Raw genomic sequence first — 57671 nt, forward strand, 5'->3', positions numbered from 1 at the left:
AGGCCAGTACCCTGAATGGCACTGTTCGTTTCTTCATCAAGTCTCTCGTAAGCGGTACAGAGTTTTTCCATATCCTCTGCTTTAACGCCGATACCTGTATCTTGTACAGCAAAGAGCCGTTCACAGACATCATCTTCCCGTGCTTCCATCGTAACAGTAAGTGCCAATCCACCTGTTTCGGTGTATTTAACCGCATTTGTCAAAAGATTGAGAACTACCTGCTTGATCTTACCGCAATCACCATACATTCTTGATGGCATTATTTCATCAATGACAACCTCAAAGATAAGCTCTTTTTCTGTACTTCTTGATCTGATCATGGATACGATGGAGCGCAGTTGCTCTTGAACATCGTATTCCTGCTCAACCAGATGCATCTTACCAGACTCAATCTTGGACATATCCAGAAGGTCGTTAATAAGGCTAAGAAGTGACTCTGTAGCATTTCTGATATCAAGAGCATAGTTCATCATAGACATGAAGTAAGGCTTTGGAACATCCCTTGCATCTTCTCGAAGGATCATCTCATCCATACCCATGATAGTGTTGATAGGTGTTCTGATCTCATGAGACATGTTTGCAAGGAATCTGGATTTAGCTGTGTTGGCTTTCTCCGCCTCCTCTTTCGCCTTCCTTATTTCTTCATATTGTCTGGTAACAACAGTTGCTTTCAGAATTCGCCATACCAAAAAACCTGCTGCCACAGCCACAAAGATGAGCATGAACAGTCTTACAGCAAAAAGCTCCATAAACCTGGGCTTTTTGATTAGAAGAATTCTTTCTTCCTGAACTGCCTCATCTCTGTCATTAAGAATCTGAATATTTAGAACGTAATTGCCGTATGCTAGATCGGTGTACTCCAGCGTAGACAGCTCACTGCGGGGTACAGACATACCTACATTTTCATTTCCCTCAAGGAAAACTCGCACCGATGGGTTGTTCATTGTATAGTCCCTTACCGATGCAGTGATTCTGATTCGTCCATCTGATTCAGGAATTGTATAGGTTCCCTGGGAATCCGGACGTATCAGCTCATCATCGCAATAAATCGACTGAACACCAATCTTAATTGTCCCAGTTCTCTCAAAAAATCGCCTTGTATTAAATCTGATAACACCCTGTCTTCCAGGAACGTATATGTATCCATCTTCTGTCTGACAGCCATATTCCTGAGCTGTAACAGCATATGGCATACCATTGGATATAGTGAACAGTTTATATCTCTGAACATTATCTTCCAGCATGTCCTGGGTCTTAACTCTATATATTCCATAGGAGGACATGATCCAGAGATAATCATTGTCTCCATAATAAATGTCATAGTTATTATTAAACGGAAAAGATGTGATTGTTGTAAAAGCATCATCCTTGAAATATCCGATTGAATTGGAGGTTATGATCCACAATAGATCTCTATCCGGATCTCTTTTTATTCGCATTATTACTTCACTTGTCAGCCCATCCTCTAATCCAAGGCATTTTACTTCTGCTCCGTCTATGACATATAATCCACCGCCATCTGAACCAGCATATATCTTGCCATCGTCACCCTCAGCAATTGTAAGGATCACAGCGTTTTTCATTCCTGACTCAACGCCGTAGAATCCTGTAATCTTACCGTTTCTGATAACATTAACACCGCCATTGGTTCCTACAAGTATAGCGCCATCATCAGCCTGTGATATACATCTGACAGAATTATCCTTAAGACCATCCTCAACGGTATATGCTTTAAGATCACCATCAGGAGATAATCGTACCAGTCCCTTATTATTACTATATCCAGCAATCCAAAGGTTATCCTCGTTATCTGCAAAAATACATCTGACTCTGCAGTTGTCCATGTATCTGGTGAGATTATTATTTATAAGATTTTTTTCTTCATCTAGAATGTATAAGCCATTATCAGTTCCAATATAAAGCTTGCAGTCGTGGAAACAGGTTGCATTGGTAACAACCTCAGGAACTCCGTCAGATTTGGTCATATCCACAAAATTGTCTGCAACGAGCTTCATTACGCCCTGAGTAGAAGATGCAAACCACATATTGTCCTGATAATCAGAGGTCATCATCTCAATTGAGCTATTAAGAGGAAGTCCTGTGAGAACAACAAGATTTCCTTCCTGATCCAGATATCCATTGGTAGCAGTCGAGGATACCCATACTCTTCCGCAGTTATAAGAAATCCAGTGAGCAACGCCGATAGCTCTAGTGGATTTAACTTCCATATGTATAGCTTTATCACCGAAATTGCCGTGATAAACATAGCCTCTTTCTGTACAGATATATACTTTGCCTGAATAGTATGGATCCACCATCATCGTAGTGATCTTGGCCATTCCCAGTTCTCTGCTGGTATAGGTCTTGGCCACTTCCTGATTATCAACCTTAAAGACAACTCCATTTCCTGTATATCCGTATACTTTGCCATCTACACCCTGCTGAAGCCTTAAGATTCGCTCCGTCTGCAGACTGTTGCCCTCAAACTGGCAGAGATTCAGCTCGGTATCCACATAACAAAGTCCGGCTGTTGTTCCAATTATGATATTTCCGTTGATATCCTCAGCAAAGTTCCTGATGGAAGATGATGGAAGACCATCCAGAAGTGTATAGTGCCTTCTTTCATCAGTATTTTTACTATTAAGTACTACCACTCCATTATCATTTGTTCCTACCCAGATTCTCTTTTTACTATCCTCAAAAATAGCTCTGGCACTTGTGAGACCTTCATCTGTACTGAGTCTCTCGAATACAGTTCCATCGTAGCGGATAACGCCGCTATAACCGCCTATCCATACATATCCATCGCTGGATCCCAAAATGTACATAGCATCAGAAGTAGGCAGTCCATTTGTGGCATCATAAATATACGCTGCATAACCACTCTCTTCCATCTGATTGGTTACAGCATATCCACCACCAAATTTTTTAACCTGCTCACTTGGTAAAAGATTACTATTCTCCCCCGCTTCTGCTACAGGCGCGGGAATAAAAGCCATTACCAGCAGAATAAAGGCTATAACTAAGGTCGTATATTTAATTATCTGTTTCTTGTTCTTATACGCTCTTATTACCATACTTCATCATGATTACCTTAACCTCAGGTAGTCCATCCATAAAAGCTTCCAGACATTTTGGATCAAAAACTGTTCCAGAGAAGCCTTTCATTATCTCAAGTGCCTTATCAAGCGGCATTGCTTTTCTATATACTCTGTCCGATGTAATGTCATCAAAAACATCAGCTATTGCCATTATTCTGGCAGAAAGAGGAATAACCTCTCCGTGCAGACCTTCAGGATAACCGGTTCCATCCCAGCGCTCATGGTGATAAGCTACCATGTTTCTTGCTTCCTTTAAGTAGTTATCTCCATTGGACATGCTTATGGTATTGTCCATTATCTTTTTACCCTCTGTTGTATGGGTTTTTATTATTTCAAATTCTTCTTCTGTAAGCTCTCCCGGCTTAAAAAGAATCTCATCAGGAATCTTGATCTTACCAACATCGTAAAGTGGCGCTGATCTGATTACATCAGACATAAACTTGGGAGTGATCTTCTCTGCGTAATAGCCCCTTTTCTGGAGATTCTCCAGAATTATTCTGACGAAGGCTGTCGTTCTCTGTATATGCGGTCCCATGCTGGAGTCTCTGTTTTCAACCATATCCGCAACAGTCATGATAAGGCCATCCTGCATCTTGGCCGTAGATTCAGATAGTCTTCTGATACTTCTCATCTGCTCTGCCTGGCTAAGTGTCATACTGCATATACTGCGATAGAGCTTTTCTGTCTCATCACCGGTCTTGATATCAAGAGCTCTTATCTCTCTTACATTTTCATCCAGCTGCTCCTGGGAATCAGATCCCTTACTGAATCTATCCAGCATCTCGGCCATACTACTAATGGGGTATGTACTGTAAACGTCTGTTGTCCACAGGGCATAAGCAACGATCAACACAAAGAAACCCGACAGTATTACAGCTACCTTCATTAAGAATCGTCTCATATATTCTGCCATATACTCCAGTGATACATCTGCGCACACGAAGCAAACACAGCTATCTGAGGCATCTATCACCGGATAATAAACTGACATAAGCCAGCTTCCCATTGCGCGCACCTCATTAGATGCACTGACTCCATTTGAAAGGACTTCTTTGTCAGGCAAAACAGGAGTAGAACCATAAGGTACCAGTCCTCCTGGCTCATATGGGATTTCTTTTCCCTCATAAGGAAGGTCAAAAATGATTCTTACACCATCGTTTTCTCCTCTTACAACGTAGAGATGGTCAACGCCATAAGCATTATTCCTGATGGTTGCCAAAAGATATTCAAAATTCGTGTAGTCTTCTTCAGATCTGCCATTTCTGATAAACTTATCCAGCTTACCCGTATCTATCATAGTTGCAGTAAATCTTGCTGCATTCCAGGCATTATCGACTCTTGCACCTTTCTCTCCCTCGAAATAAAGACTTATGCCAATCCAGCCCATGATAATCACAAGAATAAGAGACATGCTAACAAGAGTAACAGCCATTCTGGTTCTGGAAGTATACTTTACATCTTTTCCCCAAGCTCTGATACGCCTAAGCTCCTCACCAGTTAAGGGTTTCTGTCTCCATCCTGACTCCCGGACCTCTATCGCTTCATTCTGCGGAGTTAAGACGATAATCAAAAAGGCTATAGCTGTAGTGATTGTCTTATCAAGGAGATTTATGAGTATGTTAGAAAGATAAAATGCAACACTTGGATGAATGCTAAAGGTCCCCTCCATAGGGGCCGAAAGCTCGCTAACTACTTGGTACTGCGGCTGCCCAAAGAGAAGTGACTGTAAAAGCGCCCCCATGACACCAGAAAATAGTCCGGCTGTAAAAGCAAAAAGAATTGCTTTGTCTATTCTTTTAAATGTGGAATATCTGGCATACCAGGATGCAAAGATAGCCACCATTACATTGATGATCATGAAATACAGAGAGTTCTCATCAAATATGGCGCATATTGTATTAGACACTACTGCTGTCAGGATTCCTGGGAAAAGACCTCCTATGGCAGCTGTAATTATTGTTCCTATGGTATCTAGAAAGAAAGGAAGGCCAAAGTGATTAGTAATTAAAAAAAACAGCACGTTAGCCAAAACCCCGCCCACTATGAGCACGATTCGCCATTTCTTGCTGCTTTTTTTAATTCCTAATCGATTTTCCAACAGTCTTCCCCCTGCTGTTATACAATTACAATTCAATCAAGAAGCAAACGCTGACTCCATGATTACAGAGTCAGCGTTTGGTCATAGTTATGTCTTGTTAATCTAAGTGATCCTGACCATGTCCTGAGGATCCAAGTCTTACAAGCGCTCTGTATAGCTTTGCTTCAGCACGGATTCTCGCTTCATTATCAAGCTGTTTGTCTTTAAGTCTTTCCTCAGCTCTCTCTTTAGCTGCCTTAGCACGGGCAACGTCGATATTTTCGCTCCATTCCCATGTTGTCGGAAGGACTCTGACCTCTCCGTTCATTACCGAAAGCATTCCACCAATACAGGCTGCTTTTCTCTCCTTGCCATCTTCCATGGTTACCTTGGCAGTTCCCATACCAATGGCAGTACAGTAGTTGGTGTGACGAGCAAGGATCTCGACGTCACCCTCTATTGTACGAAGCAGAATCTTTTGAACTTCGCCCTCATATTCAAGACCATCTAAGGATACAACCTGTAAATGATAAGTTGTGGCCATAATTTACTCCGTTCTCTTATGCTGCCAGCGCAGCACAAGGTGTTATCACTGCTTCTTAGCCTTCTCGAATACTTCGTCGATAGTACCAACAAGAAGGAATGCTGACTCTGGAAGGTCATCACATTCGCCATCAAGAATCATCTTGAAGCCACGGATTGTCTCTTTAAGAGGAACGTATTTTCCAGGAAGACCTGTGAACTGCTCAGCAACTGAGAAGCTCTGTGACAGGAAGTTCTGAACCTTACGTGCTCTATAAACGGTAAGCTTATCTTCCTCTGAAAGCTCATCCATACCCATGATAGCGATGATATCCTGAAGTTCACGATATCTCTGGAGAACCTGCTGTACTCCCTTAGCTACTTCATAGTGCTCTTTTCCTACGATATCAGGTGAAAGGATACGGCTTGTTGAATCAAGAGGATCAACAGCTGGGTAAATACCCTTTGATGCGATATCTCTGGAAAGAACGGTTGTAGCATCCAGGTGTGTGAAGGTTGTAGCAGGAGCAGGGTCTGTAAGGTCATCAGCAGGAACGTAAACGGCCTGAACTGATGTGATAGAACCCTTCTTAGTTGATGTGATACGCTCCTGAAGAGCACCCATTTCTGTAGCCAGTGTAGGCTGGTAACCTACGGCTGAAGGCATACGTCCAAGGAGGGCTGAAACCTCTGAACCAGCCTGTGTGAAACGGAAGATATTATCAATGAACAGAAGAACGTCCTGATTCTTGACATCACGGAAATACTCAGCCATTGTAAGTCCTGAAAGACCAACTCTCATTCTGGCTCCAGGTGGCTCATTCATCTGTCCATAAACCAGTGCAGTCTTATCAATAACTCCACTTTCCTTCATTTCTCCGTAAAGATCATTACCTTCACGAGTACGCTCACCAACACCGGTGAATACTGAAATACCACCGTGTGCCTTAGCAACGTTGTTGATCAGCTCCATGATAAGTACGGTCTTACCAACGCCGGCACCACCGAACAAACCAATCTTACCACCCTTAGCGTAAGGGCAGATAAGGTCAACGACCTTGATATCTGTTTCGAAGATCTCTGTAGCAGGAACCTGATCCTCGTACGCAGGAGCTGGACGATGGATTGGCCATCTCTCCTTAGCACCTGGATCTGGTCCGTTATCAACAGGATCACCCAAAAGGTTAAAGATTCTTCCCAAGCACTCGTCACCAACTGGAACGGTGATTGGACTTCCTGTGTCTGTGGCATCAGCGCCTCTTACAAGACCATCTGTTGAACTCATGGCAACGCATCTTACTACGTCATCTCCTACCTGCTGAGCAACCTCTGCAATCAGCCTGCGGTCCTCGATCATGATTTCTATGGCATTGTGAAGATCAGGAAGTTCACCCTCTTTAAAGCGGATGTCAAGTACAGGGCCTGTAACCTGTATTACCTTTCCAACACGATTTTCACTCATTGTTAAACTCCTTATAGTTTAGTTAAAGATTAGCTTTCCGCTCCAGCCACGATTTCCGTGATCTCTTGCGTAATGCTAGCCTGACGAGCTCTGTTATAATACAGACTTAATGTCTCAATCATTTCCTCTGCGTTATCAGTTGCTGCTTCCATAGCTGTTCTACGAGCAGCAAGCTCACTCGCATAGGAAATATTGATACTGGTATAAAGAATACCCGCCAGATATTCCGGAACAATAGCATCGAACACTGTCTCACTGTCTGGCTCATACAGAATCAGATCCTTTGGCTTACCGTCACTAGCTTTCTCCTCAGATGAAAGATCTGAAAGAGGAAGGAGTGATGTAGCTGTTGGAACCTGGGATAGCATGGACACGAAGTTTGTGTAGCACAGGAATACATGTCCAAATCCTTCTCCACCGTATGATCCGCAGATTATCTTCGCTATCTGAAAACAGTCTGAGATAGTTGTCTTGGCAACCTCGCCATATTCCTCTGTTAAGATAGGAATATTTCTGTGTTTAAAGAACTCTACAGATTTTTTACCAATTGGAAGAACTGTAACATCGCTCTTGTCCTTGATCTCAGCCTCAACGTACTTGAACAGGTTGGAGTTATAACCACCTGCAAGGCCTCTGTCTCCGGCGATTACAACGTACAGCCACTTGCCATCATTTTCACCAGGCTTGGTGTAGATGGACTGGAAATCTGTGTTTCCATTGGCTATATCTGTCAGTGTTGTGAGCATTGTTTCAAGGTAAGGCTTGGATTCATCAGCTCTTTCCTTGGCTTTACGAAGCTTGCTGGCTGCAACCAGCTGCATAGCTTTCGTAATCTGCATTGTGCTCTGGACGCTCTTGATTCGGAGTTTAACAGCTTTCATTGATCCAGCCATTATTCATCCTCCTTATCTGCTTTTAACAAACTTATCTGTGTAAGCGTCAAGCGCTTCTTTTAACTTGTCCTCGGTTTCCTTTTCAAGCTTGCCGCTCTCACGAATCTCACGCATAGCAGCAATTCCGGAAGGATCCTGATCAAGGAAGTCATAAAGACCTGCCTCGTACTCAGCAACATCGCTGGCTTCAACCTTCATCAGGATGTTATTAACAACCGCGTACAGAATAGCAACCTGCTTCTCAACAGGAACTGGCTGATTCTTGTTCTGCTTGAGAACCTCAACGATTCTTTCACCCTGTGCAAGACGATTCTTGGTATCTTCATCAAGGTCTGAACCGAACTGAGCAAAGCTCTGCAGCTCACGGTACTGTGAATAAACAAGCTTAAGTGTTCCGGCAACCTTCTTCATTGCCTTGATCTGAGCGTTACCACCAACTCGGGATACAGAGATACCCGGGTTAACCGCTGGCATGATTCCTGAGTGGAAAAGTTCTGTCTCAAGGAATATCTGTCCGTCTGTGATAGAGATAACGTTTGTAGGAATGTAGGCTGATACGTCACCGGCCTGTGTCTCGATGATAGGAAGGGCTGTAAGTGAACCACCTCCGTTCTCATCTGAGAGCTTAGCTGCTCTCTCAAGAAGTCTTGAGTGCAGGTAGAAAACGTCTCCAGGATAAGCCTCACGTCCTGGTGGTCTTCTGATAAGAAGTGAAAGTGCTCTGTAAGCTACAGCGTGCTTGGACAGATCGTCGTAGATACAAAGTACGTGTTTACCTTTAAGCATGAAGTACTCACCCATAGCACAGCCTGTGTATGGAGAGATGTACTGAAGTGGTGAAGGCTCTGAAGCTGTAGCTGCTACAACGATTGTGTAGTCCATAGCTCCGCCCTTCTTAAGATCCTCAACGAGGGATGTAACTGTTGAACGTTTCTGTCCGATAGCAACGTAGATACAGATAACATCTTTGCCCTTCTGGTTAAGGATTGTGTCCACTGCAATTGTGGTCTTACCAGTCTGTCTATCACCAATGATAAGCTCACGCTGTCCTCTTCCGATAGGGATCATGGAATCGATAGCCTTGATACCTGTCTGAAGTGGCTCTTTAACCGGCTGTCTGGCAATGATACCAGGAGCTGGTGATTCAACTGGTCTATATTCTGATGCTTCGATTGGGCCCTGTCCATCAATTGGCTGACCAATAGCGTTTACAACACGGCCAATCATCTGCTCGCCTACAGGAACAGATACAACTCTTCCTGTACGCTTAACGGTCTGTCCTTCGCTGATACCAACATCTTCTCCGAACAATACCGCGGATACTACTGTTTCCTCGAGGTTCTGAGCCATTCCGAATGTACCATTCTCAAACTCCAAAAGCTCTCCGGACATACAGTTCAAAAGTCCGCTAACTCTGGCAATACCATCACCAACGGTAAGAACTGTTCCGGTCTCGTTCTGGATAATTGCATTCTGATAGTTCTTTATCTGGCTTCGAATGACCTCGGATATTTTTTCTGGTTTTAGTTCCATATCATCCTCCGACGTGTTTTTATTAGATGACTGTTTCGTCTACTCGTCTGCGAAGCTCGGATAACCTTCCTTTGATGGTTCCATCAAAGAGCTGTCCCTCCAGATCTACTCTTACGCCACCAAGGACGTCTGGATCTGTCTTCTGTTTCAAAAGAATCTTCTTACCGCTGATCTTTTCAAGCTTCTCTTTGAGCTGCGACAGCTGTGCATCACTAAGTGCTACTGCTGTAGTTACAAGAGCATCGGCAATTCCGTGTGCTTCATTGTAGCTTCTTCTAAAACGCTTCTGGCATGCAGAAAACTCTCTTAGAAGTCCTTTCTCTATGAGAATCTTGATAAAATTCATAAGGTATGGCTGCAAGCTTCCGTCGAATGCTTCGTCCACCAGCTGCAGTCGCTCTTTCTTAGGGACTGAAGGTTCCGAAAGGAGTGTTACGTAATCAGGATTCTCTTTGAAAATCTCTTTTACGACCTCCATTTCGCCCAGTATTTCATCCGTAAGGTTCTCTTCGGCTGCCAGATCATATAGGCTCTGCCCATAAAGATCTCCAGCTTTACTCATAAAATTTCTCCTTACTTGAACCTAAAAAGTATTAAGCGCCGACTTTATTGATAAAGTCCTCAATAAGCTTTCTGTGATCGGCTTCGTTGATCTCTTTTTCAACTACCTTTCCTGCAATATCCATTGCAAGTCCGCCGATTTCATCTTTGGCCTCGTTAATTGCCTTCTTCTTCTCCTGCTCGATATCAGCAGCAGCTCTGGCTTTGATGCCAGCAGCCTGCTCCTCAGCCTCATGCACAATAGAATCTGCTTTTACCTGAGCTTCCTTCTGTGCTTCTGAAACTATCTGAGCAGCTTCAGCATGTGCATTTGTAAGACTGCTTTCATACTGCTCTTTGAGAGAATCGGCTTTATCCTGGGCCTCCCTTGCCTCTCGGATCGATTTATCAGCAAGATTTCTTCTCTTTTCAAGGATGTCATTGATTGGCTTGAAAAGGAATTTCTTGATCAGAAATACCTGGATAAACAGGTTGATTATCTGAATGATAAATGTCCAGGGCACCAATGTAACTAATTCCTGCGTCTCTTTAGCGTCCGCAGTGATCAGTAATAGGGCCTGTATATCCATATGTATTCTCCTTCTTTACAAACAAGGTTAGTTAAGGTATCCCATAAACATTCCTGGTGCTACGAAAATAAGAAGAAGACCTGTAACGAAACCATAGATACCAGTTGTCTCAGCAACCGCACAACCAAGGAGCATGGTACCTGTAACGTCGCCCTTACACTCTGGCTGACGTCCGATAGCTTCAAGAGCCTTAGAAACGGCAGTTCCTTCACCAATACCAGGACCAATACCTGCGATAAGTGCACATCCTGCACCAATACCACATCCTGCAAGTGCAATACCTTTAGCTAGCATCTGAAAATCACTCATAATTCTTTGCCTCCTAAAATGAAGTTTTAAAGTATTTTTTACTATTCAGTTTTAATTATTTACTTATCCTTCCTCTGCTGCATTCGCAATGTACATTACTGTCAGCATACAGAAGATAAACGCCTGCATACAGCCTGAGAACCAGTCAAAATAAACACCGGTTACAGCTGGGATACCAACGCCCAGGATCGGAATCTTGGAAAGGAAATTTCCAACTGCTCCAGGTATCAGTCCGAATAATGCTGCTGATGCAAGTCCTAATGCCCAGTAGATAAGTCCGTCAATTACAACACCGGAAAGAATATTTCCGAAGTGACGGCAAGCCATACTAACTGGTGTAGCCAACTCTGACAGGATATTAAACGGGGTCATAACAGCAATTGGTGTTGTAAATCCCTTTAAATATCCGCCAACTCCGTTGGTCTTAATCTTGGTGGCAGTGATCATAATGAATACTACTACTGCCCAGGCCGCTTCTGTTGATAGGTCTGCTGTTGGACTTCGCAGTCCTATAAGGCTTATCAGGTTTGATATCACACTGGTAGCAAATAGTGCTGAAACAAATGGAATCAGCTTATCAAACTTGTTGCCTCCTGTGTTGTTACGAACAAAATTATTGCCCGTCTCAACAAGCATCTCTGCAAAAGCCTGTCTTTTCGAAATGTTCTCGACCTTAAGATCTCTCGTAAGGAAAATGCACAATCCTGTGATTATCGCCATGACAATCCAGCTTACTACAAGTGTTTCTGTCAGTTTGAAATCGCCAAGGATCGGTATTCCAGTGTGAAAGGTCTTATACACTACCGCATAATCGACTTCGAAACCACTACTCATGCTTTCGCCTTCAACCTCCTTTCCCCGCAGACATAATCCCGCGTAGTTTTATTGTGATGCTAGGTATAAACAGCGGAACAATGCCCGCCACCAGATTAAAAACTGGAACCACTATAGCAAGTATCACCCAGAGAAGCTGCATCATGGTGCGATAACGAAGGCTTACGCCCATAGTCTGACGCGCCTGCTGCTCATCCTCAATGGATGTCACTTTCTGAACTGTAATCGCCATCCAGAAAAAATTTCCGACAGCAACAAAAAAGCCGATAATTCCAGCTAAAATCACTTTGTAATCAAAGGGTACGCTGTACCCAAATGGCAAATCCTGTGGAAGTACCATGTGTAACACGAAGAAAATTGCAAACATTATAAGTACGCCAATGCCCGTACCTATGGCAATATTTCGGGTTTCTTTCTTAACTGCATCCTGTAATTTAAACATGTTTGTTGAAATAAACCTCCCCCGGATCTTTTTTACTTTTTTCTTTCTCTTCCCTGTGAACAACTGACTGATAGACCTTGTAAGCGGTCGTCATAGAACCACCGAGCCCCAATATAAACCCCGGTATATAAACCCATGCACCAACAGATAATTTGGTGACCAGAAGATAACATCCAAAAAGACATAATAAAAGCGGCATCAGCAGTGACAATCCCAGCTGTCCAACCATAGCAAACTGCCCTAATAGCTTGGAAATCTCTCTCATTTGCATATGGTTTTTGTTCGCTCCTTCCTTGTCACATTTTCTCTAGCCGTTAACGCTATACCGAACATTTCACCTGCACAATATGCTGATTATTTCATCAGGGCATAATAATTGCGCATAACAAAACAGTATAACAACTTAATAATACACTTTTTGCCCCATTTCTACAACTAATGTTAGACAATTCATGGCTTTTTCATATTTTCATACAAAAAAGCTCTACGCCGCGTCATCACTTGACTTTGCGGCATAGAGCCCGATAATTAATAAAACTTTTATCAAAATTTCGCTTATTTGTTTCACTCAGCGTCTTCTGCAGTTGTCTTGATGTGAAGCTCTTCAAGCTGCTTGTCTGTTACGTATCCAGGAGCACCCATCATTACGTCTGCTGCATTCTTGTTCATAGGGAAAGGAATGATCTCACGAATTGAGTCCTCACCTGCAAGAAGCATAACCATACGGTCTACCCCAGGAGCAATTCCTGCGTGTGGCGGTGCACCATAGCAGAATGCATTGTACATAGCAGGGAACTTGGCCTTAACGTCTTCCTCACCAAGTCTTACCATCTCGAATGCCTTGATCATGATCTCAGGATCATGGTTACGTACAGCACCAGATGAAAGCTCGATACCATTTACAACAAGGTCATACTGATCTGCTGTGATTGAAAGAGGATCGATCTCACCTTTCTCAGCCTTGATAAGTGTCTCAAGACCGCCACTTGGCATTGAGAATGGGTTGTGACAGAACTCTAATTCTCCTGACTCCTCACCAATCTCATACATAGGGAAGTCTACGATCCAGCAGAACTCATATCTCTCTTTATCCATATGTCCAGGTACAGCAGCACCAAATGTCTTAACGATAACACCTGCAGTCTTCTGTGCAGCTGAAAGCTTGCCACTTGAAAGAACTACAAGATCACCAGCCTTAAGTGAAAGAGCTGATACTACAGCATCCTTGATAGGCGCTACGAACTTGGAGATACCACCAACGAGCTCTCCGTTCTCATCCATTCTGAACCAGTAAGCCTTGTTACCGGACTGAACCTCTACATCACCAATAGTCTTGTCGATGAACTTACGGCTCTCCTTGAAGTCAGAAATAACAACAGCCTTGATTCTAACGTTTGTATCTGTTCCATCCTCAGCCTTAGTAGCAAATGGTCCAAATCCGCAATCCTTGAGAGACTCAGTTACATCTGTGACTGTAAGGTCAATTCTAAGGTCAGGCTTGTCTGAACCATATTTCTCCATAGCCTCAAGATAAGGAATTCTTGTAAATGGAGCCTTGGAAGCAATATCATATGTTCCAAACTTCTCGAATACTGGAGGAAGTACATCCTCACATACTGCAAATACATCTTCCTGAGTAGCGAAAGCCATCTCCATATCAAGCTGATAGAATTCTCCTGGGCTTCTGTCTCCTCTAGCATCCTCATCACGGAAGCAAGGAGCGATCTGGAAGTAACGGTCAAATCCAGCTGTCATAAGAAGCTGCTTGAACTGCTGTGGAGCCTGTGGAAGTGCATAGAACTTACCAGGGTGCTTTCTTGCAGGAACAAGGTAGTCTCTAGCTCCCTCAGGTGAAGAAGCTGTAAGGATAGGAGTTGTGATCTCCATAAATCCGTGCTCTGTCATAGCCTGACGAAGTGCAGCAACTACATTGCATCTAAGAATAATATTCTTCTTAACCTCAGGGTTACGAAGATCAAGATAACGATATTTAAGACGAGCTGTCTCATCAGCCTCTCTTGAATGATTGATTTCAAAAGGAAGCTCATTGTAACGGCAGCGGCCAAGAACTGTGATAGACTCTGGTACTACCTCGATATCACCAGTCTCCTGCTTGGGATTCTTGGAACTGCGCTCTCTAACAACACCCTTAACAGATATTGTAGACTCTTTATTGATGGCCTTAGCAGTCTTAACCATCTCCTCTGTTTCAAGGACAATCTGTGTTGTGCCATAGAAGTCTCTAAGAACTACGAATCCAAGTCCTGATCCAACTTCACGCATATTCTCAAGCCAGCCTACAAGAGTAACACTCTCGCCAACATTAGATATACGCAGCTCACCACAATTATGTGTACGTGATTGCATCATAGTATCTACTCCATTTCTATTAATATACTCCACAATCCACATGACAATGACATCCACCGTCACTCCGATGGCACTTTGTGCCAAATCGTTCCTTGTGTATGCCACTTATCATGTGTCTTGCTCATCTCATACTAATAATTACAAAATAAAAATGTGCGTGATACTGAAAATCTTCAATATCACGCACAACATTTTAAATCATACTCTGTATAGTTTCAAGCTTATTTTCACTTAACCTTATTGCCGCCCCACTCAACTACTGTAAAGCCACCTCTTGATGGAGACTCAAGATACTGTGGATTGATCTTGATGTACTTATCTGTAGGATACCAGGCCATGAATACGCGGATCATGGTATCAGGAGCAGGTGTTACTGACAACTTGGCGTTATTGTTATAGGTTGTACCCTGGAAGCTGATGAGGTTATATGGATTCTTTTCCATCATTGGAAGCCAGAACTCTATAAACTCTGCCCTCTCTGCTTCATTCAGTCCCAGAACTGTGAGCTTATCTTCAAGGAAGCTCTTGGTATCTTCGCCCTTAACACAAAAGCCTGAGTAAAAATCATAGGAATAATTTGGATCGCCTTCCCAGAACAGATAGTCATAGGTCTTACCTTCAAAGGTAATCTTGCCATCCCTATTGGCTGTGACATTCCAGGTCTTATCCGCATTGAACTCCGGGATCAGATCAACCAGGTTACCGTTATAATCAAGGCTTACTGAAATCTCTGTATTATCTTCAAGAGGATACAGGTAAATTACAGGCTTTAGATCCTGTCCTTCCTGTGCACCGTTCTGAGCCCCAGCACCTGTGCATCCCACAATTGCTGTCATCATTATAGACAAAAAAATACCAACAATCGCCTTCTTGTTCATAAACAAACCCTCCAAAAGTTGTTCCCTGACAATAGACATAACAACTTTATACTACTATTATACGCCTATTTTCCCGATAAGTATTGCTAGTTTATGAACAATAAATTACATTTTTATGACTTAAACGTTTATCCTCGCTAGATTACATGCGGTTTTCATAGTCTTAGTCCAGCTTGAGCAGCATTTTTAGTACTCTTTCAGCACTCGTCTCAAGATCTTTTCTCTTAAGAGCCTTCTTATCAATGGCCTCAAGAAGCTGTTCTGTGTAGCCGCAGCCCATCTTGATATCATTGCCAGCAAGTACTTCTTTGTAGTGCTCACCAAAGCCCCACCAGTCACTTACTACAACGCCTTCAAAGCCCCATTCATCACGCAGGATTCCTGTGAGAAGGTCATAAGACTCGGAAGCCCTCTGTCCATTAACAACGTTGTAAGAAGACATGATGCTCCAAGGCTCAGCCTCTTTGACAATGATCTCGAACGCCTTAAGATAAATCTCTCTTATAGCACGCTCAGATGCTCTTGAATCACTGGCCTTTCTGTTAGATTCCTTGTTGTTGAGGGCAAAATGTTTAGGTGTAGCAATGATGTTGTTACTCTGTATACCGCGAACCATAGCTGCTGCCTGCTTTCCTGCAAGGAATGGATCTTCTGAGTAGTACTCAAAGTTTCTCCCGCAAAGTGGACTTCTGTGAATATTCACAGCTGGAGTAAGCCAAGCTGCAAAGTTACACTCTTTGGCCTCTGCACCGCCTGCCACGCCAACTTCATAGCAGATATCCTCATTCCAGGTGCATGCAAGAAGTGTTGAACATGGGAAAGCTGTAGTAACTACGCCCACTTCCGGAGCAATTCTGACGCCGGCTGGTCCATCGCAGGTCTGAGCAGAAGGAACGCCAACCTCTGGGAGATTGCCATAGCCAAAGGTATTAGCCATACCAACGTTAGGCTGTCCACCCAGAAGATTTCCAAGCTGCTCGTTAGAGAGCTGCTTCATGAAGTCTTCGAGTGTGATCTTGCACTCAGCTACCTCAATAAATTTCTTAGGATCACCTTCCTTAGAAGGTAAAAAGAGCTGGAATCTCTCCTGTGGTCTTACTACCGGAGTCTTAAGCACGTCATGCTCTATCTTATCTTTCCAATTCTTTGGTCTTGGGAAAATAGTTTCATAAGTATCAACCGGCTTAAGCTGTGGAAGCTCTTCAAAGCTTCCATCCGCAAGCATTCTCTTTTTAAGTGATGTTGGAACAAGTCTGTTCTTAACCTGCTCTATCACAACATTTTTCTTAAGCTCGTATGTATAATCAAGTTCCTTAACGTCTCTTACAGATGTACCAAGGAAGAATTTATATTCGCCCTTTTCAAGTATCCATGCTGCCTTTTTAACCTTGCCAAGATCGTCGTAGGAAGTCATATCCTCAACGCAGAGAGCTATAGTAACGCGCTGACTCTCGCCTGGCTGCAAAAAACGTGTCTTAACATAGCCACCAAGTACTTTAGAAGGCTTACCCAGCTTACCCTGTGGAGCACTGTAGTAGAGCTGCACTACTTCTTTTCCTGCAATCTTACCAATGTTGGTGACATTAGCAGATACTACGATTGCATCAGGAAGCTCGCTCGTTTCCTTGCTGCCCTCCGCTTCGATCGTCATAGCTTCTGCCTTACAATCTTCTACAGCAAATGTTGTATATGAAAGTCCATATCCAAACGGGTAGTTGACCTTACTAGCTGCCCCTGGGATTGTCTCAAAATAGCGATATCCTACATAGATATCCTCTGTGTAATCAACGTAGTCGTCATTCTCGTGGAAGCCATCTGTTGAAGGATAGTCCTCAAGTCTTGCAGCAAAGGTATCTGAAAGCTTACCTGAAGGATTGACCTTACCAAGAAGGATCTTGGCTGCTGCGAGTCCGCCTTCTATTCCGCCCTGCCATGCCATGAGAACTGATGAAATGGCATCATCATCCTTGAACCAGGTTGTATCTACAACTCCGCCTACATTCATCACAACGATTACGTTAGCGAAGTTCTCTTTTACCTGCCTTACCATCTTCTTCTCAGCAATTGTGAGATAGAAATCGCCATGGTCAAAGATCTTGTTGCCCTGTTCTACAAGCTCCTTGGCTTCGCACCTGATCTCTCGGTCTACTCCTGCAACCTTTCTATCCCAGCCTTCTCCGGAGAATCTGCTGATCGCGATGATTGCTGTATCTGCATAGGCTGCTGCATCTGCCAGGATATCTTCCGGAAGAGCCGGCTCTTTGATCATGCCTGGTGCGATTCCAAGTCTGTACTGATCTGCTATATATTCCTGATAGAATCTGACAGATTTGTCGTAAATTGAAATGTCTGATGTGTACTGAGAAAGGCCTTCGTAGAGGTTTCTGATGTAAGGAACTGTTACATCTCCGCTACCACCGCCGCCTTTTACATAGTCAAATACTCCCTTTCCAAAGAGGGCTACTCTTGTGCCCTTCCTGAGAGGAAGTACATTTCTGTCATTCTTAAGAAGTACCATACCTTCGCATGCTGCCTGGCAGGAAAGGTCGATGTGCTTCTGACTTGCTGTAACTCGCACGCCTCCTTCGCCCAACGGAAGATTTGGTGTGTATTTGATTCTTGCCCATTTTTCCATAATTATGTCCTCGCTCAATATCCTCTGATAATGTGCATCTATTACCACGCTACTAAAAAATCATAGCATAACCCTATACTAGAGACAAATATAGACGTCACAGGACGTTCAATTAGTTGACAGATTTCTGATTATGCTATATATTAGCGTCTGTCTATATAATTCTAGAATATGATGATATATCATCAGTGATTCACTATGTGGCGCTAGATTTATTCTTGCCACACAAATTCAAGTATTTGTATACATTATTGTTGTCTCGGTATTTTCGTGCAGTAATTCGTGGTTTCTATCTTCTACATTACACATTCAGAACAATTATCTGCATGATGAACAGACAAATAATTGACACATAAGGAGGACTAAACAATAGAAGACTACAGTTTTCAGTTAGAACAACAAATTAGCGATCTTGACACATTGATCAAAAGGATAGACAAGAAGCTGGCATTATATAAAAGCGATGAAGTATTTCCGATAAAACTATGCAAGAAAAAGTCATGCTATCAGTACTACACAGTCAATGCAGATGGACAGCGCGTATACATAAAAAAGAAAGATCGTGATAAAGTCCGAAGGAAATTTCAACGTGACTATCTTGAAAATGTAAAAAAGGTAGTTATAACACAGAGATATAGATTAGATCACTTTCTTAAACTATATGATATCTCTGCCATAAGTAATGTCTATGATAACCTGTGTGATGCAAGGAAACAGATGGTTTCTCCAATAATAGATACAAAGGAAAGCTATGTTGCCAAATGGTTAGCCGAACACCCTGGTAATATGAATACATTTCCACAAGAGGGTGTATTTTTAACAGATAACGGCGATCATGTCCGATCAAAATCAGAGAAAATCTTAGCTGATTTATTCTTCAAACTAAGAATTCCCTATGTCTATGAACCAAGGATTGAACTCTCAAATGGTTTAAATGTTTATCCTGATTTTTTACTGCTAAACACACGAACAAGAAAATCTTACTATTGGGAGCATCTGGGATTAATTACTGATGAAAACTACTCCAGTAAAGCATTATCAAAGCTATATTCTTACGAAAAAGATGGAATTGTTCTCGGTGAGAACTTACTCTTATCAATGGAATCTCTAGATATGCCGTTAGACATGAGGCAAATCAAGAAAAAAATAGAAAAGTATCTATTATGATTTTCGGATGCACGCTTTCATCTATATCTCATTTTCTATCGTGCAACGTTTAGGCATCCCCCTCCTCGAAATGCAATATCTTAAGCAGATTTTAATCACAGTAATTGAACAATTGCACGTTATCCCCTGCCGAATTTATACTAGCGTGTAGCACCGACCAACATCAGTTCTACCAGTATGACGTTTTATTGAAATTGTCATCGGTTAACGTGCAACCATTGTATAAAATCCATTTTCTCTAGCACGATAATTACTAGCAAAATCTCTATATCGTGCATCACACAAAAAAACACCCCGTCGTACTGTCTACTGGTTCCACTAGATACATATACTGATCTACATCCCTCAGATGAAGAAAAACATATACATTTCCCTATAATCTGTGTTAAAGTAATATTGCATATAGAATAGTTTCCGGCAATTCTTTTGCCACAATCTATGGATATGCAGATTGTAATTCGTATTCATTCCTAATACCTGAAATGAATAAATCTCCGAAAGAAAGGAAGGTGGTTTTAATGAAGTCAGATTCACATTTATGCAGTAGCGATTCTGCTCCTGGTCGAAGTACCAAGCTCAAAACCACCAACTTAATAAAAGGAGATTATTACAATGGAATTACAAGAAGAAGAGAAGACAACCGCTGAAATCCTACAAGAACTTCTTGAGTCCAGGAAATACACTCTGCTTCGCCAGACCATCTCAGAAATGAATACAACAGATATCGCTGCTGCTATGAGTGAGATGGAGGACGAGGATTCTCTTAAAATGTTCAGAATCCTGCCCAAGGATATGGCTGCTGATGTATTTGCTGATCTGGAACTGGATAACCAGCAATATATTATCCGTTCACTGTCAGACCGAGAAGCATCCAACATTATTGACAATCTGATGGCCGATGATGCTACTGACCTGTTGGAGGAAATGCCTGCCAACGTAGTTAAGCGTATTCTGGCCAATGCAAGCCCTGAGACAAGAGCTGATATCAATCATCTGTTACAGTACCCTGAAGATTCCGCCGGTAGTATCATGACTGTGGAGTACGTGGACCTTCGTGAGGACATGACCGTAGCAGATGCTATTGAGCGTATCCGTAAAAAAGGTGTTGATTCCGAGACTATCAACATCTGCTATGTAGTTACCAGACAGAAGATTCTGGTTGGAACTGTGGCCCTCAGATACCTGCTCATCATGAAGCCTGATGAGATAATTGGTGACATCATGAACACCAATGTCATCAGCATCAACACCATGACTGACCAGGAAGAAACAGCCCGAATGTTCCAGAAATACGGCTTTACTGCCATGCCTGTCGTAGACAACGAAACCCGTATGGTTGGTATCATCACCATCGATGACGTTGTGGACATCATGGAAGAAGAGGCTACCGAGGATATCGAGAAGATGGCAGCTATCGTTCCATCCGACAAGCCCTATCCCAAGGTTGGAATTTTTGAGACCTATAAGAGCCGTATCCCATGGCTGTTATTCCTCATGATAAGCGCTACTTTCACAGGTGCCATTATCACTGGCTTTGAGGATGCCCTTTCTGCCTACGTTATCCTTACAGCATATATCCCTATGCTGATGGATACAGGCGGTAATGCCGGTGGACAGGCAAGCGTTTCAATCATCCGTGCTCTTTCATTAAAAGAAATAGAGTTTACAGATCTTTTTAAGATCATCTGGAAAGAAATACGAGTTGCTGTACTGTGTGGTCTTACACTTTCAGTTGCAAACTTTGCTAAGCTATTATTATTTGATAAGCTCGCACTTCCTGTAGCTGCAGTAATTTGCCTGACACTTCTCATAGTTGTACTTATTGCCAAGCTGGTTGGCTGCTGCCTTCCTATGCTGGCATCCAAGGTTGGCTTTGACCCGGCTGTTATGGCGAGTCCATTTATCACAACTATTGTCGATGCACTGTCACTACTTGTGTACTTCAACATTGCAACCAAGATGCTTCATTTAGTTGTTTAGAATCGGGTAATTAAAGCTTTGTTAGATTTACAATTGTCGCTATTTCATAAAGATTTAATATTAAAATAAGAATATAAACATTTGATAATAAGCCTCCATGTACGATAATGAAATTGGTGATTTCTCATTATTATGCATGGAGGTTTTTATCATGGCTAAAAAAGTCAAAGAGGCTAACGCCCCAAAAAACGCAATTGCATTTAAAGACAGCATAAAGACAAAGCTTATTTCCATTCTGCTTTTGTTAGTTGCAATTCCGCTTATTGTTTCCCTTATCATAAGCTATATTACATCTACCAATAAGGCTCTTGAAGATGCTAAAACAGCCCTCTCCTGGCAAGCGAGGTACATAGCATCTGAATACGATGCCATTATCGACAAGAACGTCACAATCATTCGTTCCATAGCAGAGAACCCTACCACAATCGTATATATGCAGGGGACCGCTGGAATCGAAGATTCTGTCATGGTACAGATGATGCAGGCTGGCGATAACATTCTCAACGACGGAAACTCAACAGCCCTCGCAGATACTACAGGTATGCAGACCGTAAGATCAAGTGGTAAATGCGTAGATGTCCATGAAAGAGAATACTTTAAACAGGCAATGGCAGGAAATACATTTGTTTCCGACATTATTGTCAGTGCTTCATCAGGACTCAGACAGATTACTATCGCTACTCCTATAAAGGATGAGAACGGAGCTGTTCTTGGAGAAATCCAGAGAAACTACAATCTGGCAGAACTTCACGATTTCCTGGCCGCTAACACAGAGGATGCATTCGTCCTCGATTCATCCAATATAATGGCAGCTCATGCCAAGATGGAGCTGGGAGTAGATGACGTCTACGACCTTACAGGTTCAGCCTTCACTACAAGCTCTGAAGGAACTATCGTTGACGACAGTTCTTTTGAAAGTAAGCTCATCATGTCCTGGTACAAAGACCCTGATACAGGATACACCGTTGTCGTTTCAACCGACTACAACAAGGCTATGGCATCAGCCAAGAATTCTGCTCTGCTCTGCATCATTATTGGTCTTGTAATGCTCGTTATTGCTTCCGTCATTTCACTTATGATGGCAAACAGCTTTACAAATCCTGTAGCAGCTGTAAATGACTCTCTTTCCCAGCTGGCTGATGGACGGTTTGCTAAGATTGACAAATTCACTGCACGAAAAGACGAGTTCGGCACAATGGTCAACAGTACGAATACTGTTATCAACAAACTTGACGAAATCGTTAATAATATCAAAGCTTCTGCTAACAATGTAGAGAGCTCATCTAATGAGCTGTCCGACATGGCCAACCAAATTTCCCAGACTGCGGAAGATGTATCCAATGCCGTTCAGGAAATTGCTTCCGGAGCTACCCAGCAGGCTGATGAGATTCAGTCCGCTACAGAAAACGTTGGTAGTATCGGAGAAGCTGTTGTAGATGTCCAGAATTCTACTAATGACCTTGAGGGCCTTGCTGGTAGAATGCAGGAAGCATCAGAAGCATCCTCTGCTTCACTTTCTAACCTGCAGGAGTCCAGCAATGAGATGACTGGCAAGATTGATGAGATTTCAACTACTATCTCTGCTACTCAGAATGCAGTATCCAACATCAACGATAAGGTTGAAGGTATCGCTTCCATCGCTACACAGACTAACCTGTTGTCACTCAATGCCAGCATTGAGGCAGCAAGAGCCGGTGAAGCAGGAAAAGGTTTCTCAGTTGTTGCTGAAGAAATTGGTAAGCTTGCTGAAGATTCCAAGAACATGGCCGATGAGATCAGAAAAGAGATGGATGTCCTTCTTGATCAGTCCAAAGCTGCTGTATCTGCTGCTGAAGCGATCAAAGACAGTAACATTAACCAGCAGAGTGCTCTTGGCGAGACTCTCACAAGCGTAAATAGCATGCTGGAAGATATCGCATCTACAGTAGGCGGTGTACAGAGAATTTCCAGAGGCGCAAACACTTGCGAAACTTCCAAGAATGCTGTTGTTGATACAATGAGCGCTCTTTCAGCAATTTCTGAAGAGAACGCAGCATCCAGTGAAGAAACTGGAGCATCCATGCAGGAGCTGTCCGCTACAGTTACTACACTTGCAGGATCAGCTAATAGTCTTAAGGAAGTTGCCGAGAAGCTCAATGAGGATATCAGCTTCTTCAAATAATTTTAATACGCCCTTGTTCATTCAGTATTGAATGTTAACGCACACAGAAAAGAGGCTACGCACTGATCATTTGCGATTGGTGCACAGTCTCTTTTCATGTTTGTTTTTATATTTGATTACTCAATTTTTATCAATATATCTGTATATTCTGGTCTCAAATGGACGAAAATATCCTTTTCTAAGCTCTATTTCACTGAGCTCCTGCTCAATGTGGTCGAATACTCCATTGTAGGACACCGGCTCTTTTGGATAATTACACAGTACGAGCTCTCCGTGTTTGCCCGCGAACTTAGACGGCTTATGGGCTTTAACAGGGAATCTTGAGAAGGAGCATATGATTAGATAACTTTCTCCATCAAGGCTTCTCTCATACATGTAAATATTTTTATCCTTAGGGAAATGCTCTGTGTAAGTGCCGTAAATAAGCGTCTTGGAGTTCTTACGAAGGGCAAGGCATTTCCTGTAGAAATTCAGGATACTGTTCTCATCCTTATCTTCTTTTCTGACATTAACTCTCTTATAATTGGGGTTCACGTAGAACCAGGGCTTAACTGTAGAGAAGCCTGCATTCTCGGTATCATCCCATTGTACAGGGGTTCTGGAAGAATCACGGCTGGACAAATGTATTCTGTGAAGGCGCCTCTCCGGATCCTCCTTGAGGTGATAGGTGTGATAGTTGGTAATTGAGGAAACATCCACGTACTGGTCAATGGACATGAGCCTGATATTAGTCATGCCAATCTCCTGCCCCTGATAAATAAATGGCGTTCCCTGCTGGAATATGTAGCTTGTAGCCAGCATAGTTCCACTTTCTCTCCAGAAATGCTCACTTCCATACCTGCTTATAATGCGGGGATGATCGTGATTTTCAAGGTACAGCGCATTCCATCCCTTACCGGCAAGAGCATATTGCCACTTGGAGAAGGCTTTTTTGAGCTTAATAAGCGAAAATGGCCTATGGACATACTCTGTGTACAGGCAATCAGCCATCATATGGTCAAAAGAAAACATCATATCAAGAGACTTGGTCGGCCCAGTCAGATACTTCATGGCAGACTTGACCGTAGTCATAGGTCCTTCGCCCAGCTGGAAACAGTCGTACTCATCGCAGACCTTACGAAACTCAGCCAGATACTCGTGAATATGGGGGCCATCCTTGTAATAGGGCATTCCATTAACTGCTGGTAAAAAAGGAATTCCATTGGGAAGTCCTTCCTTTTTGGAAATGAAATTAATGACATCTTCCCTGAAGCCGTCGACACCCATATCCAGCCAGAAGCGCATAATATCCTTTACCTCCTGACGAACCTTAGGGTTATCCATGTTAAGGTCAGGCTGCTTCTTGGCAAAAATGTGAAGGTAGTACTGACCTCTTTCGCAGTCATACTCCCAGGCTTTTCCTTCAAAGAGGCTATCCCAGTTGTTAGGCTCATCACGCCAGATATAATAGTCACTATAAGGATTGTCCTTGCCCTTACGGCTCTCTTTAAACCATGGGTGCTCGTCAGAGGTATGGTTAACTACCAGGTCCATAATGACCTTAAGACCTAGGGCATGGGCTCTTTTTAGTACCTTTTGGAACTGTGCAAGATCTCCAAAATCAGGATGAATGTCCTTATAATCAGAGATATCGTAGCCAAAGTCGGCGTTGGGAGATGGGTATATTGGCGAAAACCAGATTCCATCTACTCCAAGGCTCTTAACATACTCAAGCTTATCATAGACGCCATATAGGTCTCCTATTCCATCACCGTTACCATCTGCAAAGCTCCTCACCCAAATCTGGTAGAAGCTCATTTCCTTATACCAGTCGCGTTTTATGTTTTTGTTGTCATTATCAGTTGTCATCATATTTGTCGTCCGAATAGTCTTCTGTGAAATTGTCTTTTATCTTATCTATACCTTCGTTTATGCCCTTTTTGAGGGATTCTACCCCATCCTTAAACTCCTGATAATTATCTCTTAGATTATCCTTAAACTCCTCATAACCTGACTTTATTTCATCACGAAAATCCTGATAGTTCTCAAGCATTCCATCTCGGATCTCGTTGTAATTATCTATCACCTCGTCCTTGAAATCCTGATATCCCTCACGGACTTCAGCGTGGATGTCCTTAGGAATATCCACAAATACTCTCTGGGTGCCATTCAGAATAGTCGCAGCAGAATTCATGAGATTCTCAAAGCTCTGATGTTTCCTGACCCCAAGCTCTCCGCTTCTTACCATCTCTTTTATCTCTTTATATCTGTCATATCCAAGCCTTACCGCCTTGTCCCATGAAATGTAGATCTCATCCATAGCATTCTGACCAATCTGATGGAGACGGCCCAGATCTCCGGAAACCTCCTCAAGAAGCTGTGCCATAGACTCTGGATTTTCTTCTATGAGATAGCCGTTTCTATCATGAGTAATGCCCTCTGCAGCACATGAACCCTTTATGAGAACACTGGCAAGTCCGCAGGCTGCTGCCTCTCTGACAACGATGCCGTTTGTATCATAAGTTGATGGGAAAAGAAACAGGTCTGCCCTTGTGTTCCAGGCTCTAAGCTTTTCTCTGTCGTGGATTGGCCCAGTAAAGATGACCTTATTCTCTATTCCATAGGACTTAACCAGCTCCTGCATCTCTTCAGCATCAGCGCCGCCGCCCACAAATACCATCCTGAAATCCATGCCCTTCTGGTTTAGAAGATTCATGGCTTCAATGATGATTGGAAGTCCTTTGTACTTCATAAGTCTTCCAACAAAAAGATATAGTGGAATTCCCTCAGGAATGTCGTAGGTATTATTTAGTTCTTTTACCATGTCTTCGGAAGCTCGGCCTCGTGGAAAATCTACGCCGTTTGGCATAACCCTGTACTCGCCCTGATAGCCAAGAGAGCGAAGGTTCTCGCCAGCGCCTTCTGAAACTACCCAGACATCGTCGCAGGCCTCGATATTACTGACCATAGCTTTAATGGCTTCTTTTTTGAGGATACCTTCTCCAACGGCTCTTGCAATATCCACATCAAATTTGGTGTGGTAAGTGAACACAATCGGAGCTCCCGTCTCACGGCGTAGAATTCTTGCCATTACCGTAGATGCGGCAGGACAATGCGTGTGGATAATGTTTGGCTTAAGCTCAGCCATTTGAGCTATTTCCCTTATGGCGAGAGGATATCCGGTACGATACCCCTTCACAAAGTCCGTAGTGTCAAAGCTTGGATAAGCCACAACCTTATAGGGATAGCCCTCATAATCCGCCTCGGGATACTTGGGCGTTCCGACAATAACGTTTGATTCAAGCTCGTTTGTCAGTATATTTCCGTAGTTCATAACGACATTGGCAACGCCGTCAATGATTGGTGGAAAAGAATCATTTAGTAAGCATATGTTCATGTTCTGTAGCCTCCATTATCAAAGTCCTATGTATTTGCGTCTGAGGTACAAGCCCAAAATAAAGATTCCTACTGTTTCAACCAGGTGAAAAATAACTGATGTCCATACAATTCCTACGCTATAGCCTCCAACAGTGACAGTATGCATTCCCAGCAGCACAAAGGACAGCAAAAAGAAGGTCATCAATATCATTGTGATAACCTTGAGCAGCTTGTCGTTTAGGAATATTCCAGTCATCATACTTCCCAGTAAAAGAGCTATGAGAAGACCTATATACTTAAATCCATGGGTATTATTGTAGATAGCAACAAAATCCTCGTTAGAGGTCATGCCACTACTAAAGTCAAAGAGATCTGATATGAATCTACTGTAGACAAGTGAGCAGATATCATAGACCATGCGAACTGCGATCAGAATCGCTCCCCAGAGCTCGAGGAGCTTGGCGATAGAATCTCCAGTAAGAGCCGGGACTTTACTGCCCAGAGTCTCCTGCTGAAGGACAGCCATTTTGAGTCTGTCTGATTCCTCCACCACAGAAAGAGCGCTCTTTAGCTTATCAAAAGCGCCTATAAAAACAAATGCCATGAGAATGACCTGAATAGCAGCAACTGCAATCTGTCCAGCCATGATAGTTGAATTGGCTATATCAGGCTGTTCAGCGTTGGCGCTGCGAACCATTCTCCGTATTATCAACAAAGCAAAATTTGCACAGACATGTATTCCTGCCGCCCAGAAAAGTGAATTCGACAGGTAATGCTCTTTTCTATTGACGTACACTTATGTGTCCCCCTTGATTGCCCACCTCATCTTGGTTGATTTACTGCGGGGATTAACCCTGCACTCCTCAGCCGAAGGCCTTGTGACATCTTCTGAAATGTCACTATATATGCCAGCTTTTTTGAGCTCTTTAAAAGACTTTTTGACGAGTCTGTCCTCACCTGAATGGAAGGTCAGGATTGCAACTCTTGCTCCTGGCTTCAGGATATTGGGAAGCTTTTCAAGGAATGTGTACAACACCTCAAACTCGCTGTTAACGTCTATTCTAAGAGCCTGGAAAACTCTGGCACAGCTCTTTTTGATGGCCTGATCCTTTTCCTCCTTGGGAACCTTCCAAAGAGCTGACTCTATAGCCTGCCTGAGAGCTGTTGTGGTGTCCATGGGATCACCTTTTTTCATAAGATTAAAAACCTTGTCTGCTATCTCCTCTGCATAGGGCTCATCTGAGTTTTCCACAAGCATCCCTACGAATTCATCTCTTGTGATGTTATGAAGCCTTTCTGCTGCTGACTCCCCGTGCTCAGGGTCAAGTCTAAGGTCAAGAGGTCCGTCTATCTTGTAGGAAAAGCCTCGACTTGGATCATCAATCTGCATTGATGATACTCCAAGATCTGCCAGTACAAAGTCAAACTTTCCTACTTCAGCTGCCACCTGGTCGATATTGGCGAAGTTAGTAAGTCTGAACCGGAATATTTCTTCACCAAAGCCTGCGTTTCTAAGACGTTCTATTGTCTTCCTGGATTCTATAGGATCAACATCGAGCCCATAAACGCAGCCCTCTCCCTGAAGCTGTTCCAGCATCTTTCTAGTATGGCCGCCATAGCCAAGAGTACAGTCAAGTCCCTGCTCACCTGGCTGTATATTAAGCACATCCAGTATTTCTTTTACCATGATGGAAATGTGCATTCCTGCTGGTGTTGAGCCCTTGGAAATAACGTGCGCCACTGTATCTGCGTACTTCTCCGGATTCCGTTCTTTATATTTTTCTTCAAATTTACGAGGGTACTTACCTGAGTAGTGGACCCTGCGCTTATGCTGCTTTTCTTCCAAATCTGTGATTCCTTTTTTGTGTTTTATTATGTGTTCTGTCTATTACCTATTTTCTATGGAGTGATATTATTCAATATCTGAATTTGTCTGCCTCATATATCAGTTTAGCACAAATACGAGTTGTAAATGTAGCAATAATCCATACTGCAAAATGAGCTGTAGACTAATGCTACAGCTCATATTTCGATTTCTTTCTATTGATCTCACTTATGTAGGCCGCTGTTATCATGCCCGATGGAAGGGCAATTACCGCAACTCCCATAAGAGCCGATACTATTGTGATAAGGCGTCCCACATCTGTTGTCGGATAGATATCGCCGTAGCCTATAGTTGTTATGGAAATTGTAGCCCAGTACACCGCATCAAAGAAGTTTTCAAAAAGATCTGGTTCTAACTGGAAAATCAGCATAGCTGATACAAATATGTAGATCACTATCAGGATAAGTACCGCCAGAAGCTGCTTTTTAACTTTCCTCAGAACATTAGCTATGACAACAGCTGTCTTGGAATATCTGATGAGCTTTAATACTCTGAATATCCTAAAGAGTCGCAGGAGCCCGATAGCTGATGTGACTGGGGAAAAGAGATAAATAATGGGGATAATTGATAACAGGTCGAATATGGCAAGAGGCGTTAATATATAAGCAATGTATGCTCTGATACTCTTGTATCCCATTTTATAGTCTGCGGTACATACTCTGGCGATATAGTCGATGACAAATATAATCGTTGTGAGAATTTCAATCCAGAATGTATAGGTATTATCTTTCTTGAGTGTCAGCGGAATAAGACCCACAATTACTGCAACCGTCATGAGCATATCATAGGCTCTGCTGGAGTTATCTCCAATACTCGATACTTCAATTACTTCGTATACTCTTTTCTTAAAAACCTTTTCCATAGGCGACCTCAAAAATTCCCTGAAATAAATGCAAGAATCCCAAGAACAGCTAAAACAATGCTGAGAAGCCTGCATAGTGCGACGAAGATAGTTGAATAAAGGCCTATTCTAGAAGTATGTACGCCAGTATCTGATATGAAGATGTCTTTTTCCCGGTCTTTTCCCATACGAAGCACCTTTTCTCTGTATATGCTTATAGCATACGTCTATAACGTAAGGATTTATGTTTTAACTGCAATTATGCGATGAAATAAAAAGCGACAAATGGTATCTGTTGTCAACATTATACCATTTGTCGCTTTTATTTATCCTAAAAAACATATAAACTCTCAACAGTGTCGCAATTCTTAAACTACTCACTTTGCAAGACCAATCATTGAGACAGCTCCCAGAATGCTACTGCGCTGCAAGCTGCAACATTGAGCGAATCAACGCCATGAGCCATAGGAATCTTGACGCACCAGTCACAGGCGCTTATGGTTTCTGGAAGAAGGCCGTCACCTTCTGCCCCAAGAAAAATTGCCAGTTTCTCTGCATTTTTGAGCTCCTCGGCGTTTATGTCTAATGTGTCATTTCTAAGAGCAAGAGCCACTGTCTTAAAACCAAGCTCCTGCAAGGTACTTATTTCTTTTCCCTCCGGAAGGAAAGTCCATGGTGCCTGGAATACTGTCCCCATACTGACTCTGGCAGCTCTCCTATAGAGCGGATCAGTGCATCCACTTGTAAAGAGCACAGCGTCCATGCCGAGCGCAGCAGCACTTCTGACAATAGCTCCGAGGTTCGTTGGATTTGTCACGTTTTCAAGAACCGCAATACGACGGGCATTTGCGATAGTCTCTGCGACTGTCGTGAGCTCTTTTCTCCTCATGGCACAGAGTACACCTCGTGTTAAGTGGAAGCCTGTGATCTTGGTAAGGACGGAAGAATCGGCGATATAGATGGGAATCTGTGAACATTCATCTGTTGCTACACTGTTCGAAGTATTATTAGTTGCGCTTATCCTTGATGATTTCTGACACCTCTCGATTATATCTGCCGCGTCCTTCTGAGTCTGCCCCTTTTCCAGTAGCATAGAGATTGGCTCGTACCCTGCATCAAGAGCACGCCCAATAACCTTGGGACTCTCTGCGATAAAGATTCCAAGGTCTGGTTCATTTATGTGATATAGCTGGTTCTCAGAGAGCTGATGATATATGGACAGCTCCTGAGAATCCAGATCAGTTACTTCGATAAAATTGTGGGACATGTAATTCGTCTCCTGGATAATTTTCTCAATGTACTACAACAGGAAGTGTGTGGGGCTGCGTCTCTTCCACAAGAGACCTTTCTCCAGCAACCGGCCTGAATTCAAAACCTTCTTCATCGATATCTCTTGTAAACACAGGTGTTCCATCCCCTGCAAGGAAGGCTTTTATGTAGTCCTGAATCGTTTCAAGCTTGTATGGGAAGCTCATAGCGCCCATGTGCTTCTGAGTAAGATGATGGATATCAGAGCCACCACTCATAATAAAGTTATGCTCAAGGCAATACTGATATCCAAGACCGTTTTGCCAATCAGGGTTCTCTGCATTGAAGCACTCTACACCGTCCACATCATTAGGCGCAAGATGAATTGTGTTAAGATATCCCCTCTCCCTGTATGGATGTGCCTGAACCATGATCCCGCCTACAGCTCTTACTGCCTCATGCAGCTCTTTTCTGGTCATGTCCATGATCTGAGGGTTATCAAGAAGCCACTTCTTGTCTACTCCATAGAGAAGATATTCATCTCCTGTAAATGCAAACTCAACTCCAAAGAATACCTTGAAGTCTGTACCATTTGCAGCTTCAAAAGCATGCTCATATCCCTTGCAATACAGCTCCACCTTCTCTTCCCATGGAAGATGCCTTGGTACCGCGCTGTTGCCGTTAAAGAAGTGATCAGTAACAATGATCCCGCTGTAGCCAATTTTCTTCATGTGCTCAATATACTCTTTTCCCGGAGTATCAGAGCAGGCGCTGCCTTCAATTGTATGTAAATGAGTTTCGTATAAGTAAGCCATGTCTTCCTCTTTTGTCTGTATCCCGCTTGTATCTTATGTATGTGTTTTATTCTTCTGACTTGCTAGTACTGCTTTAGCATATCTTGCATGTCTACATCATTGTATAACCTGACATTGAACATAACAATTATTTGGGGCAATTCTTTTTACATCAGATACTGTTCAATCATAGCCTTTATTATATTTGAACTGAGGGCATGTTGAGAAGTCTCAAATGTCATTATCAGTTTTTTTCCAGGATAATATCCGCTTTGCTCATAGGCCTCTATCTTGGCTATGTTCTTGTTGGCATAGGCTATGTTATCCATCATTCCAAAATGCTCCCAAATATATTCCTGTCTCGTCCGTATATTGAGGCATGTGAAATCTGGTCTTACCTGACCAATATTCTTTAGATTGATTGGATATTCGTAGCGATAAGGAACCCCTCTTTGTTCCAGCATATTGGCAATGATAAGCTCAGATTTTGATCTTACTTTCACACCATTATTTGAATAAAAAACATTACCATCAGACATCGGCATTGATTCGTATTCAACCTTTTGCCAGCATGTTGCAAACTGCCTGTCAGGCAAAAACAATGGTGTTACAATTACTTGTTTTCCAGGATTTAAGGCTTCAAACACATTTGCTACTGATCCCTGTTTAAGAACATCTACATATTCAGACGCTATTCTAAGTTCCTTATTTGCAGCCTCTACTATTTTTGTGTCATATTCCCGTTGTGCAATTCTGGCAGCTACCTCCCGCTGACTTATCGATAGGTACTTTCCATTTGTATCTTTTGGGTCACTCCTCAGGAAATATTGGTATGAATTCTTTCTTTTCTGAACTCGTAACTTTCCTTCCAATGGTTGCTGAAGACTTGCTGTTTTATTATGTATAATTCTTTCTAATTGTTCCATTCTCCTGGTAACAGCCTGAAGCGTCCCATCACACCAGTTATACTCATCAAATTTAATTTTCATATAAAACTCCTTAATATGCATCGTTTTATATGTCTTACGAGCATCAATTATTACCCCGCAGCTATAAATCCTGTTCCTCCCTAGAGTTTTATAGGTTCTACCACCTTGGATACACTTAGTAATTTAGTATAAATCTCTCTAAATCTCTGTTTTTATGTGTTTTCTTAGCTTTTCTATTATGTCAAAAGACATATAAAAAGTTGGCATCGGTCGCACTTATAGCTTTAAACAATTTTTTATCTACAAAAGAGCATATAAAACTTGATTAAATGGATATTTTTTAGCTGTCCCAGAAAGAACAGCCATCTCAAAATGAACTTTGAAAAAAGATTATCTTGAAATACAAATGAAACTATATAATACCCACCAAAAATTGTAAAGATATTTCTATGATATAAATAGAAAAGACAGAGCATATTCCGTAAATTCAGAACAGCTCTGTCTTTCAATAATTATACTATGTTTTCTTAATATAACCTGAGATTTGGATATTCCTTTAGCTATCCGAGTTTACATCCCATGTTTCATCCAATATTTCCTCATCCATTACAGGTTTGTATATCCCATGAGGTACTCATCAACTTCTTTTGCACAGGCTCTGCCTTCGGCGATAGCCCAAACTACGAGAGACTGGCCGCGGTGCATATCACCTGCTGAGAAAATCTTGGTATCAGGAATGTGATAACCGCCATCTTCTGTAACTACAGTGCCTCTAGGGCTTCTCTTAACAGAAAATGCATCTGCAGAGTAGTCCTCACAGCCTATAAAGCCAGCTGCGATGAGGAGAAGGTCACACTTAAGAGTCTTCTCTGAGCCGGCAACTTCTGTCAGCTTGCCGTCCTTGAAAGCAACCTTAACAGTTTCTATCTGCTTGATATGACCCTTCTTGTCTGTAGTAACGCTCTTAACAGTGGTCTCATATACTCTTGGATCAGAACCAAAGAGGAATATTGCTTCCTCGTGGCCATAATCTGTCTTGAGAACCTTGGGCCATTCTGGCCAAGGATTAGAAGCCGATCTCTCTACAGGAGGCTTAGGCATCATCTCAAGAGCTGTTACACTCTTAGCTCCATGTCTTATGACTGTTCCAATACAGTCATTACCTGTATCACCGCCTCCGACAATAACAACGTTCTTGCCTGCTGCATCGATATATCCGCCGTGTTTTTTGAGAGACTCAGCAGATTTATCCGGTGCATCCTTTCCAGCATCAGCACTATCAACCATATCCATAAGGGCTTTGGTTGTCTGTGTCAGGAAATCTACAGCATAGTATACGCCGCCAACCTTACCTGGCTCTGCTGCAGCAAGAGGTCTTGCCTTCTTAGCTCCGCAGCATAATACAACAGCGTCAAAATCTTTGAGAAGGGTTCCGGCTTTGCTGGTGTCTACATTAACACCAGTATGGAATACAACGCCCTCGTCCTCCATGAGCTTTTTGCGGCGCTTAATAACGCTCTTATCCAACTTCATGTTAGGAATTCCATACATGAGAAGTCCACCGATCTCATCTTCTCTTTCAAAGACTTCTACGTTGTGACCTCTGTGGTTAAGTTCATCAGCTACTGCAAGTCCGGAAGGTCCGCTTCCTACAACAGCAACTCTTTTTCCACTTCTGATAGTCGGTACTACTGGCTGAATATAGCCGTTTGCATAAGCTGTCTCAACCAGGAATAATTCATTGTCATGAACAGTAACAGCGTCGCCGTATTGTCCACACATGCAGGCTTTTTCGCAGAGTGCAGGACAAACACGTCCTGTAAACTCTGGGAAATTGCTGGTCTTGTGAAGTCTTGCAAAGGCATGTCTGTCATGTCCTCTGTATACTTCGTCGTTCCACTCAGGAATCAGGTTGTGAAGTGGACAGCCTGTTACCATGCCTCCAAGATTCATAGCTGACTGGCAGAATGGAACACCGCAGTTCATACATCTTCCAGCCTGCTGTCTACGCTCCTCTGTCATGAGCATTGTGTGAAACTCATCGAATGTCATGATTCTTTCTGCTGGAGGCACATCACCATTATTTTTTCTCTTATACTCAAGGAATCCTGTATCTTTTCCCATTTCTTCGTCCTCCTTACGCCAACTCTTTGAAAGCTTCCAGTACTGCTGTGTCGTGATCTATGCCCTGTTCCTCGAATCTACCAATAGCTGTGAGCATCTTCTGGTAGTCATTAGGCACGATCTTCTTAAAGTCTGGAATGTAGCTGTCAAAGTTTGCAAGAATCTCTTTAGCAAATTCTGAATCTGTCTCTTTGACGTAATCTTCAAGGATTCCCTTGAGTTCTGCTATATCATACTTCTCTGTTACTTCGAAGAGAGAAGCCATATCTTTGTTCATACGAAGGTAAAGAGTGTGCTCTCTATCAAGAACATAAGCAATTCCTCCGCTCATACCGGCTGCAAAGTTCTTACCAGTCATTCCAAGGATAACTGCCCTGCCGCCTGTCATATACTCAAGTCCGTGATCACCGCAGCCTTCTGCAACTGCAACAGCTCCTGAATTACGAACGCAGAATCTCTCGCCTGCAACGCCGCATACATAAGCTTTGCCGGCTGTTGCGCCGTAGAGAGCAACGTTACCGATGATGATGTTCTCGTGAGCCTTGTAGGTTGCCTTCTTGGATGGTCTTACAATTACCTTACCTCCTGAAAGTCCCTTACCAAAGCCGTCATTAGCATCGCCGTAGAGTCTTAGTGTAACGCCCTTAGGAAGGAATGCGCCAAAGGACTGGCCACCGCCTCCGTGAGCTTCTACAACAACTGAATCGTCAGCAAGCTTATCCTGGAAGTCTGCAGTTACCCTGCTGCCAAGAAGTGTACCAAAGCTTCTGTCTGTACTTGATACATTAACCTTGATCTGTACGTTTCCTTCTGCGTCCTTTGAGTTCTTAGCAACCTTGAATGCTTTCTCATACTCAGGAATGAGTACCTTGGAATCAAGTGTCTTCTCAAGAGCAAAGTCATAAACCTGCTTAGGATCAAAGTGATTATCTGTTCTCTCAACATAAGCTCTATCAAGGATTCTGCTAAGGTCGGCTGCTTCCTTGCGCTTCTTGATATCCATGTCGCTGCCTTCGTAGGTTCTCATAACAAGGCGGTCAGTTCTACCTACCATCTCGGCAATTGTTCTAAAGCCAAGCTGGCTCATGATCTCACGAAGCTCTCTTGCTACAAAGAGCATGAAGTTCATGACATGTTCTGGCTTACCCTTAAATCTCTTTCTGAGTTCTTCGTTCTGTGTAGCGATACCAACAGGACATGTATCCTTGTTGCAGACACGCATCATCATGCATCCCATGCATACAAGTGGAGCAGTGGCAAAACCAAATTCCTCTGCGCCAAGGAGTGCTGCTATAGCAACATCTCTACCAGTCATGAGCTTACCATCAGTCTCAAGGACAACTCGGCTTCTAAGGCCATTATCAAGAAGTGACTGATGTGCTTCACTCACACCGAGCTCCCAAGGAAGTCCTGCATGATGAACCGATGAAGATGGAGCTGCACCTGTTCCTCCGTCATAGCCTGATACGAGGATAACCTGTGCTCCAGCCTTGGCAACACCAGAAGCAATTGTTCCAACGCCTGCTTCTGATACAAGCTTAACTGAGATTCTTGCCTTGTCGTTAGCATTCTTGAGGTCGTAGATGAGCTGGGCAAGATCCTCAATTGAATAAATATCGTGATGAGGTGGTGGTGAAATAAGGGCTACACCTGGGGTTGAGAAACGAGTCTTGGCAACCCAAGGATATACTTTTTTACCAGGAAGGTGTCCACCTTCTCCTGGCTTAGCGCCCTGTGCCATCTTGATCTGAATCTCCTTGGCACTAAGAAGGTACTGGCTTGTTACACCAAATCTACCTGAAGCCACCTGTTTAACTGCACTGTTTCTGTCTGTTCCAAAGCGGGCAATATCCTCACCGCCTTCACCGGTGTTGGACTTACCACCAAGTCTGTTCATGGCGATAGCAAGAGTCTCGTGAGCTTCCTTGGAAAGTGAACCATAGCTCATGGCACCTGTCTGGAATCTCTTAACGATCTCCTCTTCGCTCTCAACCTCATCGATTGGAACTGGCTCAGCTGCTGGTACAAATGATAAAAGAGCTCTCAAGGTATGAGGTCTGTCCTCATCATCTACCATCTGGCTATATTCTTTAAATCTGTCATAGTCGCCTTCTCTTACCGCTCTCTGAAGAGTAACGATAGTCTTAGGGCTATACATGTGATCTTCCTTATCTTCACCGCTTCTAAGAGAATGGAAGCCGATGGAATCAAGTGTTGTATCTGTAGAAAGACCAAGTGGATCAAAGGCTCTGTTGTGTCTGTATTCCACATCCTGAGCAATCTCTTTGATTCCGATTCCGCCTACGCGACTTGTAGTTCCTGTAAAGTATTTATCCACAAGCTCTTTTGACAGACCGATTGCCTCAAAAATTCTTGCAGACTGATATGACTGCAGTGTAGAAATACCCATCTTGGCTGCAATCTTAACTACGCCGCCAAGAAGAGCCTTGTTGTAATCAGCTATAGCTGTATGATAGTCCTTATCAAGAATTCCGATATCTATGAGTTCTGCGATACACTCCTGCGCAAGATAAGGGTGAATAGCACGTGCACCAAAGCCAAGGAGGGTAGCTATCTGATGAACGTCTCTAGGCTCACCACTTTCAAGGATAAGTGAAACCGCAGTACGTCTCTTGGTTCTGACAAGATGCTGCTCAACGGATGAAACTGCCAGAAGTGATGGGATTGGCATGTGGTTCTCATCAACGCCTCTGTCTGAGAGGATTATGATGTTCACGCCATCAGCAACTGCCCTGTCAACAGATACATCCAGCTGCTCGAGAGCTCTTTCAACGGGAGTATTCTTGTAGTAGAGAAGTGATATCTTTCTAACCTTAAAGCCTGGCTGATCCAGTGACTCAATCTTCATAAGGTCAACGCCAGTAAGGATTGGGTTATTGATCTCAAGCACGCGGCAGTTATCGCTCTTTTCCTCAAGGAGGTTACCATCAGATCCGATGTAAACTGTTGTGTCAGTTACAACCTTCTCTCTAAGTGAGTCGATAGGCGGGTTTGTTACCTGGGCAAAGAGCTGCTTAAAGTAGCAGAATAATGGCTGATGATGGAGTGAGAGCATGGCAAGCGGCACATCAGTACCCATGGAAACAGTAGGCTCGATGCCATTTGTAGCCATCGGCATGATCTGATTCTTAACATCCTCATAGGAATAGCCAAATACCTTGTAGAGCTTATCTCTCATCACCTGAGTGTGTGTAGGTATCTTCTTGTTAGGAATGCTGAGCTTACCCAGGTGTAAAAGATATCTGTCAAGCCACTCGCCGTAGGGCTTTGCCTTGGAATATTTCTCTTTACACTCTTCATCTGAGATTATGCGGCCTTCCTTGGTATCAACAAGGAGCATATGTCCAGGTGAAAGACGTGACTTTTTAACAATGTTCTCGTCAGGGATATCCAGAACTCCCACCTCAGAAGCGAGGATGAGTCTGTTATCCTTAGTGACATAGTATCTTGATGGACGAAGGCCATTTCGATCAAGTGTAGCACCGAACACCTCACCATCAGTGAAAAGAACTGCTGCAGGGCCATCCCATGGTTCCATCATTGTTGCATAGTAGTGATAGAAATCTTTTCTGTCCTGAGCCATGAAGTCGTTGTGCTTCCAAGGCTCTGGAATAGTAAGCATCATGGCAAGTGGAAGATCCATTCCATTCATGTACAGGAACTCGAGAGTGTTATCCAGCATAGCAGAGTCAGAACCTGATGAAGCTATGACAGGATATACCTTTCCAAGATCATCTCCAAATACGTCTGAGGACATGGTCTCTTCACGAGCAAGCATTCTGTCGCTGTTACCACGAATAGTGTTGATTTCACCATTGTGTGCGATCATTCTATATGGATGAGCACGCTGCCAGGATGGTGTTGTATTAGTTGAGAAACGGCTATGCACCATGGCAATAGCTGTAACATAGTCAGGAGAAAGCAGGTCTGCATAGAAATTACGCAGCTGTCCTACCAGGAACATTCCTTTGTAGACAATAGTCCTGGATGAAAAAGAGCATATGTAAGTATCCTCAGAGGATTTCTCATACTCTCTTCTGAGACAGTAAAGACGTCTGTCAAATTCAGTTCCGCGCTGTACTTCTGCAGGTCTTTCAATAAAGCACTGAGCGATGTAAGGCATGCAGTTTCTGGCAACCTCACCAAGAATCTCTGGATGAATAGGCGCTTCTCTCCAGCCAAGAACCTTGAGGTTTTCTTTTTCTGCAATAACTTCAAGAAGACGCTTTGCGAACATTCTCTTCATGGAATCCTGAGGCAGGAAAAACATACCGATTCCATAGTCGCCAGCGTTCTTGAGCTTAATGCCTACTTTGTCAGCTTCTTTTTTGAAAAACTTGTGAGAAATCTGTACCAGGATTCCGACACCATCACCAACTTTACCGGTGGCATCTTTTCCTGCGCGGTGTTCGAGCTTCTCAACGATGCTGAGAGCATCATCGAGGACTCTGTTGTCTGCATTACCATCTATATTGATTACGGCGCCTATACCGCAGGCGTCACGTTCGTTCATCCATGGTTCCATTTGGACTTTTATCTCCTTCCCGTATAACTATTTAAAAAGGTACCGCGCAGGTTGGTGCGCGGTACATAAATGTGCATTTACTTAGGTGCCAGTTTATTATCTAAGAGAGAAAAGCATCTCGCCGTATGTAGGGTAGCTCAAGTACTTCTCTGGGATAAGTGCCTCTGCCTTATCAGCGTACTTTCTGAGTTCATCCATATCAGCAAGGACTGTACTCTGATAGTAAGCAGCTGTTTCAAGGTTCTCTGTCATGCCCTCTGCCTTCTTGGTATCCTCATAAAGCTTTGTAAGTGCTTTGCACATCTCAGCGCTGGACTCATCAAGTGACTTCAGTACTCCAAGCTCAAGCTCGCAGCATGCGCCATCGAGGAGACTCTTCTTCTGAACGATCTCTTTTGAAAGATCCTTCTGATAAGCAACAAGGCCTTCTGTAAGGTCTTTTCTGACCATCTCCTGCATTGTGAGAGACTCGATATGGATTGACTTAGAGTAGTTCTCAAGGAGAATCTCATATCTTGAATGAATCTCTTCCTTAGTGAAGATGTGGTGCTTAGTGAAGAGTTCAATTGACTCATCAGAAATCCAGTATGGCATGCAATCTGGAAGAGACTTAAGGTTTGGAAGACCTCTCTTTTCTGCTTCCTCAACCCACTCATCTGTATATCCGTTTCCGTTGAAAAGAACTCTCTTATGCTCAAGGAGTGTCTCTTTTAATACTTCCTTGATCTTAGCAGCAAGAGCATCTCCTGAGAGACCTTCGAGCTTTGCATAAAGCTTAGCTACTTCTTCTGCAACTGCTGTGTTGAGAACGATGTTAGCGTTAGCAACAGATACTGCAGAACCAGGCATACGGAACTCGAATTTGTTACCAGTGAAAGCAAATGGTGATGTTCTGTTTCTATCTGTATTGTCCTTGGTGAAGTGTGGAAGTACTGTTGCTCCCATTGTCATCTGAGACTTGCCTGCTGCCTGATATGTGGAGCCAGCTTCTACAGCCTTAAGAACTTCTGCAAGCTCGTCACCAACGAAGATTGAGATGATTGCTGGAGGTGCCTCGTTACCACCAAGTCTGTGATCGTTACCAGCAGATGCTACTGAGAGTCTGAGTATTGGTGCATACTCATCAACTGCTGCGATAACTGCCATAAGGAATACAAGGAAAGGTGTGTTCTCACCTGGGTTCTTGCCAGGATCAAGAAGGTTCATACCTGTATCTGTGCAGATTGACCAGTTGTTGTGCTTACCTGAACCGTTGATTCCTTCGAATGGCTTCTCGTGAAGAAGACATGCGTAGTTGTGCTTGTCAGCAACCTTCTTCATAACTTCCATTGTGAGCTGGTTGTGATCTACAGCGATGTTAGCTGTCTCAAATACTGGAGCAAGCTCGTGCTGTGAAGGAGCAACCTCGTTGTGCTTGGTCTTAGCTGGAATTCCGAGCTTCCAGAGTTCCTCGTCAAGGTCATGCATGTAAGCAGATACCTTAGGCTTGATAACTCCGAAGTAGTGATCTTCCATTTCCTGACCCTTTGAAGCAGGTGCTCCAATAAGTGTTCTTCCTGTGAAAAGAAGGTCTTTTCTCTTCTTATAGAAATCTTTATCGATAAGGAAATATTCCTGCTCTGAACCGATTGTTGTGTTTACACGGTTAACATCCTCATATCCAAGAAGGTGAAGCATCTTAGTTGCCTCGTTTGAAAGAGCCTCCATAGAACGAAGGAGAGGAGTCTTCTTATCAAGAGCTTCTCCGCCGTATGAGCAGAATGCTGTAGGAATGTAAAGAGATCCGTCCTTGATGAATGCTGGTGATGAAGGATCCCATGCTGTATATCCTCTAGCCTCGAAGGTTGCACGAAGTCCGCCTGATGGGAAGCTTGATGCATCTGGCTCGCCCTTAACCAGCTCTTTTCCTGAGAACTCCATGATAACCTTGCCATCTTCTGTAGGAGAGATGAAGCTGTCGTGCTTCTCAGCTGTGAGGCCTGTCATAGGCTGGAACCAGTGTGTGAAATGTGTTGCACCGTTCTCGATTGCCCATTCCTTCATTGTTGCTGCTACGCAGTTAGCTACGTCCAGTTCAAGATGTGTGCCTTTTTCTATTGTCTTGTGAACTGCCTTGTAGATATCCTTGGGAAGGCGCTCCTTCATGATCTTGTCGTTGAATACAAGACTTCCAAATTCTGTTGTGAGTTTACTTGCGTCTATCATACCTTTCTCCTCCATTTTTTTCATATATTAAGAATTTTATTTGCCTGAAGCTCCATAGTTTGAAAGTACTCTTGCGGAAGGATCGTTTACATTGCAGCCCTCCCAGCTCTTATTTGGCATCCAGAAATCCACAACCATGTGCGACTGACCTGGATAGTACTTTTCAAAGATTTCTCTATATAAAAGCGACTCCTTGGTAAATGGAGTTGCATGCTTATATTTCTTTTTATTGATCTCATATTCAGCGTATGTGTACTGCTGGTCTGCATATTCCATCAGATCATCCCTGAGTGAGTGTCCAACTGCATCTGAGAAGGCTGCTTTTTCTCTCATGAGGATTGAATATGGGATAACTTCATCTTTTTCAAAGGCTTTGCGTAAAAGATATTTGCCAATGCCGTAGGTATTGAGCTTCTTCTCCGGGTCGATGTTCATTACGTAATCTACAAAATCCAGATCTCCGAAAGGAACTCTTGCTTCCAGTGAATTTACGCTGATGCATCTGTCGGCTCTAAGAACGTCGTACATGTTGATCTCGCGAATTCTCTTTTGCGCCTCTTCCTGGAAAGCCTGAGCGCTTGGTGCAAAGTCTGTATATTTGTAACCAAAGAGCTCATCTGAAATCTCACCGGTAAGTATTACCTTGATGTCTGTATTCTCGTGAATCCACTTGCAGAGCAGGTACATTCCGATTGATGCTCTTATTGTTGTGATGTCGTAGGTTCCAAGTGCTGCAATTACCGGCTCAAGGGCATTTATAACATCGTCTTTGGTAATGATGACTTCGTGGTGGTTACTGTGGATGTAGTCTGCAACCTCTCTTGCATACTTGAGGTCGATGGCATCTATATCCATTCCTATTGCAAAGGTTTCTATTGGTTTATCTGACAGGCTTGCTGCTACGCCGCATACCAGTGAGGAATCAAGTCCTCCTGATAAAAGAAATCCAACTGGCGCATCTGCATCGAGTCTTTTCTGAATCCCCTTAAACAGCTTGTCATGAATGTTTGCCGTGATCTGTTCAAGGTCCTGAGCCACATGCTCCTTTACCTTGGTCAGGTCTCTGTAGCAGACAAACTGTCCATCTTCATAGAAATGCCCTGGCGGGAAAGGCATTATCTTATCACACGCTCCCACCAGGTTCTTGGGCTCTGAAGCAAAGATTATATATCCATCAGCGTCATAGCCGTAATAGAGGGGTCTTATTCCTATTGGATCTCTTGCAGCAATGAATTTCTTTTTGGCCCCGTCGTAGATGACGCAGGCGAATTCAGCATCAAGAAGTCCGAACATTGCTGTTCCAAGCTTTTCATAAAGAGGAAGTAGTATTTCGCAATCACTTTCACTTTTGAATTCATACCCAAGGGATACCAGATATTCTTTTAGATCTTTGAAGCCGTAGAGCTCACCGTTACAGACCACTGTATTGCCATTTAAGTTAAATGGCTGCATCCCTGCTTCGTTAAGGCCCATGATTGAGAGGCGATTAAAGCCTACCCATCCTGCATCTACTTTCTGAATCCTGCTCATGTCAGGGCCTCTTGAAATGGTCTTTGAGAGCATCTGCTCAAAGAACTCCTGGGAAATATCTTCCCTTGCGTATGTAAGTATTGCGCACATACTGTTTCCTCCTGAATATCATTTATATTTAGTGATAAAGGATTGCTACACTTCGTTCTCGCAATCCTACATCCATTCGGAAATCGATATACTCATTTCATTCGTATATCTTTTTTCCTTATGTCTGTTAGGTCTTCAAATTCATATTCTGCTTAGTGTAAACACAGCAGAATATGAACTTTCATCCCTTTATCACTCAACATCCGCGAGGGCTGCTGCACCTTCCTCGCCGGTACGGATCTTTACTACATTGTCGAGACTGTATACGAAGATCTTTCCATCTCCGATATGACCTGTGTAAAGAGCCTTCTTGGCTGCTTCGATAACATCTGCCACAGGGATCTTGCTGATAACAACTTCCAGCTTGATCTTGGGAAGGAGAGTGGCATCCATCTCGACTCCACGATACATTTCGCCAGAACCTTTCTGGACGCCACATCCCATGACTTGAGTAACAGTCATCCCTGTTACACCGAGATCGTTCATTGCACGTCTCAGCTTATCGTAGCGGGACAACTTAGCGATAATAACAACTTTATGAATACCTGATTCTGTATGAACTGGTGCAGCTACAACTGGAACTGATGCATTCTTCTGGAATGTAGAAGCTTCGCTGTACTCGCTGACACCAAGGTCTGTATTTTCATTAACTGCCATCTGGAGTGTGTTAGAAACATCCATGATCGCAAATCCTGAATAAGCGCTTGCAAGGCCATGCTCTGTTGAGTCAAGACCAAGGATCTCTTCCTCTTCTGTAACACGAAGGCCAAGAACTGCCTTGATAGCAAGGAATGTAAGTGTGATCATAACTGCTGTCCAAGCTGCTGTAGCTGCGCATCCAAGAAGCTGGATTCCAAGGAGCTTGAAGCCGCCGCCGTAGAAGAGACCTACCATCTCGTTTCCAGCTGCATCAGCAATTGAGTAGCCAGGTGCTGTATTTGTAGCAAAAAGACCTACTGCAAGTGTTCCCCAGATACCATTGAGGCAGTGAACTGCAACTGCACCAACTGGATCATCAACATGAAGCTTGTAATCAAGGAACCAAACACCGAAGCAAACAAGAAGGCCTGCTACGATACCAATTACGATTGAACCAAAAGCATCAGCTACATCACAAGGAGCTGTGATAGCTACAAGACCAGCAAGTGAAGCATTCAGACACATTGAAACATCTGGCTTACCATATTTGATCCATGTAAAGATCATACATGTTACTGTTGCAAGTGCTGGAGCAATAGTTGTTGTTACGAATACTGAACCGAGCTGATCAACTGATGTACAAGCTGCTCCGTTGAAGCCATACCAGCCAAGCCAGAGGATGAATACACCAAGAGCTGCTGCTACGAGGTTATGTCCTGGGAAAGCATTTACTTTTGTAACCTTTCCTGACTTATCTCTTTCAAATTTACCAATACGTGGTCCAAGGAAAGCTGCACCGATAAGTGCTGAGATACCTCCAACCATGTGAATACAGTTAGAACCTGCAAAATCGTGGAAACCGATCTGTGCGAGCCAACCGCCGCCCCATGTCCAGTGAGCCTCGATAGGATAAATGATTGCTGAGATAACTGCTGAGTATACACAGTAAGAAATGAACTTAGTTCTCTCTGCCATTGATCCTGAAACGATTGTTGCTGTTGTAGCACAGAACACAAGGTTGAATACGAAGTTAGACCAGTCAAAGTTTGCATAACTTGTAAAGATGTCGAATCCTGGTCTTCCGATTATTCCTGCGATGTCTTCGCCAAGGAGCAATCCAAAACCGATAAGAATAAATACTACAGTACCAATACAGAAATCCATAAGGTTCTTCATTATGATATTTCCTGTATTCTTAGCCCTTGTGAAACCAGCCTCACACATTGCAAAACCTGCCTGCATCCAGAACACCAGGGCCGCTCCTATAAGGAACCATACGCCAAACACACTACTATCTATTGCACTTAAGATATCTTCACTCATACACGTTCTCCTCTCCGCTTATTAGCTCTTCATAATAAAAAAATGCAATGGCCCACTACACACCCCTGTAGTCTAATGCGCCATTGCATCTAATCTAATAGATATAACTATGAAGATATGATCATGTATACACGCACACCGCGGACTGCCCATGCATACAGATAAACAAAAAGCGCCTTAGAGATTCCTCTCTAAGACGCCCTTGTCTTTATGTTTATGAATTCTAAAACATATAAAAAGACATGTCAAGTATTTTGTATACAATAATGCAATTAATTATTTAACTAAACGAATATCTCCTATGAGTGGAAGTGGCTGTGTACTAAGCTGAAATGCTCTTGCTATACCCATAATGATATAGACAAATACCGCAATACAACCAACCCAACGTATAAGTCCAAATATTCCACCGAATTGTCCGATTGCTCCAAAAATTATTGCTGCAAGGATCAGTATAAGCCCCTGATTGAGATGATGCTTAACAACTACATCCTCCTTGTCGCGGAGCAAAAAGCTAATGATCCAGCCAACAACTGTTAAGTAGCAAAGTACTGAAAAAAGTTTGGTACTAGTATTAGATTGCATAATATCCCTCCCACATCAAAAACTTATCAGTTTTATGATACATCTATATTATACCTAATACCACACAAAAGTTGCTATTTATGCGAAAACCTTTTTTCTCCATTTACCTCTCATGTATCTGATAACACAGCCAATTCCTGTAATTGCCCAGGTAAGGCCGTTTGTGTACCAGCATCCCCAAAGTCCTACGCCTGGAATCGCCATAAGAACTGCAGCAAAGCCGATACGTCCAGCTACTTCTATGATTCCGTTTATAAGAGCAAAGGCTGCATCACCTACGCCGTTTAACATTCCTCTAAATACATATATAAGTCCTAGGAAGAAGTAGAAGCATCCTGTTATTCTAAGTCCCATTGCACCTATTCGGATTGCTTCCTGATTAGGTGTAAAGAAGCCAATGATAGCCTCGCCAAAAGCAAACATTACAACCGCCATAAGCGCACTGAATATAGCCACCAAAATGACACTCTTGATACATCCACTCTTAACTCTGTCGAGCTTCTTGGCACCGGCATTCTGCCCAGCAAAGGTAGATACAGCTGTTCCAAGTGATCCAAATGGCTGCTGAACCAACTGCTCAACACGTCCTGTGGCTGTATACGCCGCCATTACATTACTTCCAAAGCTGTTAACTACTCTCTGAAGGGCTACGCATGAGAAAGCGATAAGTGCATTCTGGAGCGCCAGAGGAATACCGAGTCTGATTGCTTTATCAATGATATCTGTATCCAGATCCTTGTGCCTTTTAGATAGCTGAAGATAGGGGTTCTTTTTAACTCCAACAACTATTGAGCCCACCATTGCTATTGTCTGGGAAAAGACTGTAGCTATGGCTGCACCGGCAACTCCCCAGTGGAGGCCTACTACAGTGATAAGGTCCAGAACTATGTTGATAATGCAGGCTACAACGAGGAAAATAAGAGGAGTCTTACTATCGCCAAGGGCCCTCAATATAGAAGAAATCATGTTGTATGCAGCAACCAGGAAAGTTGCTCCGCACACGATTCTCATGTATAAAAGAGCATCTCCCATACATTCATCAGGAGTATCCATGATAGTCAGTATTGGCCTTGCAAACACAACACTCACGATACTCATAAGAATGCCTGCTACAAGAGTGATATATATGGCATTACCAACTATCTTTTTAACATACTCATCTTTTCCAGCACCAAAATTCTGAGAGATCATGATGCCGACACCTGCGCCCATACCAAGGCACAGTGAAAAGAATAGGAAGTTTACGCTTCCTACCGCGCCAATTGAAGCAAGACCATACTCGCCTCCAAACTGGCCAACGATGATGGTATCTGCAAGGTTATAAAACTGCTGAAATAAATTACCCAAGAGCATTGGGATCGTGAATTTTATAAGAAGGGCTATTTCGTTGCCCTTAGTCATGTCGGTGACATATTTTTTTGCCATTAGTATTTTCCTTAAATTAGATGATTTCAGTGTCAATTTTCACTCTAACATTACTAATTGCAAAAGTAAACAAGGCAGCGCCACTGGCGCTGCCCTGCATAAAAATTTAATACTTTATTAAGAATAATTACTGAGCTGCTTTTCTAGCATCAAGCATTGGCTGATACTTCTCTGTATCAAATGCTGTAAGATCGCTCCATCCAAGACCCTCAAGCTGAGCTGTCATTGCATCCCACTGAGCTTCGAAATCAGCGTCGTCCTTAGCAAATACCATTCTCCATGAAGCATCCTTGATTGTATCGCCGCACTGCTTACGAGCAAGGCTGATATCTGTTGTATCAATAGCAAGAGCCATGTTGATACTTGGAACTACTGTCATCATGTTGTTCTTTGTAAGGTAATCAACGTCATCAGCTGCACCAAACTTATCTGTCCATTCCTTAGTTGTCTTTGTCTGGTTCATCTCGATTGTTGTTGACCAGAAATCTGTTCCGTAAGGCTCGTTTGTATCTGGGTTGATATCGCAAGAAGCTACGATCCACTGGTTGATCTGGTTGTTACCATCGTTCCAGTTTCCGCCGCCCTGATCTTCAGGAACAGCAACTTCTGCTGAGAATCTGTTAAGACCATCTTCTGTAAGTGTGTACTTGCCGTTCTCTACAGTGTAGATGAGGCCTTCTGTACCAGCATGCTGAAGCTGAACGCCCTCTGGTGAAGCATACCAGTCAAGGAACTCCATAAGTCTAGCAAAGTTCTCATCACTTACCTGTGAACCAACAGCAATAACACGGCCATCACCATAGTATGTATCAGATGGCTGATAAAGGTTTGTATCTGCTACAGGGATCTCGATGTAGTTAGTTCCCTCTTCACCCTTTGCAGGTGTGTTCCAGAAACCATACTGCCAGCTATACCAGTAGAGGTATACTCTCTTGTCCTGCATCTTGGATACCATTGAGTTCCAGTCCTGTGTAGCTGAGTCAGGATCTACAAGACCCATCTGGTTAGCCTGATATAAGAACTTAAGCATCTTGTAGTATGCGCCAGCCTTGTCTGTAAGAGGAACGATAGAGTTATCTGTTCCGATAAGGACTGATCCGTTTACTTCCTGTCCATACCACTTTGTAAGCTGCGCAACGTTCTCCATGTACTGGCTATCCCAGTCTTTCCAAAGAGATACAGCATATGCTGGGTCGCCCTTATCGTTTGTAGGATGTGCCTTCTGGATATCTGCAAGGCAGTTAAGAAGGTCATCTGTGTTCTTAAGCTCTGGAGCGCCTACTTCGTTGTACATATCCCATCCAATACGAGGGTATGTATAAACGTGAAGCTGCTTGTAAGCCGTAGGTCCGTTGTTGTTCATCTCAAGAGGAATAGCATAGATCTTAGTGCCATCACCCATCATTGAGTTGAACTGCTTGATCTGTGACATGTACTTAGCAAGGTTAGGATACTGCTCGATTACATCTGTCAGATCGTGGATAAGACCTGTTTCGATACATTCCTGCATGTCAGCATTGTCAAGGATAATAAGATCTCCAAGAGCACCAGCTGCGCAACGTGTCTGATAAAGAGCTGCGCCATCGCCTGATACCTGAGGTGCGATGATGTTGAGATCCATGTTGAATTTGTCTTTTACAATCTTTCCATACCATCCGGACTGTACGCCCTGGAAGTTAGCTGCTACATTGTAGAAATCTACAGTGTACTCAGATGAGTGATCTGCCTCTGCAGCAGGTGCAGCTGCTGTGTCTCCACCAGATGTGGATGTTGTCTCAGTCTTAGTAGAAGTCTGAGCATTTCCTCCTGTGCTCTCTGCAGCAGTCTGACCACAGCCAGCAATCATAGATGCTGCCATGATAGTTGTCATTGCCAGAGAAGCGATTTTTTTGAACTTCATTTTCATTCCTCCTTTTTCTTATAAACGCCCATTAAAAATGGGTAATTGCACATAAGGAACCTACCGCTCTCACTTCGTGAGCCGGTAGACGTTCGAACTAGATTCGATAATACCTCATCAAGTTCTCTCAGCCCTTAACAGCACCGATCATGATACCCTTTACGAAGTACTTCTGGAAAATCGGGTAAACAAGCATGATAGGTAAAACTACGATAACCGTAATTGTCATACGTACACTGGTTGTCGTCTGTGTTGTAGCTGCTGCCGCTGCAAGTGAAGATGTACTTGTATTGCTCTGAGCAAGTGAAGCAAGTGAGCTTGCCTGGTTCAGATACTGGTACAATACGAACTGCAGTGGATAAAGCTTAGTATCTGTCATAAGGAGCAGTGTATCCTGGAAAGCATTCCACTGGCTTACAGCTGAGAAGATAGCAACTGTCGCCATGATTGGCTTAATAACCGGAATAATGACCTTGAAGAATACTGTAAGTACTCCGGCGCCGTCCATTTCCGCAGCTTCCTGCAGCTCTTTTGGCACAGATTCTACGAATGTCTTAGTGAGAATCAGGTTAAATGGTGAAACAATTGCTGGAAGGATATATCCCCAGAAATTGTTGGTCAGGTGCATGTTCTTCATTACCAGATACCAAGGAATAATACCTGCATTAAAGTACATGGTTGCTACGATGAGTCTGTACCAAACCTTTCTCAGCCACATCTTTTCCTGAGTAAACATGAATCCCAGGTAAGCAGATGCAAATACTGTAAAGGCTGTTCCAAGAGTTGTTCTCATAAGAGAAATCTTGAGGGCCTGGAAAAGACCGTCAATTCTAAATGCTGATGAATAGTTATGGAAATGAATTCCTTTTGGCCAAAAGAGAATGTCTCCCTTTGCACTTAAGTCGTTGGCACTGATAGTATTTATAACAATATAGTAGAAAGGATACAGGCACAGAAATGCTGCTATTGAAAAGATGATGTAGCATATGATCTCAAGTGTGCGATCTCCTGCGCTTATCTTTATCTTGGTCTTTGGTTCAACTTCTTTTCTCATAGTATGCTCTCCCCTCTGATTGCCTTGGATGCTCCGTTAACGATAACAAGAAGAACAACGCTTACAAGGCTCTTAAGCATTGAGATCGCTACTGAAACAGAATATCCACCGCTTCCCATCGCCATGTTATAAACATAGAGGTCCAGAACCTGGATGAACTCTTTGTTGAAGGCGTTCTGGAATACGTAGTACTGTTCCATACCGTTGTTAAGGAAGTTAGCAACATTGATAACAAGAAGTACGAAATATGTAGGTAAAAGGCTAGGTATTGTGATGTGCCAGATAATCTGCATTCTGCTGGCTCCATCAACCCTTGCTGCCTGCAGAAGCTCATCGTCAATACTTGAAATAGCTGCGATGTACATGATCGCTACCCAGCCAAGGTTCTTCCATGTAAGCCACAGCCACTGAGTGAACCATACGTGCTCAGACTGCTGCAGGAAAAGAATTGGCTGCTCTATCCAGCCGGCCTTGATAAGAAGTGAGTTCATCATACCTGTGCTGTTAAAAAGAGCGAATGCAATTGAGTAAACCATTACCCAGCTGACAAAGTTAGGAAGTGTTGTAACTGTCTGTACAAACTTACGGAACTTGACGCCTCTGATCTCATTGAGAAATACTGCGAAGATCATAGGAAGCCAGCTTGTACCAAGAGTAATACCACTCATGGCAAAGGTATTCTTTAATACCTGTACAATCTGCTGAACTTTAGTAGGACTGCTTACTAATGATGAAAACCACTTAAAGCCTACGAACGGGCAAGCAGACAATGCCTTTGGTGGTTTGTAATCATAGAATGCGTACATCCATCCATAAAGTGGATAATAACAGAACAAAAGAACCAGAATAATGAATGGAAGCACCATTAAGAATAATTTGAATGAATAAACCTTTTTCTTTGTCACCCCAACTCCTCCTTTTAGTTTAACGTTAAACTAAACTGGTAAAAAATTTTCAGACAGACTGTCTGTCTTGTAAAGTGCACGGAAGCTTAATAACATATGGCTCTGAATATCTTATCTTTTCCCCGTCTTTCTTTTCCAAGCTATTCAGAATAAGTTCCGCGGCCTTTTTGCCAATCTCAGCAAGTGGAAGCTCTGTCGTAGTCAGCGCTGGCCTGAAGAACTGAGATATGGCTTCATTATCAAATCCTGCTACTGCTATTTTTTCTTTTACCGCAATCCCTTCTTCATAAAGATAGTCGTATACGCCACCGGCCATTCTGTCTGAAATTGCAAAGATTGCTGTAACCCCTTGTGTTAGTAGCTTGGCAGCTCCTTCTGCTCCGGATTCACGATCCCATCTGCCGTAATAGACAAGACTTGGATCAAAAAGAATTCCATTTTCATAAAGAGCTCTCTGATACCCTTTTAGTCGCTCGATTGTATGTGTGTTTTCTACGCGACCACCAACAAATCCGATTCGCTTATGCCCCGCCTTGATCAGATGTGTCACCATTTCCCAGGCGCTGTTCTCATCATCGATCACTACCGAAGGAATCTTGGAAGAATCTGACAGTGCATAACACATCACTACCGGAATAGAAAAATCATCTCCAAAGGACTTGATCACACGACAATGTCCAGCCAGATAAATAATTCCGTCAACCTGAGCAGATAACACATCCCTTAGGACCGGCTCAAACACTGATTTATACTCGTCCTCGTTGTTGTACCAGGTGTCTGACCATCTGTCATAGAGTCGCAGGTTATAAACCGTTGCTCTATACTGTCTCTCTTCACAATAGGCCATAATATTCTCTATTATCGGCGGTGAAGTAAACTGTGCCAGATCCTCCGCGATGATAGCTATGGTTCTGGTCCTCTTAACCCTCAGACCCTTGGCCATGTAATTTGGGTTGTAACCAGTTTCCCTGACAACATCCATTATTCTCTTTTTGGTCGCTTCGCTAGTCTTGGCTTTGCCGTTGATAACGTTGGACACTGTGGTTGCGGAAACGTTGCAGATTTCCGCAATTTCCTTCAGGGTTACCATCTCTACTCCTAAATGTCAGTTTTCTTTTGGTAAATCGTTAAACACACCATAAATATAACCTTTGCCCAGAACAATTGTCAACATTTTTTGGTAATTTGTCTATTAAACACAAACTATTTTGTAAACATTTGTGCAATTTGACCTTGCTAATAGTTATTGAAACACATAATATAATAAATATTTATGTTTAACGTTCAACTAAATCAGTGGTTTTTGTGCATTTAAGCAGAGAGGAAAAGTATGATTTACTACGTTGATGCTACGTCATTTAAAGACGGCGACGGCAGTCAGGCTCGTCCATTCAAGCACATTAATGATGCTGCCAAGCTGGCTGTTCCCGGAGATGAAGTTATTGTTAAACCTGGTGTTTACAGAGAACATGTAATTCCTGTAAATGCCGGAACTAAGGAAGCTCCTATTGTTTATCGCTCAGAAGAGCCATTGGGAGCTGTCATAACTGGCGCAGAGCTTGTAACAGGTTGGAAAAAGGTCAAGGGCACAACCTGGACAGTACGCGTTAGCAACACTATGTTTGGTTCCTATAATCCATATGTTGAAAGAGTATATGGAGACTGGTACTTCTCACCAATAATCAGACATACAGGTTCTGTCTTTGTTAACGACAACATGATGTATGAAGCTTCTTCTCTTGCTGAGTGTCAGAAAGGTAAAGGGGATCCTCTTGCCTGGGATCAGGTTGCGGCTCAGTATCTGTGGTATACAGAGCAGGATGAGAAAACTAATGAGACAGTTCTTTATGCTAACTTCCAGGACCTTGATCCTAACAAAGAAAAGGTCGAGATCAGCGTAAGACGTAATGTCTTCATGCCAACCAAGAATCACGTTGACTATATCACTGTAAGCGGCTTTAACATCAATAAGGCTGCTACTACATGGGCTCCTCCTGCAGCTTATCAGGATGGAATGATCGGACCTCACTGGTCTAAGGGCTGGATAATTGAGGACTGCGAGGTTTACGGAAGCAGATGCTGTGGTATCTCTCTGGGCAAATATCTCGATCCTGAAAATGATATGTACTTTACCAAGAATCATGTTAAGAGCCCTACTCAGATGGAGCGTGATGCTGTCTGCAGAGGTCAGTACCATGGCTGGTTAAAAGAGAAAATAGGTCACCACATAGTTCGTCGCTGCCACGTTCACCACTGCGAGCAGACTGGTATCGTAGGAAGAATGGGCGCTGTATTCTCAACAATCGAGGACTGCGAGATTCACGATATCTGCACATCTCAGCAGCTTGGCGGAGCTGAGACAGCTGGTATCAAGCTCCACGCCGGAATAGATGTAACTATCAGAAGAAACCATATCCATCACTGCATTATGGGTGTATGGCTTGATTGGGAAGCTCAGGGTGCAAGAGTATCTCAGAACCTGATGCACGATAACTACAGACACGGCGGCCTCAAGCAGGCTCCAGGTGCTATGTTCTCAACTGATGTATTCATCGAGGTTGGACACGGCCCTACGCTTATCGACAACAATATTCTGCTCTCACCTACTTCCATTATTATTCCAAGTGAAGGAATAGCTGTTATCCACAATCTGGTCCTTGGTGGTTTTGGTCTAATAAACTCTGGCGTAGACAGCATTGTTAACAACCAGCGAGAGCCAAGATATACACCTTATCACATCCGCCATAGGACAGAGGTTGCCGGCTTTATGACAATCCTTCACGGCGATGACAGAATTTATAACAATGTATTTATTCAGCAGCACCCTGTAACTGACAAGAAAAAGACTGCTGCCGATGCTGAATATGAAGTAGTTGGAACAGCTCCATTTGATATCTTCCCTTCCTACGAGGAATGGATAGGTCAGTTTGACTTTGAGAAAAACCCAGACATGGGCGGACTTGCAGAAGCACATTTTGGCCACCTTCCTGTATGGGTTGAAGGAAACGCATACTTCGGAGGCGCCACAGTATGTAAGCACGAAAAGAAAAAGAATCACCTTGAAGATAAAAAGACAAAAGTTACTGTCGAATTGAAAGAGAAAAATGGAGACTATTATTTAAAAACTTCTGTGGGTAAAGCTCTTGATGGATTCCTCGATGGCATTATAACTACAGATACTTTAGGCAAGGCATTTGAACCAGAGCAAAAATTCGAGAACCCAGATGGAACACCTATAACCTTCGACAAGGATTTCTTAGGTAACCATAGGTCTTCATCAACCATCCCAGGCCCTCTCGCTAATCTTGGAGCGAAAGAGACCTTAGTATGGAAGAAGCTTGAAATCAAATAATGACACAAAAAAGGAAGGTCTTGCGACCTTCCTTTCTTTTGCAGTTCTAATATTATCAGAGTGCCTCGTGGCATGTACGAGCGATAACGTCGAGCTGCTGCTCCTTAGTAAGGTTGATGAACTTAACAGCGTATCCAGATACACGGATAGTGAAGTTAGCATACTCAGGCTTCTCAGGATGCTCCATAGCATCGATGAGCTTCTCCTTACCAAATACGTTAACGTTAAGGTGATGTGATCCCTGGTTGAAGTATCCATCAAGAACGCTAACGAGCTTGTTAGCTCTCTCCTCGTCGTCATGACCAAGAGCGTTAGGGTTCATTGTCTGTGTATTTGAAATTCCGTCGAGTGCGTACTCGTAAGGAATCTTAGCAACAGAGTTAAGTGATGCAAGAAGACCGTTCTTCTCAGCTCCGTAAGATGGTGATGCACCAGGAGCAAATGAAGCGAATGCAGGTCTTCCATCAGGTGTAGCACCTGTAGCCTTACCATAAACAACGTTTGATGTGATTGTAAGGATTGATGTTGTAGGCTCTGAATCACGGTATGTGTGGTGCTTCTCGATCTTCTTCATGAATGTCTTAAGAAGCCATACAGCGATTTCGTCTGCTCTCTCATCATCGTTACCGTATCTTGGGAAGTCTCCCTCAACCTTGTAATCAACAACAAGGCCTGACTCATCACGAACAGTTGTAACCTTAGCATACTTAATAGCTGAAAGTGAATCTACAACGTGTGAGAAACCAGCGATACCTGTAGCGAATGTACGTCTTACGTTTGTATCGATAAGAGCCATCTCAGCTGCTTCGTAGTAGTACTTGTCATGCATGTACTGGATAGGGTTGAGGATGTTTACATAGAGTCCTGCAAGCCAATCCATCATGATGTCATACTTGTGCATAACTTCGTTGTAATCAAGAACCTCTGATGTAATAGGTGCCATCTCAGGTCCTACCTGCATGTGCTTGCCATCCTTTGTAAGGAACTTCTCATCCTTACCACCGTTGATAGCGTAAAGAAGACACTTAGCAAGGTTAGCTCTAGTTCCGAAGAACTGCATCTCTTTACCAGTCTGTGTAGCAGATACGCAGCAGCAGATGCTGTAGTCATCGCCCCAGATAGGTCTCATAACATCATCGTTCTCGTACTGGATTGAAGATGTTGTAACAGAGATCTTAGCAGCATACTTCTTGAATGTAGCTGGAAGCTTAGAAGTATAAAGAACTGTAAGGTTTGGCTCTGGTGAAGGTCCCATGTTCTCAAGTGTGTGAAGGAATCTGAAGTCGTTCTTTGTAACCATGTGACGACCATCCATTCCAAGTCCACCAACCTCAAGAGTAGCCCATACTGGGTCACCTGAGAAGAGGTTGTTGTATGAAGGGATACGAGCAAACTTAACCATTCTGAACTTCATTGTCATGTGGTCGATAAGCTCCTGAGCCTCAGACTCTGTAAGTGTTCCCTCCTTAATATCTCTCTCGATATAGATGTCAAGGAATGTAGATACACGTCCAACTGACATAGCAGCACCGTTCTGAGTCTTGATAGCTGCAAGATATCCAAAGTAAAGCCACTGAACAGCCTCTCTAGCGTTTTTAGCTGGCTGTGAAATATCAAATCCGTAAACGGCAGCCATTTCCTTCATTCCCTTGAGAGCTCTAACCTGCTCTGAGATCTCTTCTCTCTGACGAATGATGTGGTCAAGCATTGTGCCGTCGCCGCAGTTGTCATAATCTTCCATCTTCTTCTTGATGAGGTAGTCGATACCGTAAAGAGCAACTCTTCTGTAGTCGCCTACGATACGTCCACGTCCGTATGTATCTGGAAGACCTGTTACGATGTGGCTGTGTCTAGCAGCTCTCATCTCAGGTGTGTAAGCATCAAATACTGCCTGGTTGTGTGTCTTGTGGTACTCTGTGAAGATCTTGTGGAACTTCTCGTTAACCTTGTAGCCGTATGTCTCAGCAGCTTCCTCAGCCATCTTGATTCCGCCGTAAGGCATGAATGCTCTCTTAAGAGGCTTGTCTGTCTGAAGACCTACTACTGTCTCAAGATCCTTCATAGACTCATCGATATATCCAGGACCGTAAGCTGTAAGACTAGAAACAACTTCTGTCTCGCACTCAAGGACACCGCCCTTTTCACGCTCCTCTTTCTGAAGCTCCTGTAATCTGCCCCAGAGCTTGTTAGTAGCATCTGTAGCATCAGCAAGGAAGCTCTCATCTCCATCATATGGTGTGTAGTTGTTCTGGATGAAATCTCTTACGTTTACATCATCCAGCCAGTGGGTTCCTTTAAAACCTCTCCATGCTTCGTTCATAATAAAACTCCTCTCAAACATGTAACATCCATTGTTAAAATATTGTCACTTGTATTTACCGAAGAGTATATTAGCAAAATAGCATATACCAAACTTTGATTGTAATCAAATTTGGTAATTAATTCACAATTTCGTCACAAAAAAACAGAACGCAAATTTGTGCGTCCTGTCTGTTTTTATTTCTCGCCTCTGAGTATCGCTGTAGCATTCGCTACACGCTCAGCTGTTGGAGATTCTACACCTTCCAGCTGGTAAGGGATTCCAAGTGCTTCGAATTTGTGTTGTCCCATTGAGTGGTATGGAAGCACTTCTATCTTCTGAACATTAGAAAGTTTCTCAATAAAGCTTCTGGTCTGACGAAGATAATCATCGTTGTCTGTAATTCCTGGAACCAATACGTGACGGATCCAGATTGGCTTACCTATCTCTGATAAATATTCCATACCAGCGATGATATTCTCGTTAGGAAGTCCTGTAAGCTTCACATGTTCTTCCCTGTCAATGTGCTTGATATCTACCAGCAAAAGATCTGTATATTTCATAAGTTCCTGGAACTTGCCAAAGAACTCGCTGTTTCTATCCTCATTAAATGGCTGAAGCGCTGTATCAATACATGTATTGATTCCTCTTTCCTTTGCCATTTTAAAGAATTCGATGAGGAAATCAATCTGAAGAAGTGGCTCACCACCGCTAACTGTAATACCACCATCTTCTCCCCAGTATCCGCGATATCTCTCAGCAAAATCAAGAAGCTCCTCTGGAGTTCTCATATCCTCTGACTGTGGATTCCAGGTATCTGCATTGTGGCAGTACTTACATCTGAGATTGCATCCCTTCAAAAAAACAATAAATCTGATTCCAGGTCCATCTACTGAACCAAAGGTTTCTATGGAATGAATTGCTCCCTTTATCATATATATCCTTCCTAAATCCCCAAGAATCCTGGTAATTACTGGGATACATAGATTTCTCTAAGGGCATCTCTGTCAATTACCTTGATCTTGGCATGGCCTCTTCGCTCGATAAGGCCCATTTTCTCTAGTTCTCTGAGCTTGCGGCTGACTGTTTCCATTCTAAGGTTAACACTCGCTGCAATGTCATCGAGTTTCAATACTATATCATCAG

Annotated in this window: 42 protein-coding genes (1 of these 42 running past the window's edge); 4 read left to right on the forward strand and 38 right to left on the reverse strand. The window is 43.1% G+C overall.

The window, feature by feature from the left end; translation table 11 throughout:
* The 15 genes from IJI01_RS13170 to IJI01_RS13240 form a co-directional block, all read right to left on the reverse strand.
* Positions 1-3077: two-component regulator propeller domain-containing protein (locus tag IJI01_RS13170; protein ID WP_292191255.1), on the reverse strand; the 3077-nt coding region annotated here is incomplete at its 3' end.
* Positions 3058-5199: an HD domain-containing phosphohydrolase gene (locus tag IJI01_RS13175; RefSeq protein WP_292191258.1), complete on the reverse strand. Its 2142-nt coding sequence runs from the start codon at positions 5197-5199 to the stop codon at positions 3058-3060. The genes IJI01_RS13170 and IJI01_RS13175, both read right to left, overlap by 20 nt.
* A 97-nt stretch (positions 5200-5296) precedes the next feature.
* Entirely contained in the window at positions 5297-5722 is a 426-nt protein-coding gene (atpC, locus tag IJI01_RS13180) for an ATP synthase F1 subunit epsilon (protein WP_292191261.1), read from the reverse strand.
* Between the two features lie 45 nt (positions 5723-5767).
* Positions 5768-7162 carry a F0F1 ATP synthase subunit beta gene (gene atpD, locus IJI01_RS13185; protein ID WP_292191264.1) on the reverse strand — a complete coding sequence of 465 codons (1395 nt, stop codon included), beginning with the start codon at positions 7160-7162 and terminating at the stop codon, positions 5768-5770.
* A gap of 29 nt (positions 7163-7191) precedes the next feature.
* The gene (gene atpG / locus IJI01_RS13190; protein ID WP_292191267.1) at positions 7192-8055 is read right to left on the reverse strand and encodes an ATP synthase F1 subunit gamma; all 864 of its coding nucleotides are present in this window, start codon (positions 8053-8055) and stop codon (positions 7192-7194) included.
* A gap of 12 nt (positions 8056-8067) precedes the next feature.
* Entirely contained in the window at positions 8068-9588 is a 1521-nt protein-coding gene (atpA, locus tag IJI01_RS13195) for a F0F1 ATP synthase subunit alpha (protein WP_292191270.1), read from the reverse strand.
* A 22-nt stretch (positions 9589-9610) separates the two neighbouring features.
* On the reverse strand, positions 9611-10150 hold the full coding sequence (atpH, locus tag IJI01_RS13200; RefSeq protein ID WP_292191274.1) for an ATP synthase F1 subunit delta: 540 nt from the start codon (positions 10148-10150) through the stop codon (positions 9611-9613).
* Positions 10151-10181: 31 nt separating this feature from the next.
* Positions 10182-10718, reverse strand: coding sequence for a F0F1 ATP synthase subunit B (atpF, locus tag IJI01_RS13205; RefSeq protein ID WP_292191277.1), 537 nt, complete (start codon positions 10716-10718; stop codon positions 10182-10184).
* Positions 10719-10745: 27 nt separating this feature from the next.
* A complete protein-coding gene (gene atpE / locus IJI01_RS13210) occupies positions 10746-11027 on the reverse strand; it encodes an ATP synthase F0 subunit C (protein ID WP_292191280.1) in 282 nt (93 codons plus the stop codon).
* Positions 11028-11090: 63 nt separating this feature from the next.
* Positions 11091-11861 (reverse strand): F0F1 ATP synthase subunit A, encoded by a 771-nt coding sequence (locus IJI01_RS13215; RefSeq protein WP_292191284.1) that lies wholly within the window; start codon positions 11859-11861, stop codon positions 11091-11093.
* Positions 11862-11871: 10 nt separating this feature from the next.
* Positions 11872-12303, reverse strand: coding sequence for an ATP synthase subunit I (locus tag IJI01_RS13220; protein ID WP_292191287.1), 432 nt, complete (start codon positions 12301-12303; stop codon positions 11872-11874).
* Positions 12296-12574 (reverse strand): AtpZ/AtpI family protein, encoded by a 279-nt coding sequence (locus IJI01_RS13225; protein WP_292191290.1) that lies wholly within the window; start codon positions 12572-12574, stop codon positions 12296-12298. The genes IJI01_RS13220 and IJI01_RS13225 overlap by 8 nt, the downstream gene beginning before the upstream one ends.
* 293 nt (positions 12575-12867) lie before the next feature.
* Positions 12868-14673 carry an aspartate--tRNA ligase gene (gene aspS / locus IJI01_RS13230; RefSeq protein WP_292191293.1) on the reverse strand — a complete coding sequence of 602 codons (1806 nt, stop codon included), beginning with the start codon at positions 14671-14673 and terminating at the stop codon, positions 12868-12870.
* 227 nt (positions 14674-14900) lie between these two features.
* A complete protein-coding gene (locus IJI01_RS13235) occupies positions 14901-15551 on the reverse strand; it encodes a hypothetical protein (protein WP_292191296.1) in 651 nt (216 codons plus the stop codon).
* Positions 15552-15714: 163 nt separating this feature from the next.
* A complete protein-coding gene (locus tag IJI01_RS13240) occupies positions 15715-18186 on the reverse strand; it encodes a glycoside hydrolase family 3 C-terminal domain-containing protein (RefSeq protein ID WP_292191298.1) in 2472 nt (823 codons plus the stop codon).
* Between the two features lie 420 nt (positions 18187-18606).
* Here IJI01_RS13240 and IJI01_RS13245 point away from each other — a divergent pair, with 420 nt between their 5' ends.
* The 3 genes from IJI01_RS13245 (at position 18607) to IJI01_RS13255 (ending at position 23494) form a co-directional block, all read left to right on the forward strand.
* A complete protein-coding gene (locus IJI01_RS13245; protein WP_292191301.1) occupies positions 18607-19353 on the forward strand; it encodes a hypothetical protein in 747 nt (248 codons plus the stop codon).
* 612 nt (positions 19354-19965) lie between these two features.
* On the forward strand, positions 19966-21333 hold the full coding sequence (mgtE, locus tag IJI01_RS13250) for a magnesium transporter (protein WP_292191305.1): 1368 nt from the start codon (positions 19966-19968) through the stop codon (positions 21331-21333).
* A gap of 151 nt (positions 21334-21484) precedes the next feature.
* The gene (locus IJI01_RS13255; protein ID WP_292191307.1) at positions 21485-23494 is read left to right on the forward strand and encodes a methyl-accepting chemotaxis protein; all 2010 of its coding nucleotides are present in this window, start codon (positions 21485-21487) and stop codon (positions 23492-23494) included.
* Positions 23495-23614: 120 nt separating this feature from the next.
* On the opposite strand, the gene IJI01_RS13260 is transcribed toward IJI01_RS13255, so the two are convergent.
* The 20 genes from IJI01_RS13260 to IJI01_RS13355 form a co-directional block, all read right to left on the reverse strand.
* Entirely contained in the window at positions 23615-25345 is a 1731-nt protein-coding gene (locus IJI01_RS13260) for an alpha-glucosidase (protein ID WP_292191310.1), read from the reverse strand.
* Positions 25332-26870, reverse strand: coding sequence for a glycosyltransferase (locus IJI01_RS13265; RefSeq protein WP_292191316.1), 1539 nt, complete (start codon positions 26868-26870; stop codon positions 25332-25334). The genes IJI01_RS13260 and IJI01_RS13265 overlap by 14 nt, the downstream gene beginning before the upstream one ends.
* 18 nt (positions 26871-26888) lie before the next feature.
* Complete coding sequence (locus IJI01_RS13270; RefSeq protein ID WP_292191319.1) at positions 26889-27647, reverse strand: hypothetical protein; 759 nt, start codon at positions 27645-27647, stop codon at positions 26889-26891.
* A complete protein-coding gene (gene rsmH / locus IJI01_RS13275; protein WP_292191322.1) occupies positions 27648-28697 on the reverse strand; it encodes a 16S rRNA (cytosine(1402)-N(4))-methyltransferase RsmH in 1050 nt (349 codons plus the stop codon).
* A gap of 169 nt (positions 28698-28866) precedes the next feature.
* A complete protein-coding gene (locus IJI01_RS13280) occupies positions 28867-29598 on the reverse strand; it encodes an ion transporter (protein ID WP_292191324.1) in 732 nt (243 codons plus the stop codon).
* Between the two features lie 8 nt (positions 29599-29606).
* Positions 29607-29765, reverse strand: a complete 159-nt coding sequence (locus tag IJI01_RS13285) for a hypothetical protein (protein WP_292191327.1) — start codon at positions 29763-29765, stop codon at positions 29607-29609.
* 206 nt (positions 29766-29971) lie between these two features.
* A complete protein-coding gene (locus tag IJI01_RS13290; protein WP_292191330.1) occupies positions 29972-30844 on the reverse strand; it encodes a TrmH family RNA methyltransferase in 873 nt (290 codons plus the stop codon).
* A gap of 25 nt (positions 30845-30869) precedes the next feature.
* Entirely contained in the window at positions 30870-31640 is a 771-nt protein-coding gene (locus IJI01_RS13295; protein WP_292191333.1) for a PHP domain-containing protein, read from the reverse strand.
* 146 nt (positions 31641-31786) lie between these two features.
* Complete coding sequence (locus tag IJI01_RS13300) at positions 31787-32608, reverse strand: hypothetical protein (protein WP_292191336.1); 822 nt, start codon at positions 32606-32608, stop codon at positions 31787-31789.
* 546 nt (positions 32609-33154) lie between these two features.
* The gene (locus IJI01_RS13305) at positions 33155-34672 is read right to left on the reverse strand and encodes a glutamate synthase subunit beta (protein ID WP_292191339.1); all 1518 of its coding nucleotides are present in this window, start codon (positions 34670-34672) and stop codon (positions 33155-33157) included.
* 13 nt (positions 34673-34685) lie between these two features.
* The gene (gene gltB, locus IJI01_RS13310; RefSeq protein WP_292191342.1) at positions 34686-39218 is read right to left on the reverse strand and encodes a glutamate synthase large subunit; all 4533 of its coding nucleotides are present in this window, start codon (positions 39216-39218) and stop codon (positions 34686-34688) included.
* Between the two features lie 96 nt (positions 39219-39314).
* Positions 39315-41423 carry a glutamine synthetase III family protein gene (locus IJI01_RS13315; protein ID WP_292191345.1) on the reverse strand — a complete coding sequence of 703 codons (2109 nt, stop codon included), beginning with the start codon at positions 41421-41423 and terminating at the stop codon, positions 39315-39317.
* A gap of 36 nt (positions 41424-41459) precedes the next feature.
* Entirely contained in the window at positions 41460-43043 is a 1584-nt protein-coding gene (asnB, locus tag IJI01_RS13320; protein WP_292191348.1) for an asparagine synthase B, read from the reverse strand.
* A 192-nt stretch (positions 43044-43235) separates the two neighbouring features.
* Entirely contained in the window at positions 43236-45005 is a 1770-nt protein-coding gene (locus IJI01_RS13325; RefSeq protein ID WP_292191351.1) for an ammonium transporter, read from the reverse strand.
* Between the two features lie 276 nt (positions 45006-45281).
* Positions 45282-45590, reverse strand: a complete 309-nt coding sequence (locus tag IJI01_RS13330) for a hypothetical protein (RefSeq protein ID WP_292191353.1) — start codon at positions 45588-45590, stop codon at positions 45282-45284.
* Positions 45591-45668: 78 nt separating this feature from the next.
* Entirely contained in the window at positions 45669-47015 is a 1347-nt protein-coding gene (locus IJI01_RS13335; protein ID WP_292191356.1) for an MATE family efflux transporter, read from the reverse strand.
* Positions 47016-47142: 127 nt separating this feature from the next.
* A complete protein-coding gene (locus IJI01_RS13340; protein WP_292191358.1) occupies positions 47143-48915 on the reverse strand; it encodes a sugar ABC transporter substrate-binding protein in 1773 nt (590 codons plus the stop codon).
* Positions 48916-49042: 127 nt separating this feature from the next.
* Positions 49043-49969: a carbohydrate ABC transporter permease gene (locus IJI01_RS13345; RefSeq protein ID WP_292191361.1), complete on the reverse strand. Its 927-nt coding sequence runs from the start codon at positions 49967-49969 to the stop codon at positions 49043-49045.
* On the reverse strand, positions 49966-50874 hold the full coding sequence (locus IJI01_RS13350) for an ABC transporter permease subunit (protein WP_292191364.1): 909 nt from the start codon (positions 50872-50874) through the stop codon (positions 49966-49968). Before IJI01_RS13350 ends, IJI01_RS13345 begins: the two co-directional genes overlap by 4 nt.
* Before the next feature lie 49 nt (positions 50875-50923).
* Complete coding sequence (locus tag IJI01_RS13355; RefSeq protein WP_292191367.1) at positions 50924-51964, reverse strand: LacI family DNA-binding transcriptional regulator; 1041 nt, start codon at positions 51962-51964, stop codon at positions 50924-50926.
* A 240-nt stretch (positions 51965-52204) separates the two neighbouring features.
* On the opposite strand from IJI01_RS13355, the gene IJI01_RS13360 reads away from it, so the two are divergent.
* The gene (locus IJI01_RS13360) at positions 52205-54226 is read left to right on the forward strand and encodes a right-handed parallel beta-helix repeat-containing protein (protein WP_292191370.1); all 2022 of its coding nucleotides are present in this window, start codon (positions 52205-52207) and stop codon (positions 54224-54226) included.
* 55 nt (positions 54227-54281) lie between these two features.
* Here the strand turns inward: IJI01_RS13360 and pflB are convergent, their stop codons facing one another.
* From pflB to IJI01_RS13375, 3 genes are all read right to left on the reverse strand, one after another.
* Entirely contained in the window at positions 54282-56546 is a 2265-nt protein-coding gene (pflB, locus tag IJI01_RS13365) for a formate C-acetyltransferase (protein ID WP_292191373.1), read from the reverse strand.
* 176 nt (positions 56547-56722) lie between these two features.
* Positions 56723-57460, reverse strand: a complete 738-nt coding sequence (gene pflA, locus IJI01_RS13370) for a pyruvate formate-lyase-activating protein (protein ID WP_292191376.1) — start codon at positions 57458-57460, stop codon at positions 56723-56725.
* 35 nt (positions 57461-57495) lie between these two features.
* A protein-coding gene (locus IJI01_RS13375; protein ID WP_292191379.1) for a Crp/Fnr family transcriptional regulator crosses the window boundary here: on the reverse strand, positions 57496-57671 show its 3' portion. 610 nt of this gene lie beyond the right edge of the window; only the last 176 of its 786 coding nucleotides appear in the window; its start codon lies beyond the right edge, outside the window; the stop codon is at positions 57496-57498.

The organism is Butyrivibrio sp. (assembly GCF_017433805.1).
Classification (GTDB): domain Bacteria; phylum Bacillota; class Clostridia; order Lachnospirales; family Lachnospiraceae; genus Butyrivibrio.

Bases quoted from the DNA above. Each gene is read 5' to 3' on its own strand.
- atpC (WP_292191261.1), bottom strand. From the start codon at position 5,722: ATGGCCACAACTTATCATTTACAGGTTGTATCCTTAGATGGTCTTGAA.
- atpD (WP_292191264.1), bottom strand. From the start codon at position 7,162: ATGAGTGAAAATCGTGTTGGAAAGGTAATACAGGTTACAGGCCCTGTA.
- atpG (WP_292191267.1), bottom strand. From the start codon at position 8,055: ATGGCTGGATCAATGAAAGCTGTTAAACTCCGAATCAAGAGCGTCCAG.
- atpA (WP_292191270.1), bottom strand. From the start codon at position 9,588: ATGGAACTAAAACCAGAAAAAATATCCGAGGTCATTCGAAGCCAGATA.
- atpH (WP_292191274.1), bottom strand. From the start codon at position 10,150: ATGAGTAAAGCTGGAGATCTTTATGGGCAGAGCCTATATGATCTGGCA.
- atpF (WP_292191277.1), bottom strand. From the start codon at position 10,718: ATGGATATACAGGCCCTATTACTGATCACTGCGGACGCTAAAGAGACG.
- atpE (WP_292191280.1), bottom strand. From the start codon at position 11,027: ATGAGTGATTTTCAGATGCTAGCTAAAGGTATTGCACTTGCAGGATGT.
- IJI01_RS13215 (WP_292191284.1), bottom strand. From the start codon at position 11,861: ATGAGTAGTGGTTTCGAAGTCGATTATGCGGTAGTGTATAAGACCTTT.
- IJI01_RS13220 (WP_292191287.1), bottom strand. From the start codon at position 12,303: ATGTTTAAATTACAGGATGCAGTTAAGAAAGAAACCCGAAATATTGCC.
- IJI01_RS13225 (WP_292191290.1), bottom strand. From the start codon at position 12,574: ATGCAAATGAGAGAGATTTCCAAGCTATTAGGGCAGTTTGCTATGGTT.
- aspS (WP_292191293.1), bottom strand. From the start codon at position 14,673: ATGATGCAATCACGTACACATAATTGTGGTGAGCTGCGTATATCTAAT.
- IJI01_RS13235 (WP_292191296.1), bottom strand. From the start codon at position 15,551: ATGAACAAGAAGGCGATTGTTGGTATTTTTTTGTCTATAATGATGACA.
- IJI01_RS13240 (WP_292191298.1), bottom strand. From the start codon at position 18,186: ATGGAAAAATGGGCAAGAATCAAATACACACCAAATCTTCCGTTGGGC.
- mgtE (WP_292191305.1), top strand. From the start codon at position 19,966: ATGGAATTACAAGAAGAAGAGAAGACAACCGCTGAAATCCTACAAGAA.
- IJI01_RS13255 (WP_292191307.1), top strand. From the start codon at position 21,485: ATGGCTAAAAAAGTCAAAGAGGCTAACGCCCCAAAAAACGCAATTGCA.
- IJI01_RS13260 (WP_292191310.1), bottom strand. From the start codon at position 25,345: ATGATGACAACTGATAATGACAACAAAAACATAAAACGCGACTGGTAT.
- IJI01_RS13265 (WP_292191316.1), bottom strand. From the start codon at position 26,870: ATGAACATATGCTTACTAAATGATTCTTTTCCACCAATCATTGACGGC.
- IJI01_RS13280 (WP_292191324.1), bottom strand. From the start codon at position 29,598: ATGGAAAAGGTTTTTAAGAAAAGAGTATACGAAGTAATTGAAGTATCG.
- IJI01_RS13285 (WP_292191327.1), bottom strand. From the start codon at position 29,765: ATGGGAAAAGACCGGGAAAAAGACATCTTCATATCAGATACTGGCGTA.
- IJI01_RS13290 (WP_292191330.1), bottom strand. From the start codon at position 30,844: ATGTCCCACAATTTTATCGAAGTAACTGATCTGGATTCTCAGGAGCTG.
- IJI01_RS13295 (WP_292191333.1), bottom strand. From the start codon at position 31,640: ATGGCTTACTTATACGAAACTCATTTACATACAATTGAAGGCAGCGCC.
- IJI01_RS13300 (WP_292191336.1), bottom strand. From the start codon at position 32,608: ATGAAAATTAAATTTGATGAGTATAACTGGTGTGATGGGACGCTTCAG.
- IJI01_RS13305 (WP_292191339.1), bottom strand. From the start codon at position 34,672: ATGGGAAAAGATACAGGATTCCTTGAGTATAAGAGAAAAAATAATGGT.
- gltB (WP_292191342.1), bottom strand. From the start codon at position 39,218: ATGGAACCATGGATGAACGAACGTGACGCCTGCGGTATAGGCGCCGTA.
- IJI01_RS13315 (WP_292191345.1), bottom strand. From the start codon at position 41,423: ATGATAGACGCAAGTAAACTCACAACAGAATTTGGAAGTCTTGTATTC.
- asnB (WP_292191348.1), bottom strand. From the start codon at position 43,043: ATGTGCGCAATACTTACATACGCAAGGGAAGATATTTCCCAGGAGTTC.
- IJI01_RS13325 (WP_292191351.1), bottom strand. From the start codon at position 45,005: ATGAGTGAAGATATCTTAAGTGCAATAGATAGTAGTGTGTTTGGCGTA.
- IJI01_RS13330 (WP_292191353.1), bottom strand. From the start codon at position 45,590: ATGCAATCTAATACTAGTACCAAACTTTTTTCAGTACTTTGCTACTTA.
- IJI01_RS13335 (WP_292191356.1), bottom strand. From the start codon at position 47,015: ATGGCAAAAAAATATGTCACCGACATGACTAAGGGCAACGAAATAGCC.
- IJI01_RS13340 (WP_292191358.1), bottom strand. From the start codon at position 48,915: ATGAAGTTCAAAAAAATCGCTTCTCTGGCAATGACAACTATCATGGCA.
- IJI01_RS13345 (WP_292191361.1), bottom strand. From the start codon at position 49,969: ATGAGAAAAGAAGTTGAACCAAAGACCAAGATAAAGATAAGCGCAGGA.
- IJI01_RS13355 (WP_292191367.1), bottom strand. From the start codon at position 51,964: ATGGTAACCCTGAAGGAAATTGCGGAAATCTGCAACGTTTCCGCAACC.
- IJI01_RS13360 (WP_292191370.1), top strand. From the start codon at position 52,205: ATGATTTACTACGTTGATGCTACGTCATTTAAAGACGGCGACGGCAGT.
- pflB (WP_292191373.1), bottom strand. From the start codon at position 56,546: ATGAACGAAGCATGGAGAGGTTTTAAAGGAACCCACTGGCTGGATGAT.
- pflA (WP_292191376.1), bottom strand. From the start codon at position 57,460: ATGATAAAGGGAGCAATTCATTCCATAGAAACCTTTGGTTCAGTAGAT.